The sequence below is a fragment of the Rhodococcus globerulus genome (assembly GCF_019334125.1).
Taxonomy (GTDB): Bacteria; Actinomycetota; Actinomycetes; order Mycobacteriales; family Mycobacteriaceae; genus Rhodococcus_F; species Rhodococcus_F globerula.
The window spans coordinates 5,861,793-5,919,463 of record NZ_CP079698.1; the positions used below are offsets into that span (position 1 = coordinate 5,861,793).

Genomic DNA, 57,671 nt, shown 5'->3' on the forward strand with positions numbered 1-57,671 from the left:
CGATCAGGGCGCGCTGGCCCTTACCGATGGGCATCACCAGGTCGATGACACGCGTCGTCAGAATGTTCTGCTCGGTCTCGAGACGCAGACGCTGGTTCGGGTAGAGCGGCGTGAGCTTGTTGAACTCGGGACGCTTCTTCGCAGCCTCGACATCACCACCGTTGACGGTGTCGATACGCACCAGCGGGTTGAACTTCTGACGCTGATTGCTCTGGTCGCCGTCACGGGAGACCCGGACAGCACCGGTGATGGCGTCGCCGCGGCGCAGACCGTTCTTGCGGATCAGGTTCATGGAGACGTAGACGTCGTTGGGTCCGGCGAGGTATCCCGACGTACGCACGAACGCGTAGTTGTCGAGTACGTCGAGGATGCCGGCTACCGGCTGCAGGACGTCGTCCTCGCGGATCTCGGTCTCGCGTGACTCGCTGGGTGCACCGCCCTCGCCGCGTTCGCGGCCACGGCCACGACGCTCACGGAAGCGGCGTCCGCGACGTCCGCGGCCACCCTCTTCGTCGTCGTCCGGACCGTTGTTGCGGTTGTCAGTGCGCGGGCCGGCGTTGTTCTGGCCGGCATTGCTCTGATTTCCGCGATCCTGACGGTCTTGACGATCCTGGTTACCGCGCTGGCCCTGGTTGTCGCGCTGACCCTGGTTGTCGCGCTGACCCTGGTTGTCGCGGTTGTTGCGCTCGCGGCGGGGACGCTCGGTGGTCTGCTCGGCAGAGCCGGACTGATCGGAATCGGTCCGGGTCTCGGCGCGCTCGTTCTGCTTACGCTCGACTGGTGCTTCACTTGCCGGTGCTACAGCGGCCGGTGCCGACTCCTGCTCGATGTTCAGCTCGCCCTGGTCGGGTGAACCGGCGCGACGTGCAGCGCCGCGACGCTGACGGCCACGACGAGGGGCTCCCGTCTCGGCTTCTTCGGACGTGTCGGTACGCGTGGCTGGTGCTGCTGCGGCGGGCTCGGCTGCGGGAGCTTCGACAGGAGCCGGAGCTTCGGCAGTTTCGGTGCGCGCGGCGCGGGTGCTCTTGGCGCGTGTGCGGGTAACCGGTGCGTCGTCGAGCGTGAGTTCACTCTGAGCGGGTGCCGCCTTGGCGCTGCCGCCCTGACGTTCCTTGATCGCGGCGATCAAGTCGCCCTTGCGCATCCCGGAAGTGCCCTTGATGCCCAGTTCACCGGCAAGACTGCGCAGTTCGGTGAGCACCATGCCGGAGAGCCCGGCGCCACGACGTGCGTCGGCACGCTTCGTGGAGGTCGCCACCGCACCGCTGGGTGCTGAAGATGACGCCTGAGAATTGTCGCCTGACTGCGCCCCAGCGGAATTCGCCTTGGGTGCAGTGGTGGCGATGAGGTCCGTATCGGTCACGGAGGTCCTTTCCTTCCCTCACTTGCGCGGCGCAGAGTCGAGGGTTCGTCCCGAAGTTTCGATTGATTACCGAACTCGGAGGTGCCGTACTTAGTTGCATGTCGAGAGTTGCATGTCAAGAACTACCGGCTTGCCCGTCATCAACATGGCCGTCGGAAACCGGTGCTCGAACCGCCCCTGTTTCAAACCGACATGCTGTCGCACACCTGCCGCGACTGACGAAACATCGACGGATTGTGCCGTCGAGGATTCAGACCTTCCCGAGAAGGTACAAGTGCGAGGATCACGTCAAGGATTGTGGACCCCAATTCCCGACTGGGTAGGAGTTTGGCCCCTTGATGATGCACCGGCGACTGACGCGCACGATGTACGGACATTGCCAGGATAGCGCCGATCCACGAGTCCGGCAAGATTATCCGAAACCCGCGTGTGTCACTTCACTTCCCTGGCAACCGGGCGGGAGCCAACTCAGTCCAGGGTCGGACGAACCTCGACACCGGAAGCAATCTCGAGTTCGAGAACTCGGAGACCGTCGGCTCGCGCCGCCTCAGCCAACTGCTCGGGCAACGGTTCCGTGCTCAGCGCGAGCACGGTGGGGCCTGCGCCGGAAACGGTAGCCGCGATACCGGCCTCACGAAGAATCGAGATCCATCGTGTTGTCAACGGCAACGCGGGCGCGCGCTGGCTCTGATGCAGACGATCTTCGGTGGCTGCCATCAACAGATCCGGACGCGTCGTCAGGGCGACGACGGCCAGAGCGCTGCGGCTTGCATTGAACGACGCATCCTGGTGCGGAACCATCTCGGGCAGCAGTCCGCGGGTGTGCGCGGTGGAGGATCGTTCTTCCGGAACCAGTGCTACTGCACGGATATCGGGATGAACGTCGAGTTTTGCGGCCGAGTAGATCGGCTCGTCGCCATCAACGATGGACGGGCAACTCCACGACACCACTGCGCCGCCCAGGACACTCGCCGACGCATTGTCCGGGTGCCCTTCGAACTCGGAGGACAACTGGACCAACTGCTCGTCGGTGAGACCGATCTCGGCGTCGAGTGCACGGGCCAATCCGTTTGCGGCAGCAAGTCCGCCCACTGCCGCCGACGCGGACGAACCGAGCCCACGCGAATGCGGGATCACGTTGCGGCACAGCACATCCAGGCCACTGGCCCACACACCGGCAGCTTCGAGTCCGCGCTCGATGGCCCGAACGACCAGATGCGAAGGGCCCCAGGGCACGTCTGCGGCACCCTCACCTTCGACCTGGATATTCAGGCCGGAATCCGTTGTGGTGACCACGATTTCGTCGTACAGCCCCAGAGCCAAGCCGAGGGTGTCGAACCCCGGCCCCAAGTTTGCACTCGAGGCCGGGACGCGTGCGGTCACCGAAATACCGACAGGCAGGGTTCTGGTCATGTCAGATACCGGATTCCGCGGAGTGGTTGACGAGTCCACGGACACTATGCAAGCTCGAGGGCAGCCGCAACGGCAACGGGATCAACACCGATGGGCTCGACGTTCGGCATGCCCTTCAGAGCGGTATCGGGATCCTTGAGGCCGTTACCGGTCACGGTGCACACGACGGTCAGTCCGGGCTCCAGCCATCCTTCGGCGCGGGCTGCGAGGAGCCCGGCAACGCTCGCTGCCGACGCCGGCTCCACGAAAACGCCTTCGGTGGCAGCGATCAGACGGTAGGCCTCGAGGATCTTCTCGTCGGTTGCGGCGCGGAATGCGCCGTTCGACTCTTCCTTGGCCGCGACAGCGCCGTTCCAGGATGCGGGAGAACCGATCCGGATTGCGGTGGCGATGGTCTCGGGATCCTTGACGGGCGCACCGTTGACCAGCGGTGCGGCTCCGGCTGCCTGCACGCCGAGCATGCGGGGCCTGACCGTGGTCAGACCGTCCGCGTAGTACTCGGAGTATCCGCGCCAGTACGCCGTGATGTTTCCGGCGTTTCCGACCGGGAGTGCGTGAACGTCGGGAGCCTTGCCCAGGACGTCCATGATTTCGAATGCCGCGGTCTTCTGGCCTTCGATGCGTACCGGGTTCACAGAGTTGACGAGACCGATGGTCGGGAACTCCGCAGTGGTCTTGCGTGCCAGTTCGAGGCAGTCGTCGAAGTTGCCCTGGACCTGAATGATCTTGGCGCCGTGCATGACTGCCTGAGCGAGCTTGCCCATGGCGATCTTGCCCTGCGGGATCAGGACGGCGCAGGTCATTCCGGCCTTGGCGGCGTACGCGGCAGCCGAGGCAGAGGTGTTGCCGGTGGAGGCGCAGAGCACGGCGCGCTGGCCACGAGCGAGGGCGTCGGTGACGGCCATCGTCATGCCGCGGTCCTTGAACGAACCGGTGGGGTTGAGGCCCTCGACCTTGAGGTAGACGTCACAACCGGTGATTTCGGAGAGATGACCGGCCGGCAGGAGCGGGGTGCCGCCCTCACGCAAGGTGACGGTCTTCCAGTTGTCGCCGATTGCCAGACGATCCCGGTATGCCTCGATGAGTCCCGGCCAAGCTTTGTGGACGGGATTGACGATGCCGGTCATTGTTCAGTGCCTTCCAGTCGCAGCACGCTGGTCACAGCGGTGACGAATTCGAGTTCGTTGAGGGCCGCCACGGTTTCGGAGAGAGCCGCGTCGGTTGCTACATGAGTGACGACCACCAGTCGAGCGCCGGCGCCGGCACCTTCCTGACGGACGACGGAGATGCTCACGCCGTGCTTCGCAAACTCGGCGGCGACTGCGGACAGCACGCCTTCCTTGTCCGCCACCTCCATGTTCACGTAGTAGCGCGTGAGGATGTCGCCCATCGGAGCGACCTTGAGCTTGGCGTACTTGGATTCGCGGGGGCCGCGGCCACCGTGAACCTTGTTGCGCGCCGCCATCACGAGATCACCCATCACCGCGGAAGCGGTGGGAGCGCCGCCAGCACCCTGGCCGTAGAACATGAGCCGGCCGGCGTTTTCCGCTTCCACGACAACGGCATTGAATGCGCCGTTGACAGTGGCGAGCGGGTGAGTGAGCGGAACAAGCGCTGGGTAGACCCGCGCGGAGATCCGCTCCTTGCCCTTGGGCGTGACGATCCGCTCGCAGATCGAGAGCAGCTTGATCGTGCAGTCGAGTGCCTTCGCCGACGCCAGGTCCGCGGAGGTGATGGTGGAGATTCCTTCGCGGTACACGTCAGCGGCGGTGACGCGGGTGTGGAACGCGATGGACGCGAGGATCGCGGCCTTTGCTGCGGCGTCGTAGCCTTCGACGTCTGCGGTCGGATCGGCTTCCGCGTATCCGAGGCGGCCGGCTTCGGCGAGGGTTTCCTCGTAGTCCGCGCCCGTTTCGGCCATCGCGGAGAGGATGAAGTTGGTGGTGCCGTTCACGATTCCGGCAACCTTGTTGACCCGGTCGCCTGCGAGCGACTGCGTCAGCGGGCGGATGACCGGGATCGCGCCGGCGACAGCCGCCTCGAAGTACAGGTCGACCGAGTTCGCTTCGGCTGCCTCCGCCAATTCACCGGTGTGGTCCGCGAGCAACGCCTTGTTGGCGGTGACGACGGACTTGCCCGAATTGAGCGAGGAGAGGATCAGCTTTCGCGGCAGCTCGATTCCGCCGATCACCTCGACGACGATGTCCACGTCCTCGCGGGCGACGAGAGATTCTGCATCCGTCGTCTGCATGTCCTCGGGAATTCCGCGGTCGGAGCCGATACGACGAACGGCAACTCCCCGCAGTTCCAACGGAGCGCCGACGCGAGCTTCGAGCTCCTCGGCCTGCTCACGAATGATGCGGACGACTTCACTTCCGACGTTACCGAGGCCGAGAACGGCCACACCGATAGCGCGATGCGCCGATTGGCTCGTCACTGCGATACCTCCAAGCTGAGCAGATCTTCCACTGTTTCCCTCCGCAGAATCACGCGTGAAACTCCGTCACGCACCGCCACCACGGCTGGGCGGGTGAGCAGGTTGTACCTGCTCGACATCGAATAGCAGTATGCACCGGTCGCTGCTACCGCAAGTAAATCACCAGGTCCGACGTCCTCGGGCATCCAGGTGTCCCGAATGACGACGTCACCGGATTCACAGTGCTTTCCGACAACACGTGCAACAACAGGATCGGCCTCGGATGTACGTGAGACCAACTTGGCTTCGTACTCCGCACCGTAGAGCGATGTGCGGATGTTGTCGCTCATGCCGCCGTCGACGCTGATGTAGCGGCGTGTCAGTGCGCTGCCCACCGTGACGTCCTTGATGGTGCCGACCTCGTAGAGCGTCACCGTGCCTGGTCCGGCGATGGCGCGGCCGGGTTCGACGGCCAGTGTCGGCTCGGGCAGTCCGGCCAGTGCCGATTCGTTGCGCACGATGTGGCCGAGCTTGGCTGCGAGTTCGTCGACGGGCGGCGGGTCGTCGGACGGGATGTACGAAATTCCCATGCCGCCACCGAGGTCGATTATCGAGATCTGCTTGGTCTTCTCGACGCCGAACTCCGCGACGACGTCGCGAAGCAGCCCGATGACGCGATGGGCTGCCACCTCGAAGCCGTCGACGTCGAAGATCTGCGAGCCGATGTGGCTGTGCAGTCCGACGAGGCGCAGGTTGTCGGCGGCAAAGACGCGGCGCACTGCGTCGATTGCCGCTCCCCCGGCCAACGAGAATCCGAACTTCTGATCTTCGTGTGCGGTGGAGATGAATTCGTGGGTGTGCGCTTCGACGCCGACGGTCAGGCGGATCAGCACGTCCTGGACAACTCCGGCCTCACCGGCGACGCGGTTGAGGCGTTCGATCTCGACTGCAGAGTCGAGGACGACGTGACCGACACCGGCAGCAACACCGGCCGTCAGCTCGGCGACGGACTTGTTGTTGCCGTGCATGGCAATTCGCTCGGCCGGGAAATCGGCGTGCAGTGCGATTGCCAATTCGCCGCCGGAGCACACGTCGAGTGACAGACCTTCGTCGGCAACCCAGCGTGCGATCTCACCACACAGGAATGCCTTGGATGCGTAATGCACCTTGGCATCCGGGCCGAACGCTCGGGCCATGTCGCGGCAGCGTGAACGGAAGTCGTCTTCGTCGATGACAAACAGCGGGGTGCCGTACTTCTCGGCAAGCTCGCTGACCTTGACACCTGCCAGGGTTACTTCGCCGTCGTCGCCGCGAGCCGCGTTGCGCGGCCACACCTGCGGCGAGAGTTCACCGAAAGCCTCGGGACTGATGGGACGGTCGGGCAGACCGGGGGCCTGCAACTGCTCGGCATGCTTGGGGCCGGCGGGGTGCGCGTTCACATCTGCTCCGGTGCTGTGACGCCGAGCAGTTCGAGGCCGTTGGCCAGGACCTGCCTGGTGGCGGCGCAGAGTGCCAGACGCGCGCGGTGCACGTCGGTTGCGTCTTCGTCGCCTTGCGGAAGGATGCGGCACGCGCCGTAGAAGCGGTGGTACGCACCCGCGAGTTCTTCGAGGTAGCGAGCAATACGGTGGGGCTCACGCAGGTTCGCTGCACTGGACACGACGCGAGGGTATTCGCCGATCGTGCGAATGAGATCGCCCTCCTGCTCGACCGTGAGCAGGGCGAGGTGGCTCGCGTCGGCAGAAAGTCCGAGGTCTGCGGCGTTGCGGGCGATCGCGGAGAGGCGGGCATGCGCGTACTGGACGTAGTAGACCGGGTTCTCGCTGCTGGTCTTGGTCCACAGATCGAGGTCGATGTCGATGCTGGAGTCGACGGACGAGCGGATCATGACGTAACGCGACGCGTCGACGCCGATCGCTTCGACCAGGTCGTCGAGGGTGATGACGGTGCCTGCGCGCTTGCTCATCTTGACGGCGGAGCCGTCCTTGACGAGGTTGACCATCTGTCCGATCAGGACCTCGACGGTGTCCGGGTCGTCACCGAACGCGGCAGCGGCGGCCTTGAGCCGACCGATGTATCCGTGGTGATCGGCGCCGAGCATGTAGATGCACAGATCGAAGCCGCGGGCGCGCTTGTCCTGGAAGTAAGCAATGTCACCGGCAATGTAGGCAGCGTTGCCGTCGCTCTTGATGACAACGCGGTCCTTGTCGTCGCCGTAGTCGGTGCTCTTGAGCCACCAGGCACCGTCCTCGTGGAACAGGTTGCCCGAGCTTTTCAGGGACTCGACTGCCTTTTCGACTGCGCCGGATTCGAAGAGCGAGTTCTCGTGGAAGTACACGTCGAAGTCGACACCGAAGTCGTGGAGCGTCTGCTTGATGTGCGTGAACATCAGATCGACGCCGATGGCGCGGAAGGTTTCCTGCTGCTCGTCGGCAGGCAGGTCCATGACGTCCGGGCGCTGCTCCATGACGGTCCGAGCGATGTCGGCGATGTAGGCGCCGGCGTAGCCGTCCTCTGGTGCCGGTTCGCCCTTGGCCGCGGCGATCAGCGAACGCGAGAAGCGATCGATCTGCGCGCCGTGGTCGTTGAAGTAGTACTCACGTGTGACCAGGCCGCCCTGCGCGGACAGGATGCGTCCGAGCGCGTCTCCGACTGCGGCCCAACGGGTTCCACCGAGGTGAATCGGTCCGGTGGGGTTGGCGGAGACAAATTCGAGGTTGATCTTCTTGCCGGCGAGGGAATCGCCCGAGCCGTACGACGGACCGGCTTCGAGAACCGATACGACGATCGCGCCCTGGGCGTCCTTGTCCAGCCGGATGTTGAGGAAGCCAGGTCCGGCGATCTCGGCGGATTCGATTCCGTTGGCTGCGGTGAGGGCCTCGGCAAGCCAGCCCGCCAGCTCGCGCGGATTCGTGCCGACCTTCTTGGCTACCTGCATGGCAATGTTGGTGGCGTAGTCGCCGTGCTCGGGGTTGCGAGGACGCTCGACTGTCAAGGTTTCTGGGAGCACCGAGACGTCGAGGCCGCGTTCGGCTAGGACGCTCGCAGCGGTTCCGCGGAGCAGTTCGGCAAGGTCAGCTGGAGTCACAGGTATTCATCTTATTGCCTGCACACTCGAGGTGGAGACTCGCCTCGCGCCGGGCCGCCTGCGGGTAGGCTGACGACCGATTTGGGCGTGTCGCACGCCACTCTCCCAGATTGCCCTCAGACTCGGAAAGTACAGTGGTAATGCCCGAGCTACCGTCACGTACGTCCGACGGGAGGGTCTGCTGCATATTTGCCCACACACCGAAAGAGCCCAATCGATGCCAAGCGGTTCGGATAGTCGCGGTCCCAATAATAAATCCGGGGCCAAATCAGCCAAAGCCATCAAGGCTGCCAACAAGGGTGGCCGTCCGGCCAAGAAAGGCAAGGGAGGCGTTCCCGCCCCTCGCCAGATCCCGTGGCTGACGATCGGCGCCGGTGCGCTCGTGCTTGCACTGATTGCAGTGCTCGCCGTCAACTTGTGGCCGAAGGTCGAGGAGCAGCAGGCGCTGGAGCCCTATAAGTACAGCTCCGAGAACAAGGATCCGTCCGACAAGATCGACGGTGTCCTCAAGATCGAGTACCCGGCCGGTCAGCACGTCGAGGCCACGCAGCGCGTCGCCTACGACCAGACCCCGCCGTTCGGTGGACCGCACGACTCCACGTGGGCGAACTGCACCGGCACCGTGTACGCGGACCCGATCCGGACCGAGAACGCAGTCCACTCCCTCGAGCACGGCGCCATCTGGATCTCGTACAACCCCGATCTTGTCGACCAGGACCAGATCGACAGCTTGGCGACACGCGTCAACGGCAAGTCCTACATGCTGATGTCGCCGTACCCGGGCCAGAGCAGCCCCATCTCGCTCCAGTCGTGGGGCCATCGCCTCGAAGTCGACAACGCCGACGACGAGCGCATCGACCAGTTCATCACCGCGCTGAACCAGAACCCGAATACCTACCCCGAGGTCGGCGCCAGCTGCTCCAACCCGCTGTTCAGTCCGGAAACGTCACCGTTCGATCCCACCGCTCCGGGCCCCGACGCCGTTCCGATGGACGGCGCAGGCACCACGGCAGCTACCGACGAGCAGATTCCCGCGGGTGGATAACGTGCCAGACACCGACCAGCCGTCGAAGCCCAGTCAGCGCACCGCGCTGCTGATCATCGGGTTGATCGGCGCTATCGCAATCGGCTTCGCCCTTGGTGCGCTCACCAACATGTTGGGTCCAGACGCCGAGTCCTCACTGACTGTCCCGGCATCGGACTCCGTCGATGTGGGCTTTGCGCAGGACATGAGCGTGCATCACAGCCAGGCCGTCGACATGGCATCCATCGCGCTGACGAAGTCCACCGACAACGACGTACGCACGTTGGCCTACGACATCTTGACCACGCAGCAGAATCAGCTCGGCCAGATGCAGGCCTGGCTGACGATGTGGGACCAACCCCTCAGCAAGGTCGGCCCGTACATGGAGTGGATGTCGTCCGACTCGTCTGGGCACAGTTCGCACGGGACCTCGAGCACGATGGACATGGATCATTCGGGCCCGGTCGACACCATGCCGGGCATGGCGTCACCCGAGGACCTGGCCGCACTGCGCGCCGCGTCCGGCACCGAACTCGACGTCCTGTTCCTGCAGCTGATGTTGCGTCACCACGAGGGCGGACTCCCGATGATGGAGTACGCCGCAGCCGATGCCACCGAGGGCCCGGTGCGGTCCCTGGCACAGACGATGGTCGACACGCAGCAAAGCGAGTCCGCACTGATGACCAGCATGCTGGCCGCGCGCGGAGCCGCTCCACTGCCGATGAATTAATCCGGCTCTTTTCCAGACCCGAACTGGGCCTGGTCCTGATCTACTTCAGGACCAGGTCCAGTTTTCTATTTCCGGCATGTCCTCGAGGTGTTCGACGATGTAGCGGGAATGCTTCTCCAGCTGCGACCGACAGAATTCGGCCAGCTCCGGAGATCCGGCCGTTCGCCGCTTCGAGCGTCGTAGTGCCTCGATCACCAGGTGGTAGCGGCTCATCTTGTTGAGCACGACCATGTCGAACGGTGTTGTGGTGGTTCCTTGTTCACTGAATCCCCGAACGTGGAAACGCTCCGGCGACGGCCGCCCGTGCATGAGCTCGTGAATTGCGCGGGAGTAGCCGTGGAACGCGAACACGACGTCGGTCTGCGCGGTGAACAGATCGAGGAAGATTCGCTCACCGAATCCGTGTGGGTGCTCGGTCGGCGTCAGCAACGCCATGAGGTCGACGACGTTGACCACCCGCACCCGTAGGTCCGGAGTGTGCTCTCGGAGCAGTTGGGCGGCGGCCAGAATTTCTTGTGTCGGAACGTCTCCCGCTGCCGCGAGCACAACATCCGGCTCTTCGCCGTGAACTTCCGTTCCCGCCCACTCCCACACCGAAGCACCGGCAGCGCAGTGCGCGTGCGCCTGCTCGAGCGTGAGGTACTGCAGATGTGGCTGCTTGTCGACGACGATCAGATTCACGTGATCAGTGCTGCGCAGGCAGTGATCCGAAATCGACAGCAGCGTGTTGGAGTCCGGCGGCAGCCACACACGGATAACACTGGGCGCCAAAGGAATCACGGCGTCGATCATTCCCGGGCCCTGATGACTGAAACCGTTGTGATCGTTACGCCAACACGTACTTGTGAGCAGTACGTTGAGCGACGCCACTGGAGCGCGCCACGGCAATTCGACTGCATGTTGGAGCCATTTGGCGTGCTGGATGAGCATCGAGACGCTCACCATCGCAAAGGCCTCGTAGCTGGCGAACATTCCGTGCCGGCCGGACAACAGATAGCCTTCGAGCCAACCCTCACACAGGTGCTCGCTGAGCACTTCCATGACTCGTCCGTCTGTGGAGAGTCCGTCGTCGAATTCGGTGATCGGCAATTGCCAACAGCGCTCGGTTGTCTCGAAGACGGCGCCGAGTCGGTTACTCGACGTCTCGTCCGGACAGAAGAGTCGGAAGATTCCGCCGCCGTCGTCGGTTTCGGTGGCGGCGTAGACGTCTCGGAGCAATTCCCCGAGCACCCTGGTGGTCTCGTGGAACGTCGAACCCGGCGATTCGATGGGGAGCGCGTACTTCTCGAGGGCCGGCACGGGAAGGTCGACGCGCAGGCGCCCACCGTTGGCGTACGGCGTGCTGCCCATCCGCTTGTCGCCGGCAGGGGCCAACGCGGCCAGGTCTGGTCGCAATGATCCGTTTGCGTCGAACAACTCGTCCGGCCGGTAGGAACGCATCCATTCTTCGAGTTGGCGCAGATGCGCTTCGTTGGTGCGCACTCCCGACAGCGGCACTTGATGCGCCCAGTGGGTACCTTCCACCAATTTCCCGTCAACCGTGTGCGGCCCTGTCCACCCCTTGGGCGTGCGCAGGACAATCGCCGGCCATTTACCCGACCACTCCTCGCCGCCGCGCGCCTTCGCCTGCCGGTCACGAATCGTGTTGTGAGCATTGACTATTGCTCGGTACAACTGCGGGAAGACCGCACCGGGATCATCTCCGGACACAACAACGGGTTCCCACCCCTGACCGCTGAGAAACGCCTTGACATCCTCGTCGCTGCTGCGCCCGTACACCGTCGGTCCCGCAATCTTGGCGCCGTTGACGTGCAGGATCGGCAGCACCGCTCCATCGCGACGCGGATTGAGGAAGGCCGGGAGTTTCCACGATCCCGACAACGGACCCGTTTCCGCCTCACCGTCACCGATGACACATGCCACCAACAAGTCCGGATGGTCGAACGCGGCGCCCGCCGCGTGTGCGAGCGCGTACCCCAACTCGCCACCTTCGTGAATGCTGCCGGGAGTCTGCACGCTGACGTGACTCGGCACACCGCCAGGAGCCGAGAACCGTCGGCACATCCGATGAATGCCCTCACCGTCCGCCGGTACGTCGGGATAGATCTCCGAGTACGTCCCTTCCAGGTACGTCGACGCGACCAATGCCGGTCCGCCGTGTCCGGGCCCCGTCACGTACAGCCAATCCGCGTCGGTGGCAACGATGTGCCGATTCAGCAACGTGTAGATCATCGACAAACCCGGACTGGTTCCCCAATGCCCGAGCAGTCGGGGTTTGATGTGCTTCGCTTGCAACGGTTCTCGCAGCAAAGTGTTGTCCTGCAGGTAAATCTGCGCGACGGTCAGATAGTTCGCGGCTGCCCACCACTGCAGGTCCAGCTCGAGATCGTCGTCGGAATACTGATGATCGGTCATCGTCGACTCCCGTACTTCACGAGGGTGCCCGAGCGGTCCGCCCGAACCTGTGCCCAGAGGCGAGCCTAGGTGCAAACCGCACGGATGTCTTAGTTACCGACGCTCGACGCATTCTTATGTGGGGCCGGTTTGACCACAGGCGGGTGTGATGCGCTACGCTAACGCAGCCCAAGTCGGCACACCGATTTTTATCGGTGCGCCCCCGTAGCTCAGGGGATAGAGCGTTCGCCTCCGGAGCGAAAGGCCGCAGGTTCGAATCCTGCCGGGGGCACCACGACAGCGCAGGTTTTCTTACCGGCTGCGCGTCTCGGTGCCACATTTTTCGGGCCTCATTTCTCAGCGACTACCGTTGGCAGCATGCCGCGCCGCGATTCTGCCCCGACCTACACGATGCGTCAGCTTGCCGCGTTTGTGGCGGTAGCAGAGACCGGAACCATCACCGCTGCCGCCGATCTCATGCACCTCTCCCCCTCGGCACTGTCAGCGTCCATCACCGAACTCGAACGCGCCCTGAAAGTTCAACTGTGCGTTCGTCGTCGATCATTCGGCGTTCAACTCACTCGCACCGGCGAATCCGTTCTGGTGCGCGCACGCGCCCTCCTGCAACAGGCCGACGAACTCGAGTCCGACGCACTCGGAACTGCCGGCACCGTTTCCGGGCCCATTGCGATCGGGTGCTACCCAGCATTGGGGCCGACAATTCTGCCGTCGATGATCGCCGGCTTCACACGCACCTACCCGGCAACACAGGTGGAGTTTCGCGAGGACAACCAGAACCGACTGCAGACCCATCTGGAAAACGGCGAGTTGGATCTTGCGATCGCGTACGACCTGGATCTCTCGTCGGAACTGCGCACGATTCCGTTGACCACCCGACAACCTCTGATCGTCTTGGGCGCCGAGCACCCGTTGGCGCAATCGGAGAACCCCATTCATCTCCCTGATCTCGCCAAGTTTCCGATGGTCCTCCTCAACGCGCCACCGAGCACCAAACACGCACTCGACGTGTGTCGCCTCGGCGGGTTCGTCCCGGACGTTGCCTACCGAACCGGGAACTTCGAGACGGCGCGAGCCTTTGTCGGGCGCGGTCTCGGCTGGACGCTCCTGCTCCAACGCCCGAAGATGGACATTACGTACGAGGGCCTCGAGGTAGTCGTGAAAACGATCGGATCGCCCGCAGTTCCTTCGGTGGACGTAGTGCTCGCCTGGCACCAGGACGCACGCCTCAGTCGAGTGGCACGAAGTTTTATAGAATTCGTTTCACAGCAGGATGATCGGCAATAACGACCCGACCAGGACAAATCTCTCCTTCCATCATTTTTCCGTGGAAGAACCTCCAATTCTTTAGCTTTTCAAGTGTTGTGGCGCGCGTCATTGTGTCTTCAAGCGATATTCATGTCGAAAGGCAATTCATGACCTCCACCGCCACGCCGCATACGGTGCGCGCTGCCGCGAGCGCCAAAGCGCGCAAAGCCGCCCTCGGCAGCTTTGTCGGCACCGCCATCGAGTGGTACGACTTCTTCATCTACGGCACCGCTGCGGCGCTTGTACTCGGCACGCAGTTCTTCCCCGGCACGTCCGAACTCGCCGGAACCTTGGCCGCCTTCGCGACACTCGCCGTAGGATTCATCGCGCGCCCCATCGGCGGAATCGTGATGGGACATTTCGGCGACCGCATCGGACGCAAGTCCATGCTCGTACTCTCGCTGCTCCTGATGGGCGGCGCGACCGTTGCCATCGGCCTGCTGCCGAATTACGACTCGATCGGTGTCTTTGCGCCCGTCCTCCTCGTGACATTCCGCTTCATCCAGGGCCTGGGCGTCGGCGGCGAATGGGGTGGAGCAGTCCTGGTTGCGACCGAAAATGCACCAGAAGGCAAGAAGGGCCTCTACGGCGCGGCGCCGCAGATCGGCGTGCCGGCCGGTGTGCTGATGGCCAACCTCGTGTACCTGCCGCTCGCCGCGTTCATGGACGACAGCACCTTCAACTCCTGGGGTTGGCGAATTCCATTCCTGCTCAGCGCTGTTCTGGTGGGCGTCGCGATGTGGATTCGACTCGGACTCGAGGAAAGTGACGAGTTCACCGCGTCCAAGGACGACGCTCCTGCCGAGACACTGCCGATCCTCGAGGTGCTGACCAAGCACTGGAAGACCGTGCTGCTCGCCGGTGGCACCTTCATCGCCACCAACGGAATCGCGTACGCGTACATGGTGTACGTCCTCAAGTACGGCGAGAAGGAACTCGGATTCAGCAAGACCACGATGCTGTTCCTGCTCATCGCATCCTGCCCCTTCTGGATGGCCGGAATGGCATTCAGCGCGCACAAGTCGGACTCGATCGGACGCCGAACCGTCTACATCCGTAGCTCCATCGCGTTGGTCGTCGCCGCGGCAGCATTCTTCCCGCTCATGGACACCGCAATCATCCCGGCGATGTTGTTTGCCATGATCGGCCTTGGCTTCACGCTCGGCTGCTGCGCCGGCCCACAATCCGCGCTGTTCGCCGAACTGTTCCCCGCCCACATCCGCTACAGCGGAGCGTCGCTCGGCTACCAGATCGGTGCCATCCTCGGCGGCGGCCTGGCCCCGATGATCGCCACCGCACTCTTTGCCGGATTCGGCACGTCGCTCGCCATCACCGTCTACTTCGTGGGAATCGCCGTGATCAGCCTCGTCTCGATCCTGTTGCTCCCCGAACCTTCTGCCGCACAGAAAGCCTCGTGATCATGTCGACTTACTTTCATCCGAAGAAGTACGCTGCCGAGGATTTTGCGTCCCTGACTCCGTCGGCCGACGCGCTTCCGGTAGTGATCGTCGGCGCCGGCCCCGTCGGCATGGGCGTTGCCATGGGCTTGGCCCAGCGCGGCATTCCCGTCACAATTCTCGAAGCGGCAGATCAGGTTTCGTTCGGCAGCCGCGCGATCTGCGTGTCCCGGCACAGCCTCGAAGTTGCCGAGCGTCTCGGCTTCGGCGCCGAACTCGAAGACATCGTTCTGCCGTGGGTGGGTGGCCGGAGCTACTACCGTGATCAGGAAGTGCTGCACTTCCGCATGGCCTCCGCCGATCACGATGCGCGCGGCCCCATGGTCAACGTGTCGCAATCCGAGTTCGAGCAGATCATGACGGACAAGCTGCTGGCTCACCCCTTGGTGAACTTCCACTGGTCGTCGTCGATCGCGGGCATCGCGGCCGGCGACGACGAGGTGACGTTGACCGTCGACACCGCGTTCGGAACTCGCGAACTGCGTGCCGCCTGGGTCGTTGCCGCCGACGGTGGCCGTAGCAAGATGCGCGAACTCAGTGGAATCCGCCTGCAGGGCAACAGCTACGAGGGCAACTACGTCATCGCGGACATTCATTGGGAATCGGAACTACCGGCCGAGCGTCTGGTGTGGTTCGACGCGCCGAGCAACCCGGGTTCCACGATCATCATGCACCGCCAGCCGCGTGACATCTGGCGCATCGACTACCAACTCGACGCGTCGGACAATCCCGAAGCGGAGACGCAGGAAGATCGCATCCGCGACCGCATCACGCGCCACCTCGAATGGCTGCAGAGCGACATCCCGTGGACCCTCGAGTGGTTCGGTTTCTACCGCGCTCATGCACTGGCCTTGGAAGATTTCACGCACGGCCGCGTGCTGTTTGCCGGCGACGCAGCGCATCTCGTCCCTATCTTCGGTGTTCGTGGCCTAAACTCCGGCATGGAAGACGCCGAAACCCTGGTGTGGCAGTTGGCCTCCGTCATCAACGGAGCGTCCGATACCGCCATCCTCGACGCGTATTCGACGGAACGTCGCAGCGCGTGGCAGCAGAACGTCGACAATGCAGGCAAGTCGACGCTCATCATGTCCCCGGGTAGCCACGGACACCGAACCACTCGCGACGCGGTGCTCGAACTCGCCACCACTCGAGGCGAATTCGCGCACCTGATCAATCCGCGCCAGTCGAGCGCAACACACGCCCACCTCTCACCGCTGACGTGGCCCACCGCTCCGGGCACCGAAGGAGTACTGCCCGGCGATCCACTCGAAGACAGGATCGTCGAGGTCTCGGCGGGCGGCTCGGAAACCTCCTTGAATCGTTTGCGCGGTACGGGATTCGGTGTGCTGGCCTTCGGCCTGTCGGCTGAATTGGCTTCCGAACTCGCCGCGCAGGCCGATGTTCTTGCTCGCGCACTTGCACCGGAAACCGTGCGGGTAATCACCGTGGGCGGTGCCGATGCCACGGTCGACGACGCTAGCGGCGACCTCGCGGCTGCACTCGGTGCTCGCGTCGGCGAGATCTTCGTGATCCGCCCCGACGGCTTGGTGCTGTGCCGGATCAGCGATCCCGCACAATTGGGCGATGTAGCCAAGCATCTCACCGCCGGAACTGCACCGACCCACTTCGACGCGGCAGTGTCCGTGACAGCTGCAGCGGTCGGAGACGATGCCCGTCGTGAGCACGTGTGGTTGGCACTCTCCAACGCACTCGATCAGGCCGAGCCGGCTGATCGCGAAGGCATGTTGGTGCGCCTGGCCATGATCCTCGGCTCGCAAGCGAGCACTGCCGACTTCGACAGTGCTGTTGGGTCCGCTTCGCGTTAGTCACGATCGAAAATAGTTCAGCCGCGCAGGAGAATTCCTGCGCGGCTGAACTTTTTTACTAGGAGACGGGCGTCAACTCCTTCTCCGCATCGGCGCGCCTGCCACGCACCGATCTTCCCCGTACCAAGGGCGAAACGGTGATGGCCAAGCCCACCAGCGCAACGCCGGTAACCAGGATCAGTCCGGGATGGAACTGTTGAAACCCGGCAGTCCCCGCGCCAGTCGCGGTATGCGAGCCAGCGGTGACCAGAGCCGTCGTCAGTGCCAGCACAAGGGCCGCACCGACCTGAGCCGACGTGTTCACCAGACCCGAGGCCAAACCTTGCTCCGAGTCGTCGACGCCAGAGGTTGCCTGAGCCATGATCGAGGTGTAGCCCAAGGCAAATCCAAGGCCGAGCAGAATGACGCTGGGCAGAATTGCCACAACGTATGACGGTGAATCACTCCCGGCAAACAGGAACCAGAGGTACCCGACGCTCAGCGACGTCAGTGCCGCGATGATGAGTCTGGCACTGCCGTACAGGTCGACCAACCGTCCGACAAACGGCGAACCGAAGGCAACGATGATGCCGGCGGGGAGCAGTGCCATTGCCATCTTCAGGGGCGACCAGCCGAGGGCGGACTGCAGGAAGATCGTCATCATGAACTGGAAGCTCAGATAGGACCCGAAGAGCGCGATGATGGCGAGATTCGCGCGGACGATGCTGCCGACGCGCAGAAGTCCAAGGCGCACAAGCGGATGTGCCACCTTCTTCTCCACGACAAAGAACGTCGCCAAGAGTACCGCTGCCACGGCAAACGACCCCAAGGTCATCGGGTGCGCCCAACCACGAGTCGGGGCCGAGACCATCGTGTAGACCGTGAGCAGCATTCCCGTCACCAACGTGACGGCGCCAACCAGGTCGTGTCCGCCGTTGTCCGCGGGACGGTCCCGCGGAATGAGGAAGTACCCACCGATCAGCGCGATGACAGCGAAGGGCACCGGCATCAGGAACGTGAATCTCCAACCGGCGCTGGTCAACAGCCCGCCGAGAATCAGTCCGGACGAGTAGCCGCTGGCACCGAATACCGAGAACACGGACAGCGCCCGGTTACGTGCCGGACCTTCTTTGAACGTCGTGGTGAGGATGGACATCGCGGTCGGAGCGGTGAACGCGGCAGCGAGCCCCTTCACGAATCGTGATGCGATCAGCAGTGTTCCGTTGTCGACGAGGCCACCGACCAGCGAGGCGATTGCGAACACGGTGAGAGCGATCAGGAAGACCTTCCTACGCCCGAGGAGGTCGGCGGTGCGTCCACCCAGTAGCAGCAGTCCGCCGAATCCGAGGACGTAGCCGTTGATGATCCACTGCAGCGAAGTAGTGGACAGGCCCAGTTCATCGCCGATGGACGGTAGAGCGACGCCCACCATCGACACATCGAGACCGTCGAGGAACAACACGAGGCAGAGCACCGCGAGGATGCCCCACAGCTTGAGGGACCAACCCTCCCCTGTGGCCGGATCCGTGGATTCCGTAGAACCCGGGGATTCCGGCGAATCGAATGGTTTGAGTGTCGAGTCTGTGCAAGTCACGTCAGCGAGAATAGATGCACATGCACTTAATGCACAAGCATTTAATGCAATTGCACGTAATCGAGTCTTCAACTAGAATGCGGTCGTGACGTCGGAATCCGAATTGCGCAACACCTGGCGCTCGCTGTCGACCAGCTACAACGACATCGCATGCGAACTCGACCGCCAGATGCAGTCTGCGCATGGCCTGAGCATGAGCGACTTCGAGGCTCTCGACCGACTCATGGACACCTCGTGTGAGCGTCCACGGATGCAGGATCTGGCCTCGGAGATGTACCTGAGTCCCAGTGCGCTCTCCCGCAGCGTCGCCCGTCTCGAGAAGGCCGGACTGGTTCAGCGAGCACTGTGCGAGGCCGACCGGCGCGGAGTCTTCATCGACGTCACCGACAAAGGGCGCGATGTCCACTCGGATGCCAGCAAAATTCAACTGGCCGTGCTGAATTCACACCTGCGCGCGCAATAGCCCTTACTCACTCGAACGTACCGTCGCATGCCCGAACCCCGGGCGATCAACGAACCCGGCTAGACTGGCCTGGTACCGACGCGCTTTTCTGACGCCGTCGGCGATCGACAGCAGCGCACCCAGCACGCCCTCAGGCGGTCCTGGTCCAGGCATTCTGCCAGCGTTCCTGCGGCTTCTGCTCTTCCCTCAGGCTCCTGCCTGACATCTCTACCTGCTCCTATCGAGAGATACACAATTGAACAACGTACGCACCCTTGGAGTCATCGGACAGTCGAGCAAACCGGCAGAACGCCGGTTGCCGATCCACCCTGCCCATTTCGATCGGATCGACGCTGAACTTCGCTCGCGCATCTACCTCGAAGAGGGCTACGGCCATGCCTTCGGGTACTCAGACGACACCCTCTCGGGCCTGGTGGCCGGAATCCGCACGCGCAAGGAAATTTTGGCGGAAACCGATGTGGTTCTCCTCCCGAAACCGTTGGCGGCAGACCTCGCCGAACTCCGCACCGGCCAGGTGCTCTGGGGCTGGCCGCACTGCGTGCAGGACACCGAACTGACCCAGATCGCGATCGACAAGAAGCTGACTCTCATCGCTTTCGAGGCCATGAACCACTGGCACAGCGACGGATCCTTCAATTTGCATGTCTTCCACAAGAATAACGAGTTGGCGGGCTACAGCTCGGTTCTCCATGCCTTGCAGTTGATCGGTTCCACCGGCGACTACGGGCGACGCCTCACCGCTGCCGTCATCGGTTTCGGTGCCACCGCCCGCGGCGCCGTCACGGCACTCAAGGCGCATGGTATCCATGAAGTCGACGTGCTGACCCAACGCGGCGTCACCGCCGTCAGCTCCCCCATCCACTCGGCTCGGATGGTCTCTTTCGACAACAACAACGGTGATGTTCGCGGCAGTCACGTGATGATCGACAATCACAGCGTGCCGGTTCCCGGCTTCCTCGCCGAGCACGACATCGTCGTCAATTGTGTACTGCAGAACACGGATACACCGCTGACGTTCCTCACCGAGGAAGACCTCGTGAACTTTCAGCCCGGCAGCCTCATCGTCGACGTCTCATGCGACGAAGGAATGGGATTCAGCTGGGCTCGCCCCACCTCGTTCGCGGAGCCGACCTTCATCGTCGGTGACAACATCACCTACTACGGCGTCGATCACAGCCCGTCGTACCTGTGGAACTCCGCATCGTGGGAGATCAGCGAATCACTTCTCCCCTACCTACCTGCCGTCATGGCGGGCGAGACGGCGTGGAAAGCAGACGAGACCTTGGAGCGGGCCATCGAAATCCGTGACGGCGTCATCGTGAATCCGGCCATCACCCGATTCCAGCACCGCTCACCGGACTACCCACACCCGATTCTGGCGTAGTGAACAATCAGCCCTGGCCGGCTGCCGCCGTGATCGGCGCCATGTCGAAGTAGTCGCGCCAGGCGCTGATTTTCCCGTCACGGACTTCGAACACGCCCATCACCGGTAGCGCTACCTCCGCGCCGTTGATGCTGAAGACGTCGATGCGCTCGTTCATGACTACGTCACCGCCTGAGACCTGACGCTTGGTCTGAAAGTCGATGTTGCCGAAGGCACCCACAAACTGCTCGATGAATGTCCGGACGGCCTCGCGCCCGACCACGGGTTCCATCGGAATATTGTGGTAGACGATGTCATCGGTGAAGTAGTCGACGATCTTCGCGATGTCCGCGTCGGCCCATTCCTTGCAGAATTCGGTGACCAAAGTGTCGGGTGTCATTGTGCGTCATCCTTTTTCGGGTGCGGTTCGATAATTGCCATGATGCTTTCGATCTCCCCTGCCGGTATTCCGAAGTACTCGGTGATGAACACCGTGACAGCAGGCGCTTGGCCCGGGGTTCCGAGGTCCATCAGATACCGCGCTACGACGCTTTCGCCCCACTCACGCAGCGCGAGTTCACGTATGGCGACAATTCCGCGGTACTGCTGCCCCTGTTCGAGTTCATTGCTGATGAAAGCGCCGGTGTCACCGGTTCGTTGACCGTTCTCCACGCGCCACGCGTCGGCGGCAAAACGGACCTTGGTTGCGTCGTGAGTGAGCAACGCGTTCACGTACTCCCGCGCCATCGCGACGCGTCCGCTGACGGCAGACTCCGTGGAGTGCTTGGCAATTGCGCGCAGAATCGACTCGGCCAGCTCTGGTTGGCAGATCACCAGGTCCGGCAGATACGGATGAGATTCGTTGTACAACAACGGCGAACCGTCAATGCGGCTGCAGTGCAGCCCCGCAGCCTGGGCCACACCGACGGGCGCAGCCGAATCCCATTCCCACTGCCCACCGGCGTGGAGGTAGGCGTCGACGTCGCCGCGCACAACGGCCATCGCCTTGGCACCAGCCGAGCCCATGTGCACAACCTCTGCGTCAAGCTCGGCCGCCACCGCATCGGTGAACGCGGGCGGGCGCGAGCCGCTGACAACAATACGAAGTGGCTGGTTGGCCGGTGCGTCCGACACTGCGTCGATACTCGAGTACACCTGCCCGAGCGCTGGTTGCGACACCGCCGCCGCAGTTATGCCATGTCCGCGTTCCCAGAGCGCGACGTGCACAGCCCAATCGGAGCGAGCGGGCATCCCGTATTCCTTGGATCCGTCCAGAGGGTCGATGATCCAGACGCGCGAGGCTTCGAGCCTGGTGCGATCGTCGGCGGATTCTTCGGAAAGGACTGCGTCACCAGGACGGGCCTCGGCCAACTGGTCGAGGATGAAGACGTCGGCCGCTTTGTCCCCGCGCCTGCCCAATTCCCGGCCGTCACCGGCGCCAAGACCTTCGGCTCGAATACCGAGAAGGATAGCTCCGGCGGCTTCTGCCAACTGCTTCGCCAACTCGGCGTCGGCAGTTCGGCTGTGCGTTGGTTCGCTCACCTGGCCAACACTTCCATAATTCGCTGTGCCAGTTCGGCAGGCGTTCCGTCTTCGGGCCGAATTACCAGTTCGGCGTGTTCAGGGACCTCGTAGGGATCGTCGACGCCGGTGAAGCCCGTAATCTCCCCCGCCCGCGCCTTTGCGTACATGCCTTTGGGATCCCGCGCCTCGCACTGCTCGATCGGAGTATCGACATACACCTCGACAAAACGCAGACCTGCAGCTTTGTGAGCAGCGCGGACGCGGTCCCGATCCTCTCGGTACGGACTGATCAGACAGGCCACGGCGACTGCGCCGGAATCGGCGAACAACTGCGCCACCGATCCCACCCGCCTCACGTTCTCGGCGCGGTCCTGTGCACTGAATCCCAAATCGGCATTGAGTCCATGTCGAAGGTTGTCCCCGTCGAGTCGGTAGGCGGGGGTACCTGCCGCAACCAGCCTGCGTTCGAGTTCCACTGCGATCGTGGATTTCCCGGAAGCCGAGAGGCCGGTAAGCCACACGGTGGCGCCTGCTGTCGCGCGCTCCTCTCGGGAGACTTCGGAGCTGTGCCAGACGACGTGTGAATCCTTGAGCGTCGGGCCGTTGATCATTCCCGCTGCGACGGTATTTCCGGTGATCTCGTCCACGAGGATGAAGCTGCCGGTGACGCGATTACGACGGTAGGGATCGAACATCAGCGGCTGCTGCGTTTTGATGGCGATGCGCCCGATCTCGTTGAGGGACAGCGCCTCCGCGGTCTCGTCGCGGTGCAGTGTATTGACATCGAGGCGGTAGTCGAGGCGCACAATCTGTGCCTTGGTCGAACGAGTGGTGTGCAGCAACGAGTACCGGTTGTTCTCCGACAGTGTGGTTTGGTCGGTGAGCCAACAGATCATTGCGTCGATCTCCTGGCCTACCTGTGGCCGGTTGTTGATCCGACACAGTTGGTCTCCGCGACTGACGTCGAGATGCTCGCTCAGTTCGATGCAGACGGCGGACGGCGCGAAAGCTTCGGTTATCGCCGTTCCGCCCGGTCCGTGAACAGCCTTGACCGTCGACGTGAAACCCGAAGGGAGAACTACTACTTCGTCGCCTGGCTTGAAGACTCCACTGGCTACTGTCCCGGCGTATCCACGGAAGTCGTGAAGATCTGCGTCGGTCTGCTGCTGCGGACGGATGACGTACTGCACCGGGAATCGCGCATCGATGAGATTGCGATCCGACGCGATGTGCACCTGCTCGAGATGGTGTAGCAGCGACGGACCGTCGTACCAGGACATGTTCTCGGTACGCGCAACGATGTTGTCCCCCAACAGCGCCGATACGGGGATGAAGGACAGATCGTGGACGTCGAGCTTGATCGCGAACTGCCGGAACTCTTCCTTGATCTCCTCGAACCGGTCCTGCGACCACCCCACCAGGTCCATCTTGTTCACGCACAGCACGAGGTGCGGAATCCCCAAGAGAGTCGACAGAAACGCATGCCGACGTGTTTGCTCGAGCACACCTTTGCGCGCGTCGACCAGGATCAGGGCGAGGTCGGCTGTCGACGCACCGGTGACCATGTTCCGGGTGTACTGCTCATGCCCGGGCGTATCCGCGATGATGAACTTGCGATGCGGAGTGGCAAAATATCGGTGTGCCACATCGATAGTGATGCCCTGCTCGCGCTCGGCGCGCAATCCGTCGGTGAGCAGTGCGAGGTTGGCGTACTCGTCACCGCGTTCACGACTGCTGCGTTCGACCGCTTCGAGTTGATCTTCGAAGATCGATTTGGAGTCGTAGAGCAATCGGCCGATGAGCGTCGACTTACCGTCGTCGACGCTGCCCGCGGTCGCGACTCGGAGGAGTTGCGGCATCAGAAGTACCCCTCTTTCTTTCGATCTTCCATGCCGGCCTCGGAGATCCGGTCGTCCGCCCGGGTTGCTCCGCGTTCGGTGATCCGGCTCGCGGCCACTTCTTCGACGACGGCGGCGGCCGTTTCGGCGGACGACTCCACACACCCTGTACAGGTGGCATCGCCAACAGTCCGGAAACGCACCAACGCTTCGTACGATTCCTCCCCCGGCTGCAGTTCGAGGAATCGTGTGCGCGCCAACAGCATTCCGTCCCGCGGCACTACCTGCCTTCGGTGGGCGTAGTAGATCTCCGGAAGATTGATCATCTCGCTCTCGATGTACTGCCAGATGTCGAGTTCGGTCCAGTTGGAGAGCGGGAAGATCCGAATATGTTCGCCCTTACGATGTTTGCCGTTGTACAGGTTCCACAGTTCCGGTCGCTGCATCTTGGGATCCCATTGGCCGAATTCGTCCCGGAAACTGAACACTCGTTCTTTTGCTCGCGCCTTCTCTTCGTCCCGGCGAGCTCCACCGAATACGGCGTCGAACTTCCCGTCCCGAATACCGCGGAGCAGTGCGTGAGTTTGCAGACGATTGCGACTCGCCCCGACGCCGGTCTCCTCACTGACCCGACCTGCGTCGATGTCGTCCTGCACGCTGGCGATCACCATGCGCAATCCGAACCGGTCCACGGTTCGATCACGAAACTCGATTACTTCGTCGAAGTTGTGCCCGGTGTCGACATGCATGACGGCAAACGGCAACGGCGCCGGCCAGAAGGCCTTGGCCGCGACATGCAGCATCACCACGGAATCCTTGCCACCGGAGAACAGAAGCACCGGCTTCTCGAAAGTCGCGGCAACTTCCCGGAATACGTGGACTGCCTCGGCCTCGAGCGCCCGTAGGTGGGACAGCTCGTAAGCGGGCGGGGTCTGGAGTGCTGGCATCGCTTCAGCTCCTACTCGGTGCCGGTACATTTTTGTACCGGACTGGTTCGAGAATGAACGCATTCACAGAATAGAACTCGTTCTACCTAGCGGTCAATGACTGCGAACCGGAGCCCGCCCACCCACCTCAGCAGTCACGGCATCGGCAGCCGCCACCAACGCCGTTGCGCGTCGTTCGATCTCGGAACGCGTAATCGAACCGCCAACATAGAGCGTCAACACCAACGCCTGATGACCCTCGGCGTCGTAAGTGGGAGCCGCGATCAACGAAACAGGATGCTCGTCGTCCGAGCTGATGTCTCGCCCGAGATAGACCCGCTCCCCCAGACTCGACACCATTTCGCCGAGCAATTCCCGCACCTCGGACGGAAGATCATGTGTCACAACACCTGCCATCAACGTATGCAGGCGTTGACCGATCGGATCGAGACTCTCCACGAGATATCCCGCGTCACGGCAGTCGCGCACCACAGTCAACAACCGATCCCGATCGAGGCGCACCGGAAGGCTCGGTTCCCGCGCCAGCCAACTCTCGAGATCATGATCGCTTCCCCACAGCACGTACATCAATCCGACCGGCGGAGCGAACGGATACACCTGACCGACCTTTGCCGCTTTCCGTATACCTTCCGGCCCGGTGACTTCGAGAACGCTGATCCGGTCGCCGACCACCGCCGACGCAGTGCAGGTCGTATCGAATTCAGCGCTCAGTTTCTCCAGCTGAGCCCGGGCAATCGGGCCGACGGCAAATCCACGTTGCGCCGCCCGGCCCGCCGCAATCAGCGCCGGACCCAGCCCGTAGGTCTTCACGGCGTCGTCGCGCGTCAGATATCCACGATCCGCCAACACCGTCAGGATTCCCAGCGCGGTCGGCTTACTGATCTCGAGCGTCCTGGCAAGTTCGGACAACCCGAAACGCTGGTCGGGACGCGCCACCAGGTAGTCGAGCACCTGCACGACGCGTTCGGTAGGTGGAGACTGACGGCCCGCCGAATGCGGCTTCTCGAATTCAGCCATTGACCACTCCCTAGAACGCGTTCTATTGTCAGAATACCAAGATCTACCCCATAGGTACATATTTGTACCACGACGCTCTGGGCCGGCAAGACTGCCGGAACTGTTGAGGAGCCAGCGTGCTGACGGACCCGTTTGCCCAGGCCATCGCCGAGGCCGAAAAACTCATCGAGACGGCCCCGCACATCAGATCCGAACAAGACCTGCTCGAGGGCTACCAGTACCTGGCAGGTGGAGTCATCGCGACAATGCACGCAGCCTGGGCCGCCGAGAAAACCCACCCCAGTTTCATCCAGGGAACCGGCCCCTTCACGAAAATGGGGCTCGACAACCCCGACACGTTGTACTTCGGCGCCCGCATCAACGACGATCAGGAATACAAGGTCACAGGAAAGCGCGGCACCACAGCCGATCTCAGCTTCCAGGTCCTGAGCGGCAACTACACCAACTCGAACGTGCCCGGTAGCGAGATTGCGTTCGACGACCGCGAGCTCGAGATCGCCGACGACGGCAGTTTTGTCGTGTGGTTCGGCCCCGGGCCGGCCGATGGCCGCGCCAATTACTACACACTTGCACCGGGATCGTCACAGCTCGTCGCGCGAGAGGTGTACAGCGACTGGAGCCAGGAACGCGGAGTCATCCGGATCGAGCGGACGGATTCGATCGGCACGGCGCCCGCGCCGCTCACCGCCGACGAAACCGAGAAGCGTTTTGCGCGGGCCGGGAAAGCACTGGTCACGCGGGTCAAGACGTGGCTGCAGTTCCCGGAGTGGTTCTACCTGAAGCTCCCGGTCAACACCATGACCGAACCTCGCCTGACCCCGGGTGGTCTTGCCACGCAGTACTCCTCGGTGGGGCACTACGAACTCACCGACGATCAGGCCATGGTCATCACCGTTCCGGCCTCGGATGCGCCGTACCAGGGCTTCCAACTCGGCAGCCTGTGGTACATCTCGCTCGACTACATCAATCACCAAACGTCACTCAACAACGGCCAGGCTCAGGTAGACCCGGACGGCAAGATCCGAATGGTGGTGAGCGAGAAGAATCCCGGCGTCACCAACTGGGTCGAAACTGTCGGCCACCCGCGCGGGATCCTGCAGTTCCGCTGGCAGCGGGTCTCGCGTGAACTGACACCCGAGGACGGTCCCACCGTCGAAATCGTTGCCGTTGAGGATATTCCGAAACACCTACCACATTTCGACACCAACGCCATCACTACCGATGAATGGGCAGAGCGAATCGCTCAGCGCCAGGCCGCCATCGACAACCGAATGCTGGGGTAACAGATGACCGAATTACTGAAGGACCGAGTAGTTGTCATTTCCGGAGTCGGCCCGGCACTGGGCCGTGCTCTGGCACTACGGTGTGCCTCGGCGGGTGCGAATCTTGTTCTCGCAGCGCGCACGCAGTCACGATTGGACGACGTTGCCAAGGAGATAGTCGACGCGGGTGGACGCGCTGTCACCGTCGCCACCGACATCACCGATCAGGCGTCCGCCGAAAACCTGGTGGCCGAATCCCTCTCCGCCTACGGCAAAGTCGACACGCTGATCAATAACGCCTTTTCCGTGCCGTCGATGAAGCCATTGGCGCGCACCGACTATCAGCACATCCGCGACAGCATCGAACTCACCGTTCTCGGCGCACTTCGACTGACGCAACTCTTCACAGCGCCGCTGGCGGAGTCGACGGGCTCGGTAGTGAACATCAACTCGATGGTTCTGCGACACTCTCAAGAGCGGTACGGCAGCTACAAGATGGCAAAGTCGGCACTGCTCGCGATGTCTCAGTCCTTGGCCACCGAACTCGGCCCACAGGGTATCCGCGTCAATTCGATTGCACCCGGATACATCTGGGGTGACACCCTCAAAGGTTACTTCGCCCATCAAGCTGAAAAGTTCGGTATGACCGTCGAGCAGATCTACGAGCACACTGCGGCCAACACCGATTTGAAGCGCCTCCCCACCACCGACGAGGTTGCCGACGCGGCAATCTTCCTCGCATCGCCGATGGCCAGCGCCATCACCGGCCAATGTATCGACGTCAACTGCGGCGAATTCCATCACTAGGAGCATCATGGCTGAGCGCACACACGTCGGAACCGTCGAAGATCTTCATGCATCCGCAACCAAGATGACGGGGCTCACCGATTTCGGCGTCGACGATTACACCGAAGCTCTGTCGGTTCTCCTCGAGTCGTACGACCGCGACGAGGACCTGACTCCGTTCGGCAGCAAAATCTCTCGCGTTTTCCTCCGCGGTGCACTTGTTGCCCGCCTCCTCAGTGAATCTGCGTGGAAGCAGCATCCGGAGCATGCCGAGGTCAAGATCGAACGCCCGATTTTTGTCACCGGGTTGCCTCGCACCGGAACCACCGCGCTGCACCGACTCTTGACGGTCGACCCCGCGCATCAGGGTCTCGAAATGTGGCTGACGGAGTTTCCGCAGCCTCGCCCGCCACGCGATACGTGGGCATCGAACCCGGTGTTCGCCAAGATCGAGGAGACGTTCGGCCAACACCACGTCGAACACCCCGAGTTCATGGGTGTGCACTACATGTCCGCCAGTGAAGTCGAAGAATGCTGGCAACTGCTCCGGCAGACCTTCAAGTCGGTCTCGTACGAGTGCCTGGCCAACCTACCCACGTACTCGAACTGGCTGAAGGGCCAGGAATGGTCCAATGCCTATGCGCGCCACAAGAAGAACTTGCAGCTGATCGGTCTCCCGGATCAGGATCGTCGATGGGTTCTCAAGAACCCCAGCCACCTGTTTGCACTCGACGAACTGATGGCTGTGTACCCGGACGCCTTGATCGTCCAGACGCACCGCTCCCCCACGACAATCATTCCGTCGGTCTGCAGCCTCGCTGCGCAAGCCACCGAGGGGTGGTCGAATACGTTCACCGACAAGGTGATCGGCGAAAGCCAGCTCGAATTGTGGGCCCGAGGGCTCGAACAATTCGACGCGGCACGGGCCCACCACAATCCCGCCCAATTCATCGACGTCGACTACCAGGATTTTGTTGCCGATCCACTCGCCACCGTCGAGAACATCTACACCCACTTCGACCTTCCGTTGACCTCCACCGCACAACAGTCGATGGAGGCAATGCATGACGAAAGTCGTTCCGGTGCACGCAAACCTGCACACAAGTACACCCTGGAGGAGTTCGGCCTGAATGCCGAGCAAGTCGAGGAGCGATTCGGGGTGCGCTGACGCGTCCCGCTCATCGGGAAAAGTCTCGGCGACGGGCCCTCCACTGTGTGATCATCCGCGAGAACCGAACTCGTCGGTTGTAGCCGAAAACCGGAGGGCCCGCTCGCGATGACTCTGCATCTCAACCGATCTGCACTTGTTTCCGGACCGATCGGCGGCGGATCCCACGGGTTCCCCGGTACGTCGACATCGTTGGATATCGCGGCGGCAGGGTACGTCGAACGAGAGTTTTTTGTCAGCGGCGATGCCGTGTCGTACGTCGCCGCAGAAGACTGGGCGTCCGACGGTCAGTGGTCGGTAACGGAAGGACCCACCGCACGGTTTACCACCCGGATCCTTGTACGCACACCTACCGACTCCAGCCGGTTCAACGGAACCGTGGTTGTCGAGTGGCTCAACGTCAGTGGCAACACCGATATCGATGTCGACTTCGGACACATGAACGAGGAGATCACGAGAGGGTATGCGTGGGTGGGTGTTTCCGCGCAGGCTGCCGGAATCACCAGCACCGGAGGCAGTGGCCTCGGAGACGGGGTCGTGGGCCTAACCACCTGGGATCCCGAGCGATACGGCGCACTTGATCACCCCGGTGACCATTACTCCTACGACATCTTTTCTCAGGTCGGCGCTGCCCTACGTGCGCCCGGCGATGTCGATCCGCTTGGCGGCCTGATTCCGACACAACTGCTCGCAGCCGGGCAGTCACAGTCAGGTTTCCGCATGCTGACCTACGCCAACGCCGTTCATTCTCATGCTCGAGTCTTCGACGGCATGATCATTCACGCGCGTGGCGGTATCGGAGCTCCGCTCGGCGACGGCATGATGCTCATGGATCCGGCGCCTGCCCGCGTGCGCACGGATCTAGACGTTCCGGTTTTCCAGTTGATCACCGAGACCGAGCTTTTCGAACTGTGCGGTGGACCAGGACCCACCAGTTTTGTCGCGGCCCGTCAGCCCGACACCGACATGATCCGAACCTGGGAAATCGCCGGCACAGCGCACTCCGACGCCTATTCTCTGAAAATCCTTCATCCACAGTATGTTCGGCAGTTCTCCGACATCAGGGATCTGGCAGCCCTGTTCCCGATCGTCAACGACGGACCGCAGCGCTACGTCGCCAACGCCGCTTTGCGCGGGCTGCGTCAGTGGGCTGCGGGCGGCGCGGCACCCACCTCAGCACCCGTCATCGATACTGCCGACAATGCGGTGCTGCGAGACCGGCACGGCAACGCGACCGGCGGCGTGCGCACTCCTCAACTCGACGTCCCGATTGCCACGTTGACGGGCGAACTGACCCATGTGCCGCATAACGGCGCAACCGTCGCCTTCGACGCGGCGACACTCACTGAGCTCTACCCAAGTCACGACATGTACGTCACTGCCTTCTCCGACGCCGCTCAGCGTGCCGTCGACAGCGGTTACCTGCTCCCCGAGGACGCTGCGATTCTGATCGCCGACGCTCAGGGATCCGACGTCGGCCGCTAGCGGTCAATTCTGCAGGTGCTCTGCGAGCAACCGGTCCAGTTGCTGCGGCGCCTCGTCGGGTATCCAGTGGCTCACGCCGCGAAGAACTTCGAATCGGTACGGGCCGTCCACGTATCGCGTCGTGAGCTCGGCTCCCTTTCTCCCGAGCACGATGTCGCCGTCGCTCCAGATGTGCAGGGTCGGCACGCTGACGCGTCCGGAACCCGCGCTCGGACTGCTGAACGCCAATGCACGGTACCAATTCAGGCCACCGCGTAGACGTCCCGGCATGGCCATCGCGTCCCGATCGCGGCGGGCGCACTCGAGGCTCTGCCCGCTCCTGACCAGGATTGTGTCAGCGGTTCGGCGCAGTATCCATTCCGGAAGTATCGGCAGCTGGAAGGCAAGCATGTACCAGGATCGCAGGGCTTGACTGCTGGTCAGCAATGCTCGGACAAACGCCGCAGGATGCGGAACAGATAACGCCGTCAAGGTGCGGATCAAGTCCGGGCGCTCGGCCGCGACCTGCCAAGCCACGGCGGCTCCCCAGTCGTGGCCGACCAGGTGCACCGGGGCGCCGCCGGCTGCGTCGATCAGGGCAACAGTGTCGGCGGCAAGCTCGCTGCGGCGATACGCACTCCGAGCGCTCGGCCGGGCCTCCGGCGAATATCCACGTTGATCCGGCGCGAGCGTCCGATAGCCCCGGGCATGGAGCAACGGCACCAGCCCATCCCAGGACGTCGAGTCCTGCGGAAATCCGTGAAGTAGGACAACTACCGGCCCGTCGAGTGGGCCTTCGTCGCGGACGTCAAACGACAATCCAGAGCGTGTGTACCTTCGTAATCTCGGCACCGGGCGCGTCATAACACGACTTTAAGTGCAATTCGTTGCATTTGTGACCCAGTCCACCGTCCACAGAAGCGTGACGTTAGGTATCTTGCTTGCAGCGGTACTGGACCACAGTTCCCACAAACGTAAGGACTTACGACATGCAGTCTGTTGAAGACGTATTGCCCGAAGGCGTCACCCTCGATGACATCACCAAGGTTTTCAAGCTCGGTGCCGCTGCCATCGCCTTCTTCACCGCGGTGTCCGCCTTCAGCTGATCACCACGCTTCACAAAAAACTGGCCGGCCTTCGGGGAGTCCGGCCAGTTTTTGTATGTTGACCCAGATTTCATTCTTCCGAAAGCGGCAAACCGCCCAAAAAGCCGTCAGGCTTGCTAACTTTCTCCTGCACGGCACAACGCCGAGCACTTCAACACTCGGAGGACATTCGTGGGTTCCATCAGCACGCTCAGCACAGTCATCGACGTCCTTGCAGCGATCCAGAAGGCCTTGAAGCTTATTCCGGTGAACAGCTGATCGTTACAGAACACTCGCCAGATGGTCGGCGAGAAACAAGCGGGGCCGACTTTTGTCGGCCCCGCTTGTCATTCGAGCGGATGGCGGGATTCGAACCCACGTGAACGGCTTTGCAGGCCGGTGCCTAGCCACTCGGCCACACCCGCGTCATGAAGTAACTATGCCCTCGATGCCGCCGCCGAACCACAGTTTTGATCAGCGTGATTCGTGCTACGCCCCTGTGTGCCTTTCCGGTAGCGGGCACTACCAGAAAGGCGCACGGGGGCTTAGCCCCCTCTTTGCTGGGTTACTGACCGCCAAAGGAGGGGTACTCGCTTGGGAAATACCGACTGTGCCGTACCAGAACAGGCATGGTTCACTCGGGGCTGGAGTGACGCAAGTTACGCCATGCCCCCGAGACGAAAGGCAGCACCGATGCCCCGAGCACGACTTACGGCCGCGACTGCCCTGGCCGCAGCTGCGCTGGCCACATTGACAGGTCTCGTTGCGATCGTCGTTGCACCACCTATCGCCTCGGCCGAGAGCACCAACGGCACCGGCATGGCCTATTCGGACCGGACCTTCCAGCCGTTCACCGCGTCGAACGGTCTTTCGTCGAAATACCACGTGTACGCCGCGGGCATTCCCCAGGACCATGCCGCCGGCTTGGTGCTGCAGTTCCACGGAGACGGGGCGTACGAATTCGCGAACCCCACCTCGTCGTACAGCCTCGGCGGCCCGTCGGGCATCCTTGCACAAGCCCGCTCACGGGGTTACATCACCGTCCCCGTGCGCACCCCGGACTCTGCCGGCGAAATTACGTGGTGGGAAAACGGGAGCGCAAACGCAGACTTTGTCGCAAACCTGCTCGACACTCTCGAAACGGGCTACAACATCGACACCGAGGACATCTGGCTCGTCGGCTACAGCGGGGGCTCCCAGTTCATCACTCAATTCTTCCTACCGAAGTACTCGAGCAAGATCGACGGCGGCGGCACTGTGGTCTTCGGCGGCGGCGGCGTGCCACGCGTCTCGGCGCAGCCCTTTGCCGGCGGCCTGATCGCCGACCTTCCCATGCATTGGTACACCGGGGCCGCCGACAACGGCACTAACGTCAGCGACGGTTACAACGCCGTGCTCGACGCCCAGAAGGGGTCGGCTTGGTATTCGGCACAGGGCTTTACGACGGATCTCGAGTCTCCCGCCGGCCTCGGCCACAACCTCTCCGGCACATTCGGCACGGTTCTCGCGCGTCACCTGGACGATCACGCCCCGAACAATCAGGTTCCCACAACCACAGTCGCCGCTACCCCCGAGCCGACTGCGACCCAGCCGACGACAACAACCACCCCAGCAACAACAACCAGCCCTCCCCCGATCACCACGACAACGGCGCCGGTCACGACTACAACAACGCCGGTCGCTACGACTACGACAACGACTACGCCACCACCGGCGGTGTGGAACTACACACTGACTCCGACGAGGATCGGCGCAAATCTAGTCGTCACTATTCCTGCCGGAACCAGTCGGACGACGTTCCGGGTCACAGCCACCCAAGGCCCGTTCTACGTGTACAACTACACAACGCGAACCGGGCTGCGGACGCTGAGCATCGTCTCCAGTCTCGCCCCGAATACGACGTACAACTACACCGTGGAAGCCGATGACGAAATCGTCGGGTCGGGGTCGTTTCAAACGCTTCCCTGACCGACGGGAACAAATCGGACCGTCCTGTTGCTGACTTGCTTCGTGACTGCCGAGAAGACCGCCACCGCTCCACCCGTGGATCCCGCTGCTTCGCCGACAACGGTTGAACGCAAGCCGAGCATCGGAAAGATCCTTGCTCTCGGATCCATGACGGCGCTCGGCCCGTTCACCATCGACATGTATCTACCGGCGTTGCCGGATATCGCCGACGACCTCGGAACCTCGTCGTCGACGGTCCAGCTCACGATCACGGGAACGTTGATCGGACTGGCCCTCGGGCAATTGCTCGTCGGCCCGCTCTCGGACACTCTCGGCCGTAAGAAACCATTGCTCGCCGGCATCGGCGTGCACATCGTCGCGTCGTTGCTGGCCGTATTTGCGCCCACGATTGCTGTTCTCGGCATCCTAAGGGTGTTCCAGGGAATGGGCGCCGCTGCTGCCGCTGTGGTCACGATGGCGATCGTGCGCGATCTGTACAGCGGCAATACTGTCGCCGTCGTCATGAGTCGGCTGATGCTTGTTCTCGGCGTCGCACCGATTCTGGCCCCCAGCATCGGCGGCGCACTGTTGGTCGCGCTCGATTGGCGCGGGATCTTTGTCGTCCTTGCATTGATCGGTGTCGGCACGGCCATGATCGGCGCCTTCGGGATTCCGGAGACTCTGCCCCGCGAGAAGCGGCGCGCCAGCGGCGTGCGATCAGTTCTCCAGATGTACGGATCGCTTCTCCGTGACCGCACCTTCATGGTCCTGACGCTGGTCTCCAGCGTCGGTATGGCGTCTCTGTTCGCGTACGTTTCCGGTGCCTCGTTTGTCTATCAGGACCAGTACGGCCTCAATCAGCAGGAGTTTGCACTGCTGTTCAGCGCCGGCGCCATTGCACTGATCGGCGCGTCACAGGTCAACGTCCGTCTGCTGGATCGCTGGACGCCGCAGCAGATCACCCGGTCGGCGCTTGTCACTGCAGTTGCCTCTGGAGTCTTGGTCATCGTGGTCGCGGCGCTCGACCTTGGCGGCCTGATCGGATTTGTGATCGCGCTGTGGGTCATGCTCGGCGCGGTGGGATTTGTTCTACCGAACGCCCCGGCACTGGCACTCTCCCGTCACGGAGAAGCAGCCGGAACGGCTGCCGCGATGCTGGGCGCGTTCCAGTTCGGTGTGGGCGCTGCCATCGCCCCGGCTGTCGGACTGCTCGGAAACACCAGTACTGCGCTCGCCGTCACGATGACGGCCTGTGTTTCCGTGGGATTGATCGCTCTAGTGGCGACAAGCCGCACGGCTCAGGTCTAGCCGGCAGCCGCAAACCATTCGCTGTAGAAGGTCGCCAGTCCGATCACGCAGGAAATGGCCACGAAAATCCAGAAGCGAGCGATCACCACTGTCTCGGGCCAACCGAGTAACTCGAAGTGATGATGTATCGGGGCCATCTTGAATACGCGTCGGCCGGACGATTTGAACACAAGCACCTGGATGATCACCGACAGGATCTCGGCCACGAACAGGGCGCCGATGATGACCATCAGTAGTTCGGTGTGTGTGGTGACCGAAAGACCGACAACCAAACCGCCGAGTGCCAATGAACCGGTGTCGCCCATGAAGATCTGAGCCGGCGCCGCGTTCCACCACAGGAACCCGAGGCACGCCCCACCCGCCGCTGCGGCAACTATCGCAAGGTCGAGTGGGTCGCGAACGTCGTAGCACCCGGCAACAGGATCGAGGACGCAGGAGTTCCGGTACTGCCATCCCGCGATGACAACGTAAGTGCCCAGGATCATGCCCATCGACCCGGCTGCGAGGCCGTCCAGACCGTCGGTGAAGTTGACGGCGTTGGACCACGCAAAGACAAGCACGCAAAAGAAGATCAGGAACCCGATGGTTCCCATCGAGAACACCGAGATATCTCGAACGTGCGAAAGATATTGACTGCCGGGCGTTACGCCCTTGCTGTTGGAGAACTGCAGAAACAGCACACCGAAAATGATGGCGCTCGCCAACTGTCCGACGGTCTTCGCCGTCTTGTTCAATCCGAGGTTGCGTTTCTTGCGGATCTTGATGAAGTCGTCGAGGAAGCCGACCACACCCAAGGAAGTTGCCAGCGCCAGCACCAACCATCCCGACGCGGACAATCTGGGCAGACGCGAACCGAAACCGATGGCATGGGCAGCCAGGTACCCGGCCCACATGCCCGCGATAATCGCGATGCCGCCCATGGACGGCGTACCGCGCTTACCCTGATGGCTCTGCGGACCGTCGATGCGGATCTCATGCCCGAGCCCTTGTTTGGACAACACCCGGATAAGGAAGGGCGTCAAGAACAGAGCGACGAACAACGAGACGCCACCCGCGACGAGGATTGAAATCACTCGGAGGACTCTACAGATGTGACGGCCCGCGACACATAATCAGACAAGGCGCTCAGGCTCTGGCAGGCATGGGATGATCGAACGTATGCCTCCCCTTTCGCCGCTTCCCATCGACCCCATCGAAGAGGCACATCGGCAATGGACCGAGCACGGTTGGAGTGACGTTGCCGACGGGATGGCCGCTGTCACGTCGGTGATGCGGGCGCAGCAGATCATGATGGCGCGAGTCGAGGAAGTGCTCAAACCGCTCGGGTTGACGTTCGCTCGCTACGAGTTGTTGACACTGCTTACCTTTACGAGGTCGGGCGCACTGCCCATGACGAAGGCCAGCGCACGCTTGCAGGTTCACCCCACCAGCGTCACGAATGCGGTGGATCGCCTCGAGAAAGCGCAATTGGTACGACGTGTCCCCCACCCCAGCGATCGTCGTACAACACTCATCGAGATTTCGGATTCCGGCCGAGCACTGGCGCTCGAGGCTACGGAACTTCTGAATGCCAAGGTCTTTGCGAACCCAGGCTTGGAACCGGACAAGCTCACGCAATTAGTGACAATCCTCACTGAATTGCGGAAGACCGCTGGCGATTTCGAGGGGTGAAACCACAACGATCCTGAAGGATTTCACTCGCTGAGCGAGCAGAATCCTTCAGGATCGTGGGGACTTGTCAGCGGTGCTTGAACTCAGCTGACCGCTTCTCGACGAATGCGGCCATGCCTTCCTTCTGATCTTCGGTAGCGAAGGTCGAGTGGAAGACCCGACGCTCGAAGCGGACGCCCTCGGCGAGGGAAGACTCGAAGGAGCGGTTGACCGCTTCCTTGGCCATCATCGCGATCGGCAGGGACATCTCGGCAATCGTGGTTGCCGTCTTCAGTGCGTCGTCGAGCAGATCTGCCGCCGGGACGATGCGAGACACCAGGCCGGCGCGCTCGGCTTCTTCGGCGTCCATGTTGCGTCCGGTGAGGCACATTTCCATGGCCTTGGCCTTGCCCACCGCGCGGGTAAGACGCTGTGAGCCACCGATTCCGGGGATAACTCCGAGCTTGATCTCGGGCTGGCCGAACTTGGCGTTATCCGCGGCGATGATGAAGTCGCAGAGCATCGCGAGTTCGCAACCGCCACCGAGTGCGTATCCGGCAACTGCGGCGATCAGCGGCTTGCGAGCTGCGGCAACTCGATCCCACGGGGTGAAGAAATCCTCGACGTACGCGTCCATGTACGTCTTGGACTGCATTTCCTTGATGTCGGCGCCGGCGGCAAATGCGCGCTCGGAACCGGTGATCAGAATGGCACCGATGTTGTTGTCCGCTTCGAGGTCGGTTACCGCGGCAACAACCTCGTTCATCAGCTCGGAGTTGAGTGCGTTGAGCGCCTTGGGACGGTTGAGCGTGATGACGCCGACGCGGCCCTTACGCTCGAGAATGATGGTGTTGAAGTCGGTCACTGCTGTCCTTCGGTCGAACGGTCTCGGATGTCGTTGATGATGGCAGAGAAGTCCTGACCACCGGCACCCGCGGCATGGTACTGGCTGTAGAGCTCAGCAGCCTTGAGACCGAGTTCGGCGTCAACACCATTGGTACGCAGGGCATTTGCTGCCAGACCGAGATCCTTGTCCATCAACGCGACCGCAAAACCCGGCTGGTAGTCATTGTTGGCCGGGCTGGTAGGCACCGGTCCTGGTACCGGGCAGTTGGACGTGAGCGCCCAGCACTGTCCCGATGCGTTGGACGCGACGTCGAAGAGTGCCTGGTTGCTCAGTCCGAGCTTCTCACCCAGCACGAATGCTTCGCTGATCGCGATCATCGAGACACCGAGGATCATGTTGTTGCAGATCTTCGCGGCCTGACCGACACCGGCGTCGCCGCAGTGAACGACCTTGCGGCCCATCACGTCCAGCAACGGAGACGCGGCCTGGAAGTCCTCTTCGGATCCGCCGACCATGAATGCGAGGGTTCCGGCGGTTGCGCCGACAACACCACCGGAGACCGGGGCGTCGACGCTACGGTGTCCGGCGGCCTCTGCCCGCTCGTGTGCTTCGCGGGCATCGGCGACGTCGATCGTCGAACAGTCGATGAACAGTGTGCCCGGCTTAGCGACGGGCAGCAGATCGTCGTACAGCCCCAGAACGTGCTTGCCGCTCGGCAGCATCGTGATGACGACGTCGGCGTCGCGCACCGCATCGACAGCCGAATCCGCTACCGATGCACCGTCTTTGACGGCCTGCTCGAGGGCTGCCGGCGCCAGGTCGAACCCGACTACCGTGTGTCCGGCCTTGACGAGGTTGGCCGCCATCGGTCCACCCATGTGTCCGAGTCCGATAAATCCAATGGTGCTCATTAGTGATGCTCCTTCGGCGGTGATCAGTTGCCTTGCGGTTGAGGGGTGAGGCCGAGTTCCTGCTCGCCGAGGGGCGCAAAATACGCGTCCACGGCGGCTTCGGTGACGTCCGCGAGGGTCGCGGGCAGCCACTGCGGGTTGCGGTCCTTCTCGACCACCTGTGCGCGGATGCCCTCGACGAGGTCGTGCGAACTCAGTGACGCCGTCGACACCCGGAACTCCTCGTTCAGAACGTCTTCGAGACTGTCGGCACCCTTGGCGTGACGAAGTGAACGCAACGTGACGGCCAGCGCGATCGGCGACTTACCGAGAATCTGCTCGGCGGCCTTCTCCGCTTCGGGAATTCCACTGGCGCGCAGTCGCTCGACAATCGCGACGACATTGTCTGCCGAGTACGCGGCGTCGATCCAACTCTGCTGTGCCAGTAGTTCCGAAACCGGTGCGGGCTCGGCAAATTGAGCAACGGCCTGTTCTACCGTCGACGATGCGATCGCCTCGATGAACGTCTCGATGTTCTCGGACGGGATGAAGTGATCCGCGAATCCCGTCGCGATGGCGTCGCCGGCACTCAAGCGTGCCGTGGTGAGCGCGATGTGTGTTCCCAGCTCTCCGGGAGCGCGCGAGAGCAGGTACGTTCCGCCGACGTCGGGGATGAATCCGATTCCGGTCTCGGGCATTCCGATCATGGAACGCTCGGTCACGATGCGGACGTCGCCGTGTGCGGACACTCCGACACCTCCGCCCATGACGATGCCGTCCATGATTGCAATGTACGGCTTCGGGTAGTTCGAGATCTCGGCGTTGAGGATGTACTCGTCGCGCCAGAAGTCGAGCGAACCGGTCTTGCCGTCCTTGGCGTCGTGGTAGATCGAGACGATGTCGCCGCCCGCGCACAGGCCACGTTCGCCTGCACCGGTCAGGACAACGGCCTTGACCTCGTCGTCGGACTTCCAGGCCTCGAGTGCCGCGGCCATCGCCGTCACCATCGAGTGATTGAGCGCGTTGATCGCCTTGGGACGGTTGAGGGTGATGAGTCCCAGCCCGTCGCGCTTCTCGATCAGAACTTCGTTCTCTTCGGTCATGCTGCTCCCTGCTTTCCCTGCCCTGCGATCACACTGCGAGCGATGACCACACGCATGATCTCGTTGCTGCCTTCGAGGATCTGGTGAACGCGAAGATCGCGAACGATCTTCTCGATCCCGTACTCAGCAAGATAGCCGTACCCGCCGTGAAGCTGTAGCGCCCGGTTGGCCACGTCGAAACCGTTGTCGGTCGCGAAGCGCTTCGCCATCGCGCACAGTTCCACGACATCGGGTGCGCCCTCGTCGAGCGCTGCGGCAGCGCGCCACAGCAGGGTTCGCGCAGCTTCCAGGTCGGTCCGCATATCGGCGAGCTGGAACTGCAGAGCCTGCGATTCGATCAACGCCGAACCGAAAGCCTTGCGGTCCACCAGATATCCGACGGCTTTGTCGAACGCCGCCTGTGCGCCGCCCACCGAGCACGCCGCGATGTTGAGGCGACCGCCGTTGAGGCCCTTCATCGCGATGCGGAATCCGCTGCCTTCTTCGCCGAGCATGTTGGCGGCGGGAACGCGCACGTCCTCCATGATCACCTGACGAGTGGGCTGTGCGTTCCAGCCCATCTTGATCTCGTTGGCACCGAAGGACAGGCCAGGCGAATCCTTCGGCACGATGAACGCCGTGATTCCCTTGGCACCAGCAGATCCGGTTCGGGCCATCACGACGTAGACATCGGAAGTCCCTGCGCCGGAGATGAACTGCTTGACACCGTTGAGGATGTAGTCGTCGCCGTCGCGAACAGCCTTGGTGCTCAAGCCGGCCGCGTCGGAACCTGCACCGGGTTCGGTCAGGCAGTAACTGCCCAACTGATCCATCGAGCAGAGTCCGGGTACCCACTTGTGGCGCTGTTCGTCGTTGCCGAACTGGTCGATCATCCACGTGACCATGTTGTGGATGGAGATGTACGCGGCGATCGACGGATCTCCCTTGGCGAGCTCCTCGAAGATCCGAGCGGCGTCGACGCGGGTCAGTTCACTGCCACCGACATCCTCGCGAATGTAGATCCCGCCCATCCCCAGGGACGCCGCCTTGCGGAGAACGTCCACCGGGAAATGCTTGGTCTGATCCCACTCCACCGCATTCGGTGCCAGATGCTCGGCCGCGAAGTCGCGGGCAGTGTCACGAATCGCCCGCTCGTCATCGGTCAGAGTAAACATGGAAGGTGTTCCGATCAGTTCATCGTGGGGATGACGAAGTGATTGGTCTCTTCCTTCTTGCCGGAAGGCCAACGCTGCGTCACCGTCTTGGTCTTGGTGTAGAAGCGGAAGGAGTCGGGACCGTGCTGGTTCAGGTCACCGAATCCGGAGCGCTTCCAGCCGCCGAAGGTGTGGTACGCGATCGGGACCGGGATCGGCACGTTGACGCCGACCATGCCGACGTTGACGCGGGCCGTGAAGTCACGCGCGGTGTCGCCGTCACGGGTGAAGATGGAGACGCCGTTTCCGTACTCGTGTTCCGTCGGAAGACGCAGTGCCTCTTCGTAATCGGCAGCGCGCACAACCTGAAGTACGGGTCCGAAGATCTCTTCCTTGTAGATGCGCATATCCGACGTAACGTTGTCGAACAGGGTTGCGCCGGCGAAGAATCCGCCTTCGTGGCCTTCGAGGGTGAAGCCGCGGCCGTCGACGACTGCCGTTGCGCCCTCGTCGATGCCGATCTGCACGTAGTTGTTGACGCGGTCGAGGGCATCCTGGCAGACGAGGGGCCCGAAGTCGACACCTTCGTCGTCACTGCGACCGATCTTCAGCTTCGCGACGCGTTCCTTCAGCTTGGCAACCAGCGCATCTGCCGTTTCTTCGCCGACGGGAACGGCAACGGAGATGGCCATGCAACGCTCACCGGCGCTGCCGTAGCCGGCACCGATCAGGGCGTCGGCAACCTCGTCGAGGTCGGCGTCCGGCATGACGATCGCGTGGTTCTTGGCACCACCGAAGCACTGTGCACGCTTGCCGTGAGCTGCGGCGGTCTCGTAGATGTACTGGGCGATCGGCGTGGAGCCGACAAAACCGACAGCCTTGATGCGGTCGTCGGTGAGCAGGACGTCGACAACTTCCTTGTCACCGTTGACCACGTTGAACACGCCAGCGGGCAGTCCGGCTTCTAGGAACAGCTCGGCCAGGCGCAGCGGCACGGAGGGGTCACGCTCGGACGGCTTGAGAATGAAGGCGTTACCTGCGGCGAGGGCCGGGCCGGCCTTCCACAGCGGGATCATCGCGGGGAAGTTGAAGGGCGTGATGCCGGCAACGACGCCCAGCGGCTGACGCATCGAGTACACGTCGATACCCGTGCCTGCGCTCTCGGTGAATTCGCCCTTGAGCAGGTGCGGAGCACCGACGGCAAATTCGATGACCTCGAGGCCACGCTGGATGTCACCCTTGGCGTCAGCGACGGTCTTGCCGTGCTCGGACGAGAGGAGACGAGCGAGGGAGTCCATCTCAGCCTGAGCGAGCTGGAGGAATTTCATGAGCACGCGGGCGCGCTTCTGCGGGTTGAAAGCAGCCCAGACCTTCTGCGCCTCTTCTGCATTGGCGATGATGGCTTCGGTTTCGGCCTTGCTTGCGAGCGGGACGCGCGCCTGAACCTTACCGGTGTTGGGATCGAAGACGTCTGCAAATCGATCGGAAGCTCCGGGAACCCGCTTGCCACCGACGAAGTGCGTCAACTCTTGAACTGCCGCGTTGTCAACCATTGTGCTAACCCGTTCCTTGCTCGTTGTGGACTGCCCGAGAAGCAGCGCTGAGTATGTCTATCATCCTATAGTTGGATGTCCATGTATGTCTAGGGCCGAAGCCGCGGACAGCGCAATTTCCCGGTCGGTGACCTCATATCCACCGCTACCACCGCCCGGCCCACCGGAACCTTCGACGATCGCGCGAGCGGACAGGTGGATCGCGTCGACTCCGGTCGCCGCAATTGCGGCAATATCGGGAATCCGGACGCCGCCACCGGCCATGATCTGGATCCGCCCCGCGGCGTGATCGACCAGGGTCCCCAACTCCGCCAGCCCTTCGGCGCAGGTCGGGGCACCGCCCGACGTCAAGACCCGGGTTACTTCGAGATCCACCAAGATGTCGAGTGCCACATTTCTGTCCGGCACCACGTCGACGGCGCGGTGTGCGGTGACTTCGACAGTTGACGGGTCGATGCAGTCGATGATCGAACGCATCGCGTCGACATCGACCGCGGAGGTTTCGGTCAGAGCGCCGATCACTATCCCGGACGCACCTGCTGCCACTGCGGCGCGTGTGTCACGGCATATCACCACCATCTCGTCGGCAGAGTATACAAATCCACCAGCCCGTGGCCGGATCAGGACATGCACCGGAACACCCACTGCCACAACTGCTTCGATCAATCCGTAGCTGGGGGTGAGACCACCGGTTGCCCCCAGTGCCGCACAGAGTTCAACACGCGCCGCCCCCACGGCGAGTGCGATCTGCGCCCCACGAACATCCTGAACGGCAAGTTCGAGAGCGCTCATGTCAGTACGACTGCCAGGGTGGCTTGTTCTCGAGCGCGTACCGGTAGTAGTCGGCCAACTTCAGCCGCCCGGCAGCAGCTTCGTCGATGACCACCGTGACGTGGCGATGCCATTGCAGGATCGATGCGGGGCAAAATGCCGTCAACGGGCCTTCGACGGCTGCAGCAATCGCGTCGGCCTTGCCTTCGCCGGTCGCGATCATCACCAAATGCCGTGCATCACTGATAGTTCCGAGGCCCTGGGTGAGAACGTGATGAGGAACATCGTCAGGACGCTCGAAGAAACGAGCGTTGTCGATTCGCGTCTGCTCCGTCAACGTCTTGACCCGGGTTCGCGACGACAGAGCGGAACCGGGTTCGTTGAAACCTATGTGTCCGTCGGTGCCGATTCCGAGCAACTGGACGTCCACTCCCCCGGCTTCGGCGATACTACGGTCGTAGCGTTCCACTTCGGCATCGGGAATTACTGCTTCACCGTCTGGGCTGAACACCCGCTCCGGATCCAGATTGACGTGGTCGACGAATTCGGCGCGAATCACCGAATAGTACGACTGCGAATGGCTTTTCGGCAGTCCCAGATACTCGTCGAGCAAGAATGCCTGAGCCTGCGAGAAGTCCAGTCCCGACACCCGGTGACGACGCGCCAGCTCGCGGTACGTCCCGATCGGCGACGAACCTGTTGCGAGCCCAAGCGTCGTAGCACCGCGTCGGACATAGCCTTCGACGATGTCTGCTGCCGTCGAGTCGACCTCCAGCGGGGTAGGCATGATGACAATTTCCATCAGATTTCCTTTCCGGCGGCCCGACCGCCGTGTAGTACGCGCACCGGGCGCAGGTGACGATCGGTGACCAGGATGTCGGCGCGGTAGCCGGCAGTCAGCGATCCATGTGAATCGTGCAGTCCCAGCAGTGTTGCCGGGGTACGAGTGGCAGCGGTGACGGCATCGGCGAGTGCAACTCCGCTGTCGAACACGGTGCTACGCAGCACATCCAGCAGTCGTGCCGTTCCGCCGGCTATGGCCCCGTCCGAACCGTCGGATGTGGCAAGTCTGGCGACGCCACCGCTCACCACCACATCCAGAGCGCCGAGTTGATAGTTTCCGTCGGCCATTCCGGCGGCAGCCATGGAATCACTGACGAGCGTGATCTGATCTGCGCCGACGGTATCGAACACCATGGACACCGTTTCCGGAGCCAGGTGCACTCCATCGGCGATCAGTTCCACCACCATCTCTCCTCTCCCGGCGGCCGCGAGGCACGCCGCCACCGGACCCGGCGAACGGTGATGCAACGGCGGCATCCCGTTGAACAGGTGTGTTGCGCTCACCCGACCGCTGCGAGCCGCCTGTCCGATCCGGGTCGACGTAGTCGCCGCATCGGCGTCGGTGTGTCCGAAGCTGGGCAGAATTTCGCGTCGACGCATGACGTCGAGCAGTTTCCCGAAATTCTCCGTCTCCGGTGCCAGAGTCATCGAACGCACGTGCCCGCGGGCCGCGTTGCACACCTCTTCGAGCAGGTCAGGGTCCCCGGAAACTATCGCTGCGGGATCCTGGGCACCACATCGAACACAGTTGATAAACGGCCCTTCGAGGTGGATACCCAGAATCTCGCCGTCCTCAACCAGGTCGGCCAACATCGCGGCTTGGCGCATCAGATCCGCACGGGGCGCCGACACCAAACTTGCCAACAGACCGGTCGTCCCGTGCTCACGGTGATGCGACGCGGCCACTCGGGCGCCCGCCGCGTCGGTGTTGGGGAAACCCGCTCCCGCGGCGCCGTGACTGTGGACGTCGATCAGCCCGGGAAGTATCACGCAGTCGGTTGCGTCCGGAACATCAGCGGGATCCGGGCCATCAGCTAAGGCATAGTCCTTCGCCGCCCCCACCCAGCTGATCAGCTCACCGTCGACCACAACGATGCCGTCGTCGATGCTCCCCGAGGAACCGCCGACAACGGTGCCGCGCAGCACGAGTGACTCGGTCACGAGGAATTCCTGATGCTCGCGACCGCCGCCCTGCCGTCGACCGGCGTTCGGGCATTACGAGCCGCCGACGCCATCTGCAGGCATACCTCGAGATCGAGCGCCGACAGTTCCGCGCGAACGGCCCCGATCGCTGCGACGGACATCGACAGACTCGACACCCCGAGACCGACCAACACCGGCGCCAACAGCGGATCCGACGCCGATTCCCCGCACACACCAACAGGTTTGCCTGCGACGGCTCCGGCCTGGCCGACCATCGCGATCAGGTCGAGGACTGCCGGCTGCCACGGGTCGAGCAGGTGTGCGAGGCTGCCCGTCATCCGGTCGACCGCACAGGTGTACTGGCTCAGGTCATTGGTTCCGATACTCAGGAAATCCAGATGTTCGAGGAGATCTCGTGCGCGCAGGGCAGCAGCCGGAACCTCGATCATCGCGCCCACCTTGCCGACCCCACGGGATCGGGCGAGTTCCGCGAAGCCCGCAGCTTCATCGGCCGTCGCGACCATCGGTGCCATGACGCGCAAATCCGCGCCGGTTGCATCGGCTGCCGCAACCAGTGCGTCGAGCTGGGTTACCAGGGTGTCCGGATACAGATTTGCCACGCGGAGCCCCCGAATTCCGAGCGCCGGATTCTCCTCGACCCCGAGATCCAGGAAGGGCAACGGTTTGTCGGAACCGGAATCGAGGGTCCGCACCACGACGGCGCGTCCGGCAAAGTGCTCGAAAACAGCTCTGTACGTTGCGGTCTGCTCCGCCACGGAGGGTGCATCGTGGCGACCGAGATACGAGAATTCGGTACGGAACAGGCCAACACCCTCACAGTCGGCTGCGCCCGCACGTTCGGCATCGGCCACGGTCCCGATGTTTGCCGCCAAGCGCACGGCAAAACCGTCGCGGGTGCGTCCGGGACCGCTGACAGTCGCGGCGCGAGCAGCACGGGCCGATGCTTCCCTGGCGACCTCACTGCACTGCTCGGGGCTCGGATCGATCATCACCGTCCCGCTCGAACCGTCCAGGATCAGAACTGCACCGGAGACCAGCCGATCGGTATCCGCGCAGTTCACCACCGCCGGAATGCCGAGCGACTTGGCGAGGATGGCGGTGTGACTGGTTGGCCCGCCCTCTGCGGTGAGCAATCCGACCACGTCAGTGTCGCCGAGCGTTGCCGTGTCGGCGGGCGCCAGATCCCGGGCCACCAGAATGTACGGGTAACCGGGGTTGGGGATTCCTGGCATCGGTTCGCCGCGCAGCACTGCGACCACCCGCTGAGCGAGGTCACGCAGATCTGTTGCCCGCTCGGCCATGTACCCGCCAACCGCGTCGAGCTTGGCGCAGAATCCGTCGAAGGCAACCGTCACCGAATGTGCTGTCGGCAGACCTGATTCGAGGTTCTTCTGCGCCGCGCCGACGATGGCCCGATCCCGTGCCATCGCCGCCGACGTGGTCAGGATGTCCGCGGAGACACCGTCGACGGATTCCGCGCGGCGCAGGAGTTCCGCACTGACGGTGTCGAGCGCCGCTCGAATTCTGGCCAGTTCGGACTCCGGCTCGCCGGTGATCGGATCCTGCGCCGAAGTACGTTCGGGCACTGCGAAACTCAACCAGGGTGCGCAGACGACTCCGGCACTGACTCCGAGTGCACTGATCTGGTTCCGCTCGGTGATTGTTGCCGTTGCCATGCGTCAGCGCCCTTCCAGTTCCTTGTCGAGTTTCTTCTCCACTTCTGCGACGAGTGGTGCGTCGGTCCGAGTGTCGCCTTCGGCAGCGAGCGCCATTTCGGCTTCGAGGAGCGCAGCATCAGGCTCACCTGCCGCAACTTCGGCTTCTTCTTCGCGGCCTGGCGTGCGCAGGTTCCACTTCTTGATGACAAAGCTGAAGAGGAAGTAGTAGATGAGCGCGTACGCAAGTCCGATCGGGATGAGCATCCAGGCGTTGGTGGCCTTGCCGAAGTTCAGGACGTAGTCGAAGAAGCCGGCAGAGAAGGTGAATCCGTCGTGGATTCCCAGTGCGTTGACCAACGCCATCGACGTACCGGTCAGAAGCGCGTGGATGACGTACAGCGGCCACGCAACAAACATGAACGAGTATTCGAGGGGCTCGGTGATGCCGGTGAGGAAGGCGGTGAGGCCGGTGGAGAGCATGATGCCGCCGACAAGCTTCTTCTGAGAGGGCTTGGCATTGCGCCAGATGGCAAACGCCGCAGCCGGCAGAGCAAACATCATGATCGGGAAGAATCCGGTCATGAACGTCCCGGCGGTGGGGTCACCGGCAAAGAACCGGTTGAGGTCGCCGCGGATGATCTGACCGCTGGCGTTCTGGTAGTCGCCGATCAGGAACCACACTGCCGAGTTGAGGATGTGGTGCAGGCCGGTCGGGATGAGCAGACGGTTGGCTGCGCCGTAGATGCCGCCGCCGACAACGGTATTCGAGGCAACTGCTTCACCGACCCAGTTCAGTCCGGAGTTGAACAGCGGGTACAAGAACGCCATGAGGACGCCGACGAGCAGGCCGGTAACGGCGGTCAGGATCGGAACCAAACGTCGGCCGTTGAAGAATCCGAGGTAGTCGGGCAGTTTTGTTCGATAGAAGCGCTGCCACAGAATTGCGGAGAGTAGACCCATCACGATGCCGGCCAGTACGCCGTAATTGATCAACGACTGATCCCCGTTGGGATCGGTTTTTCCTTCGAGAACGATCGGCGACATGGCCTTGAATACACCGTCGATCACTATGTACCCGACCACCGCGGCAAGGGCGGTGGATCCGTCTGCCTTCTTGGCCCACCCGATCGCAATGCCGACGGCAAAGATCAGCGGCAGCCACGTGAACACGGCTTGACCGGCAGCGGAAATCACCGTGGCCGCGCTCTCGAGCGGACTGAACCGGCCGAGCAGATCGTCCTGGCCGAGTCGCAGAAGGATGCCGGCTGCCGGGAGAACGGCAATGGGCAACATCAAACTTCGGCCGAGGCGTTGTACGCCGGCGAAGAACGTTGATTCCTTCTTGGGAGTGTCGTCGAGCGTCATCGTTGACCTTCTCTGCTCGCTGGGCCGCAACGGGTCGGCCTGCTGGTTTAGGTACGCGAAGTGGACACCTCGCCCACCGCGAGGAGCCGGAAAATCGTTTTGCCGAAACTGTTGTGGCGTTGCACCGCTAACGGGTACTGTCCGGTCATAACCAGTTGTAGTTTTGCCTGATGAAGCGCAGATGTCAAGACCGGAATGTGATTTAAGTTACGTGTTGACTCACGTCCCGCTATCAGCCAGAGTGCTTCACCAGCGACAACAACCGACGCGAATACGACCACACACAGGAGCAGCAATGTCGAAAGCGGAAGCAATCATCAAGGGCCTCGGCGGCGCCGGGAACATCGTCGAAATCGAAGCGTGCATCACCCGCCTGCGCACCGAGGTCAAGGACGGCGACAAGGTCGACGAAGCTGCTCTCAAGGCCGCAGGCGCGCACGGCGTGCTCAAGGCCGGCTCCGTCGTCCAGGTGATCGTCGGACCCGAGGCCGACATCCTCGCCGAGGACATCGGGGACATCCTGTGACCGTCTCCGTCCTCGCTCCGCTTCCCGGCCGTGTGTTTGCACTTGCCGACGTTCCCGACCCGGTTTTTGCCCAGCAGATGGTCGGATCAGGGGTAGCCCTCGAACCTGCCCGCGACCAGGGCCACCTCACCGTTGTCGCGCCCATCGCCGGGAAGATCCTCAAACTCCATCCCCACGCATTTGTCATCTTCGGCGAGAAGGCAACGGGCGTACTGGTTCACATCGGAATCGACACCGTCAAGCTCGAAGGCAAGGGCTTCACGCTCATCGCATCCGAGGGTGACACCGTCGCGGCCGGCGACCCTGTCGTCAGCTTCGATCCGGCGTTCATCGATACCACCGGCTACTCGGCAATCTGCCCGGTTGTAGTCATGGACTCCAAACCCGATACCGTCGAATCCCCTTCTGTGGGAGAAGAAGTGAAGACCGGCGACATCTTGTTCGACTGGTCTGCCTGAATACGAGCGAGGCGGGCGCACCCTCGAAAGAGGATGCGCCCGCCTGCTGTTCGGGTTGTGATCAGGCGCGTGTGCCCGCTCGTTCGTTTCCCTGTACTTCCATCTGCAGTTGATAACGATCGGAGCGGTACCAACTGCACGTGTGCTCGATCGGCGCGCCCTCACTGAAGGACACTCGATCGAAGTACAGAACGGGTGCCCCCTTCTTCGTCCCGAGCAGAGTGGCGATCTCGATGGTTGCACCGTCGGCGCTGACGGTCTGTTCCGCGCGGTCGATCGGCTTGTCGTACTTGTCGGCCGTCGCACGGTAGATCGACCCGGTCAGGTCGAGGTCGGTGAGCCCGGGCAATTGCTGCGGGTTGTACCAACCGTCGTCGACGCTCACCGGTTCACCGTCTGCCAAGCGCAGGCGTTTGACGTGGTAGCCCAACGATCCCGGCTCCATTCCGAGCGCCGACGCCGTGGCATCGGGCACGGTGTCTTCCTCGTTGACGAGGACCACAGTGGTAGGAACGTGTCCCTGGGCTCGCATTTCCTCGGTGAACGACGCGAGGTGCAGTTTGGATTGAACCTGGCGGTGAGCGACAAAGGTTCCCTTGCCACGCACGCGCACAAGATAGCCGTCGTTGACAAGTTGACCGATCGCCTCACGAACCGTAATTCGGCTGACGCCGTAATCCTGCATCAGGTTTCGCTCACTGGTCATCAGGTCACCCGGCTGCAACTCGCGGGTGCACTTGTGCAGCAAAATGTTTCGCAGTTGCTCGTGTTTGGGTATAGCGCTGTCGCGCAGATGTACGGGCATCACGGCGGCTGCCCCTTTCGTGAAGTGAAAGAATCTATCGTCGACAGGTCCCTACCGGACCTATCCACCTCACGATACTGGAACAGGCACCGGGATCCTAGTGGTTGAGCTCAGGAGTCCAATTGCCGGTAAATTGCCCGCAGTTCGGCGAGCGCGACGTTTTGCTGTGCCACATCCAATCCCAGCGCAGCCACCGAGGCCCGCAACGCGTTCACGTCCAGATCGTCTATCGCAGCCCGGAATTCGACTCGCGGCAATCCTGGCAGAAGGGACGAGTCCCCGAACCAGCTTTCTACGTCGACCGCGATCGTGGTCTCGTCTTCCACTCCCCCGATCAGATCGCTGAGATCGACCCCGCGCAGGATCAGAAGTTGCAGCGGATCGGTATCGATCCGCTCGGCGGTCAGGAAGGCCACGGCCGCAGCATGTTTACACGGCCATCCCTCGTCGGGACAGGTGCAGTCGAATTGGAACGCGCCCGGCCCGTCCGGCAGGAGTTGCGCGGCGAGCATGTCCGGAACCACCCCGGAGACCAGCGAGGCCAATGAGCCTGGGACCCGGCGGAGTTTTGTGATGATGTCGTCGATATCCGTGTTGTCGAGAGTGCTGACTGCGAGAGTGGCGGTGAACGGTTCGAGCTGTGTCCCCCAGGCCTCGCCGGTCACGCGTCCCGGCCGAATATCGAGCGGCAAGACCTTACCTGTGCGAGCAAAAGTTCGACCTCGCGAGACCCGGCCCTTGTCACCGATCTGCTCGATGACCCGGACAAATGCCTTGCCCCAGAACGTCCGACCGAAAGCGGGGCGAGACTTGATCGGCGCCGCTCGCTTACGCGCGCCCGTGTATTCACTGAAATCGGGACCTCCACGACGCGGACTCATTCGCCTACCGCGTCGTCACCGAGTCGGAGCAATTCACCGAGCTGTTCGACGCTCATCTCCGTCACCCAGTTCTCCCCTGTTCCGACGGCCAGCTCGGCCAATTCGCTCTTCGTGTCGATCATCGTGTCGATCCGTTCTTCCAATGTCCCGACACAGACCATCTTGCGGACCTGGACATTTCGATTTTGACCGATACGGAACACACGGTCGGTGGCCTGATTCTCGACCGCGGGATTCCACCACCGATCCATATGGACAACGTGATTCGCGGCGGTCAGATTGAGTCCCGTTCCGCCGGCTTTGAGCGAGAGCACCATGATCGGCGGACCGCCGACACTCTGGAACTCCTCGACCATGGTGTCACGGCCGGCCTTCGACACACCGCCGTGCAGGAACGGGACCCCCGTGCTGAACCGCTCGGACAGGTAGGGCACCACCAGTTCCCCGAACTCGCGGAACTGCGTGAACAGCAACACCTTCTCGTCTTCCGCTGTCACCGATTCGACGATGTCTTCGATCAATCCGAGTTTGCCGGAACGATGCTGACCGCGGCGCATCACCGCAGATCCGTCGCGAAGAAAATGCGCCGGATGGTTACAGACCTGCTTGAGTTTGGTGAGAGCGGAGAGCACTGCGCCTTTGCGCTTCATACCTTCCGTGCCCTTGATCTGGGCCATCATGTCGTCGACTACCGCTCGATAGAGAGCAGCTTGCTCTTCGCTGAGATTTGCGCGGACCGTCATCTCGAGTTTTTCCGGAAGATCGGAGATGACAGCGGGATCGGTTTTGACTCGCCGCAGGACAAACGGCGACGTGACGGCGCGCAGCCGCGAAACGGCAAGTTCGTCCTTCTCCCGTTCGATCGGCACGACAAAGCGTTTGCGGAACATCTGTTCCGAACCGAGCACACCACGGTTGGCAAAGTCGAGGATGGATCGCAGTTCGTCCAACCGGTTTTCCACCGGGGTTCCGGTCAGTGCGACGCGATGTGCCGCTGGGATGCTGCGAGCGGCGCGCGCCTGCGATGTCTTGGCATTCTTGATGTGCTGGGCCTCGTCGAGCACAACGCGTCGCCAATCGAGATCCTTCAGGGCAGCGACGTCACGCGTCATCAATGCGTAGGTCGTGATCACCAGATCGTGGCTGCGTACTGCGGCCTCGAGCGCCGCACCCGTTGCGCGATCGGAACCGTGATGGACGTACACCCGTAGGCTCGGAACAAACCGCGCCGTCTCGCGTTGCCAGTTGCCGACCACCGACATCGGGCACACCAGCAGCGTTGGCGTCGTGGACTTCTCGTGCGCAAGCAGCGCCAACAGTTGGAGCGTCTTTCCCAACCCCATGTCGTCCGCCAATACCGCACCCAACCCGAGAGCGCTCATGTACGCCAACCAGTTGAGTCCTCGCCGCTGATAAGGCCGCAGTACCGCTTTGACTTCTGCCGGAACCGGAACCTCTGCCGGTTCGACCGAATTGTTCAGCAGCGCCGACGCCCACCCCGTTGCCGTCACTTCTTCGACGGGAAGATCTTTGAGGTCGTCGGCGATCAGGTCTTTGATCAATTCGATGATGGCCCGGTCGCCACTCGCATGGCGCTCGCCGACAAAACGAGCGGCCCGGGCAAGCACCTCCCGGTCAGCTTGGACCCACTCACCGCGCAAGCGAACAAGATCCGACTTCGCGTCGACCAGGCGCGCCATTTCTTCCGGCGTGAGCACTTTGTCTCCGAGCGCCAACTCCCAGTCGTATTCCACCAACTGATCCAGGCCGACCGTACGATTCTCGGCAACGATCGGTGAGGATGCCGAGGTGACTTTCACGCGCAACGACGGCGACACGACGCTCCACGCCCGAGGCAGCAGGAGCGTGATTCCCTTCTCCTGCAAGGCGATAGCGCCGTGGCCGACCAGATCCATCACCACAGCTGTCGGCAGTAGAAGGTCCAAGCTGTCGTCGTCGCGCGGCACATCCCGAAAGCGCGGGTAGGCGGCGATGGCTTCCTCGAGTTTTCGGCTACCTACTTGCAGGCGCGCGGCATCGGCACGGTGCAGCCTGATCCGTTCGGGGGCTTCACCTTCCGGCCGAAGGCACACTTGCAGTCGCCAGAGTGCTTCCGCATCGATATCGGCGTCCTCGCTCAGTTCCGGTTCGATCAACCGCAGGACCAAGTCGGGCTCATGTGCGGTGAGAGTGCCGCGCCATTGCGTCAGAGACGACGCAACTCGCAATTCCGCGTTGTCGAATGCGGCGCCGCGGACCAATGCCGCCCACAGCCCGGTCGTGGGAGTGTCGACCGACTCGCCGAGCACTCGGCGAACAACCGAATCGGTCAGTTCGAGAACAACGTCGTCCAAAACAGCTCGAGGTGATCCCACTGCGCGCTGCACCGGGGGCATCGCAACAACCAACTCACCCAGCCACGCGCGCTGACGCTCGTCGATCAGCAGCCGCCAGCGCGGCCACCAACTGCCCTCGGCACGGCCCAGTTCGGGAACAACCCGCCCTGCCCGCACCCAACGCTCGATCCCCCGAACAACGTGGACAAGGTAATGCAGGTCGCCGGCAACCCGGCCGTCCGCAGGTTTGATCCGAAGCAGCAGGTCAACGGCATCACCCGGTGCCAGCGCCACCGCCGCGTACTCACTCTGCAGCGGCCCACCCGGCACGGAAGGCATCGCGATACTTACTCGATGACGGAATTTTCGGTGCAGGACAGCACTGACCGGGTCGCGGGGATCATCGACCCCGGCGCCCTCGTGTCCGTCTACCCACAGTTTGAGCCCCGATCCCGGTGACCAGAGTCCATGCAGCATCCGACCATCCAATCAGGTGCTACCGACATAGGCTGTTGTCATGGTCCTGGCATACGGTTTCACCGAGTACGGCGGTCCGCAGACTCAATCGTTCTTCGACGTTTCCCTGCCGCCACCTGGCGCCGGGCAGATTGTGGTGTCCGTCCGCGCTGCCGGCGTCAATCCGGCGGACTGGAAGGTCCGGGCGGGAACCCGCAAGGACACCGTGCCGGTGACACTGCCGGCAGTGCTCGGCCGCGAGGTGTCAGGTGTCGTCACCAGCGTGGGACCACGGGTCACGGAGTTCGACGTCGGCGACGGGGTGTTCGGCTCCACCGCAACAGGATTCGGCGGATATACCGAGGCAACCGTGCTCAATGCCTCCCAGGCCGCACGCAAACCGACTGCGGCGTCCTGGGCCGACGCCGCCGTGATACCCGTTGCCTGCGGAACCGCGTTCGACGCCCTTCATGATCTAGACCTCGCGGCCGGCGCCACGCTGCTGGTGCTCGGCGCGGGCGGTGGAGTCGGGACCAGCACGCTCACCTTGGCCCGAGCGCGTGGCGTCACTGTGCTCGGTGTGGCCAGCGCAGCCAAGCAGGACGCCGTCGAGGAAACCGGATCGCTGTGGGTGGACTCCGGTGATCTGTGGGCAGATGCCGTTGCCGCCCTCGCGCCCAGCGGGGTCGACGGTGTCTTCGATCTGGTCGGCGGGGAGACTCTCCAGAGGGCCGCTTCATTGCGGCGTCCGGGCGCCCCGCTTATCAGCATCGCCGATTCCGTCGCTGCTACCGAACTGGGCGGCAGCGGAGTAGAACGTCGGCGCACCACCGCGGTGTTCACGGCGGTCGCGGAGTTGGTGGCCGATGGTTCCCTCGACCCCGCCGTGAGGCAGCGCTTTCCCTTCGAGCAGGCCGGCTCAGCACTTGCTGCTGTGGAGAGTGGGCACAGCGCGGGCAAAGTGGTAATCGAGTTCGACCACGCATCCGAAGCCGATCTGTCGGAACCTGGTGATTGAATCTCGATCAAGTGCGAGGGTCAAGCGAGAGGGGCACGGTGGGACGCAGGGGTTCGTGGGCGATAGTGGTCACGATCCTCGCCTGTGTGCTTTCGTCCTGCGGCTGGATCGGCAACGAGAGTTCTGCGCCGGGCAGCCCCACCACCACTCAGCTCGAGGATTTGCTCAATCGGGTATCCGTCGTCGATCAGCGCCCGCACCCCGGCGGATATCAGCGCGGCTGCAAGAGTGGGCAGGCGTGTGTCTTCGGCCCCGCGTGGTCCGACGATCAGGACGCCCCGATGGGTCACGACGGCTGCGATACCCGTAACAACGTTCTGGCTCAGGACCTTTCGGAAACAACGTTCAAGCCCGGAACCCGCGATTGCGTCGTACTGTCCGGTGTGATGACCGATCCGTACTCCGGTGATCGAATCGTGTTCGATCGCAGCCAGGCAAGTGCAGTCCAGATCGACCACGTCTATCCCCTGGCCGCGGCTTGGGATTTCGGGGCAAGTACGTGGCCGATGGACCTGCGCCTGCGGTTCGCCAACGACACGGAATTGAACCTGCTGGCAGTCAAGGGAAGTGACAATCAGTCGAAAGGTGACAGCACTCCCGCGCAGTGGCTCCCACCTAATCCTGCGTACCACTGCTATTACGCCTGGAAGTACCTCGCCGTAGCCGTGAGTTACGGACTACCGATCAGCCGAGCCGACCACACAACGCTGCGCGAACTCGAAGAAGCGCGCTGCTGACCTACTTCACCGTGAAAGACCTTGTGTGCCAGCCCGTTGCACCGCCAGGGATGGGCGGAGTCCGTTCCTCGACCTGAACGTTTCCATCCAGATCGATCGCTCGGACCTGCACGGTGTGCAACCCCGGCGCCGCGTCCCACATCCACGACCACTGACGCCATGTGTCGATCGAATACTCCTGCGCGAGGGTTGCGGGTTGCCACGGCCCGTTGTCGACACGAACCTCCACCGCCTTGATACCGCGATGCTGGGCCCACGCTGTTCCCGCCATCTGAATCTGCCCGGCATTCACGGGCGCCAAGGACGCCGGCACTTCGATCCGAGACGCCGTTTTGATCGGCGCCTGCGCACCCCATCCTCGTTGCGTCCAATAGGCGTCCACCTGATCGAACCTGGTGAGTTCCCACTCCGTGACCCACTTTGTCGCGGAGACAAAACCGTACAGACCGGGCACGACCTGACGGACCGGATATCCGTGCTCGAACGGCAGCGGCTCCCCGTTCATCGCCACGGCAAGCATGGCGTCGCGTCCGTCGGTCACCACTTCAACCGGGGTGCCGACAGTGAATCCGTCGACGCTGGTCGAGAGCAGCATGTCCGCGTCCGGGTGCACGCCCACTTCCTCGAGGATGTCCTTCATCGGGTAGCCGATCCAGGTGGCGTTGCCCGCGAGGTTGCCGCCCACCTCGTTGGACACGCATGTCAAGGTGATGACCCGTTCGATCGGCGTCCGGGCGACCAAATCGTCGAACGACAAAGTCAGCTCGCGGTCCACCATGCCGTGGATGCGCAGTTCCCACGAGTCCGTCGTGAGCTGCGGGACAAGAAGTGCCGTGTCGATCCGATAGAAATCGTCGTTGGGGGTGATGTACGTCGACGCACCGGCAACACCGATGTTCGCGGCGGCCGGTATCGGTGGCGCTACCGAGGCAGCAGTCGGAACGACGAAGTCCGCACGGTTCGCGGAAGCCCCGGCGATGCGCTGCCCCACGAACTTTCCGGCAGCACCGGCCGCCGCAGCGACGGCAACGGCAACCCCGGCCAGCATCAGAAACTGTCGACGCGGCAGCCACGTCTCGGGAATACCAGGCGAGGGCGCTACGTCGAGTTGCCCGATCAGCAACCTCAGCGTGACGACGCCGGCAACAACACCCACGATCGTGGGGAACGCGTACATCGCGTCAGCCGTCGGACGGTTCAAGGCCGCATAGACACCCACCAATCCGAGAGCAATCAGGATCGCACTACCCACCGGGCGTCGGGGACGCTCGAGTACGCCCGCTAGTGCGCCGAGCAGCGCGATCAGGATCGACATTCCGATGAAGAGCGCGGGTTTGTCGTTGGTCCCGAAGGTCTCGATCGCAAACTCGCGTGCCCATGCCGGCGTTCGATCCACCGTGGTCGAACCGACTGCATAGAACGGCGAGGAGTCCGGATTGATCAGCAGGGCGACCAGTTGGCCTACCCCCAGAACCACGGCTACGGCAAGTACACCGGAGATGGCACGGGCTGCAAACCTGCGACGCGGCCGTGACTGCGCGGCCGGGTGTTCCTCGATGCTGTCAGTGACCATATGCGTCTCGGTTCTGCTCGGTACGAGTGATGCGTGGGATCGGTTACCTCGTATTCGGAGCAGATCCCGGCGTGGATGGGTCTCATCACGGCCCTGAAGTTCACGGTAGCCCGGATTAGAGTTGACGCCATGACTGTCGACCTCAACAAGGACACACTTCTGTGCATGTCGCTATCCGGACGACCGAGCAACATCGGCACCAGATTCCACAACTATCTGTACGAGGAATTGGGCCTCAACTTCGTCTACAAGGCATTCACCACCACTGACGTTCCCGCAGCGGTTGCCGGTATCCGCGCACTGGGCATCCGCGGTTGCGGAGTGTCGATGCCGTTCAAGGAGCAGGTGATCGCTCATGTCGACGTCATGCACGACAGCGCGTCCGCAATCGACTCCGTCAACACCATCGTCAACGAGGACGGCATCCTGCACGCCTACAACACCGACTACCAGGCTGTGGCAAACCTGTTGCGCGAGAACAAGGTCGACACATCACTCTCGGTCGCGGTCTCCGGCAGTGGCGGCATGGCCAAAGCCGTCGTCGCGGCGGTTCGCGACACCGGTTTCACCGACGTCACCGTGGTGGCGCGCAACAAGTCTGCCGGTGACGCGCTCGCCTCACAGTACGGATTCCAGTGGCGGGAAGACCTCGACGATCTGCGTCCCGGCGTTCTGATCAACGCCACTCCGATCGGGATGGCGGGCGGCCCCGAAGCAGATGCGCTGTCGTTCCCGGACGTCGTGGTGCGCGGCGCGGAGGTCGTTTTCGACGTGGTGGCCATGCCCGCGAACACTCCCCTGATCCTCCTGGCAGAAGAACTCGGCAAGACGGTGATCACGGGCGCCTCGGTGATCGCACTCCAGGCTGCCGAGCAGTTTGCGCTGTACACGGGGGTCCGCCCCAGTGCCGAACAGATCCAACGCGCCTCTGAATACTCGCGGGCGTGACAAACTCGACACTATGAACGACACCGGGGAGAGCCCTCCCGTGCAACTCGCTCGGAACTTCAACGAGCTGCTGCAAGAACTACGAGTCGCTCTCTCCGGTGTTCAGATCTTGTTCGCGTTTCTGCTGGCCGTGGCCTTCACCGAGCGCTACGAGGACGAATCGACGTACATCAA

Annotated in this window: 49 protein-coding genes and 2 tRNA genes (2 of these 51 cut by a window edge); 21 read left to right on the forward strand and 30 right to left on the reverse strand. The window is 62.6% G+C overall.

Annotated elements, in window-relative coordinates; genetic code table 11:
- The 6 genes from rho to argS form a co-directional block, all read right to left on the reverse strand.
- On the reverse strand, positions 1 to 1,363 hold the 5' portion of the coding sequence (gene rho / locus KYT97_RS26775) for a transcription termination factor Rho (protein ID WP_219111109.1). Its footprint begins 752 nt before the window's first position; only the first 1,363 of its 2,115 coding nucleotides appear in the window; its start codon is at positions 1,361 to 1,363; its stop codon lies beyond the left edge, outside the window.
- Positions 1,364 to 1,831: 468 nt separating this feature from the next.
- Complete coding sequence (gene thrB, locus KYT97_RS26780; protein WP_033236137.1) at positions 1,832 to 2,776, reverse strand: homoserine kinase; 945 nt, start codon at positions 2,774 to 2,776, stop codon at positions 1,832 to 1,834.
- A 44-nt stretch (positions 2,777 to 2,820) separates the two neighbouring features.
- Positions 2,821 to 3,903, reverse strand: coding sequence for a threonine synthase (thrC, locus tag KYT97_RS26785; protein ID WP_033236095.1), 1,083 nt, complete (start codon positions 3,901 to 3,903; stop codon positions 2,821 to 2,823).
- Positions 3,900 to 5,213: a homoserine dehydrogenase gene (locus KYT97_RS26790; RefSeq protein ID WP_033236094.1), complete on the reverse strand. Its 1,314-nt coding sequence runs from the start codon at positions 5,211 to 5,213 to the stop codon at positions 3,900 to 3,902. Before KYT97_RS26790 ends, thrC begins: the two co-directional genes overlap by 4 nt.
- The gene (lysA, locus tag KYT97_RS26795; protein ID WP_219111112.1) at positions 5,210 to 6,631 is read right to left on the reverse strand and encodes a diaminopimelate decarboxylase; all 1,422 of its coding nucleotides are present in this window, start codon (positions 6,629 to 6,631) and stop codon (positions 5,210 to 5,212) included. The genes KYT97_RS26790 and lysA overlap by 4 nt, the downstream gene beginning before the upstream one ends.
- A complete protein-coding gene (gene argS / locus KYT97_RS26800) occupies positions 6,628 to 8,280 on the reverse strand; it encodes an arginine--tRNA ligase (RefSeq protein ID WP_045071326.1) in 1,653 nt (550 codons plus the stop codon). Before argS ends, lysA begins: the two co-directional genes overlap by 4 nt.
- 217 nt (positions 8,281 to 8,497) lie before the next feature.
- On the opposite strand from argS, the gene KYT97_RS26805 reads away from it, so the two are divergent.
- Positions 8,498 to 9,325: a thioredoxin-like domain-containing protein gene (locus KYT97_RS26805; protein WP_045071329.1), complete on the forward strand. Its 828-nt coding sequence runs from the start codon at positions 8,498 to 8,500 to the stop codon at positions 9,323 to 9,325.
- A gap of 1 nt (position 9,326) precedes the next feature.
- Positions 9,327 to 10,034, forward strand: a complete 708-nt coding sequence (locus KYT97_RS26810) for a DUF305 domain-containing protein (protein WP_372472295.1) — start codon at positions 9,327 to 9,329, stop codon at positions 10,032 to 10,034.
- 45 nt (positions 10,035 to 10,079) lie between these two features.
- Here KYT97_RS26810 and KYT97_RS26815 read toward each other — a convergent pair whose 3' ends face one another.
- Positions 10,080 to 12,449 carry a phosphoketolase family protein gene (locus KYT97_RS26815; protein ID WP_219111115.1) on the reverse strand — a complete coding sequence of 790 codons (2,370 nt, stop codon included), beginning with the start codon at positions 12,447 to 12,449 and terminating at the stop codon, positions 10,080 to 10,082.
- Positions 12,450 to 12,647: 198 nt separating this feature from the next.
- On the opposite strand from KYT97_RS26815, the gene KYT97_RS26820 reads away from it, so the two are divergent.
- From KYT97_RS26820 to KYT97_RS26835, 4 genes are all read left to right on the forward strand, one after another.
- A tRNA-Arg gene (locus KYT97_RS26820) sits at positions 12,648 to 12,723 on the forward strand.
- Positions 12,724 to 12,806: 83 nt separating this feature from the next.
- The gene (locus tag KYT97_RS26825) at positions 12,807 to 13,733 is read left to right on the forward strand and encodes a LysR substrate-binding domain-containing protein (protein WP_033236088.1); all 927 of its coding nucleotides are present in this window, start codon (positions 12,807 to 12,809) and stop codon (positions 13,731 to 13,733) included.
- 128 nt (positions 13,734 to 13,861) lie between these two features.
- The gene (locus KYT97_RS26830; RefSeq protein ID WP_033236087.1) at positions 13,862 to 15,172 is read left to right on the forward strand and encodes an MFS transporter; all 1,311 of its coding nucleotides are present in this window, start codon (positions 13,862 to 13,864) and stop codon (positions 15,170 to 15,172) included.
- Positions 15,173 to 15,174: 2 nt separating this feature from the next.
- Positions 15,175 to 17,037: an FAD-dependent monooxygenase gene (locus tag KYT97_RS26835; protein WP_219111118.1), complete on the forward strand. Its 1,863-nt coding sequence runs from the start codon at positions 15,175 to 15,177 to the stop codon at positions 17,035 to 17,037.
- Between the two features lie 58 nt (positions 17,038 to 17,095).
- Here the strand turns inward: KYT97_RS26835 and KYT97_RS26840 are convergent, their stop codons facing one another.
- Positions 17,096 to 18,610: an MFS transporter gene (locus KYT97_RS26840; RefSeq protein ID WP_219111121.1), complete on the reverse strand. Its 1,515-nt coding sequence runs from the start codon at positions 18,608 to 18,610 to the stop codon at positions 17,096 to 17,098.
- Between the two features lie 85 nt (positions 18,611 to 18,695).
- Here KYT97_RS26840 and KYT97_RS26845 point away from each other — a divergent pair, with 85 nt between their 5' ends.
- Positions 18,696 to 19,073 (forward strand): MarR family winged helix-turn-helix transcriptional regulator, encoded by a 378-nt coding sequence (locus KYT97_RS26845; RefSeq protein WP_092807575.1) that lies wholly within the window; start codon positions 18,696 to 18,698, stop codon positions 19,071 to 19,073.
- A gap of 235 nt (positions 19,074 to 19,308) precedes the next feature.
- Entirely contained in the window at positions 19,309 to 20,457 is a 1,149-nt protein-coding gene (locus KYT97_RS26850; protein ID WP_095888641.1) for a N(5)-(carboxyethyl)ornithine synthase, read from the forward strand.
- Positions 20,458 to 20,464: 7 nt separating this feature from the next.
- Here KYT97_RS26850 and KYT97_RS26855 read toward each other — a convergent pair whose 3' ends face one another.
- From KYT97_RS26855 to KYT97_RS26875, 5 genes are all read right to left on the reverse strand, one after another.
- Entirely contained in the window at positions 20,465 to 20,836 is a 372-nt protein-coding gene (locus tag KYT97_RS26855; RefSeq protein ID WP_033236083.1) for a limonene-1,2-epoxide hydrolase family protein, read from the reverse strand.
- Positions 20,833 to 21,978 carry a 3'(2'),5'-bisphosphate nucleotidase CysQ gene (locus KYT97_RS26860; protein ID WP_219111124.1) on the reverse strand — a complete coding sequence of 382 codons (1,146 nt, stop codon included), beginning with the start codon at positions 21,976 to 21,978 and terminating at the stop codon, positions 20,833 to 20,835. Before KYT97_RS26860 ends, KYT97_RS26855 begins: the two co-directional genes overlap by 4 nt.
- Positions 21,975 to 23,819, reverse strand: coding sequence for an adenylyl-sulfate kinase (gene cysC, locus KYT97_RS26865; RefSeq protein WP_219111127.1), 1,845 nt, complete (start codon positions 23,817 to 23,819; stop codon positions 21,975 to 21,977). Before cysC ends, KYT97_RS26860 begins: the two co-directional genes overlap by 4 nt.
- Positions 23,819 to 24,745: a sulfate adenylyltransferase subunit CysD gene (gene cysD, locus KYT97_RS26870; protein ID WP_033236080.1), complete on the reverse strand. Its 927-nt coding sequence runs from the start codon at positions 24,743 to 24,745 to the stop codon at positions 23,819 to 23,821. The genes cysC and cysD overlap by 1 nt, the downstream gene beginning before the upstream one ends.
- A 93-nt stretch (positions 24,746 to 24,838) precedes the next feature.
- Positions 24,839 to 25,762, reverse strand: a complete 924-nt coding sequence (locus KYT97_RS26875) for a helix-turn-helix domain-containing protein (RefSeq protein WP_141486612.1) — start codon at positions 25,760 to 25,762, stop codon at positions 24,839 to 24,841.
- A gap of 116 nt (positions 25,763 to 25,878) precedes the next feature.
- Here KYT97_RS26875 and KYT97_RS26880 point away from each other — a divergent pair, with 116 nt between their 5' ends.
- The 4 genes from KYT97_RS26880 to KYT97_RS26895 all read left to right on the forward strand — a co-directional run bounded on the left by KYT97_RS26880 (position 25,879) and on the right by KYT97_RS26895 (position 30,463).
- Positions 25,879 to 27,045: a hypothetical protein gene (locus tag KYT97_RS26880; protein ID WP_141486613.1), complete on the forward strand. Its 1,167-nt coding sequence runs from the start codon at positions 25,879 to 25,881 to the stop codon at positions 27,043 to 27,045.
- 3 nt (positions 27,046 to 27,048) lie between these two features.
- Positions 27,049 to 27,831 carry an SDR family oxidoreductase gene (locus KYT97_RS26885; protein ID WP_033236077.1) on the forward strand — a complete coding sequence of 261 codons (783 nt, stop codon included), beginning with the start codon at positions 27,049 to 27,051 and terminating at the stop codon, positions 27,829 to 27,831.
- 7 nt (positions 27,832 to 27,838) lie between these two features.
- Entirely contained in the window at positions 27,839 to 28,978 is a 1,140-nt protein-coding gene (locus KYT97_RS26890) for a sulfotransferase family protein (RefSeq protein WP_141486614.1), read from the forward strand.
- 108 nt (positions 28,979 to 29,086) lie between these two features.
- Positions 29,087 to 30,463 (forward strand): alpha/beta hydrolase domain-containing protein, encoded by a 1,377-nt coding sequence (locus KYT97_RS26895; RefSeq protein ID WP_219111130.1) that lies wholly within the window; start codon positions 29,087 to 29,089, stop codon positions 30,461 to 30,463.
- Between the two features lie 3 nt (positions 30,464 to 30,466).
- Here KYT97_RS26895 and KYT97_RS26900 read toward each other — a convergent pair whose 3' ends face one another.
- Together KYT97_RS26900 and KYT97_RS26905 are read right to left on the reverse strand one after the other, a co-directional pair.
- Entirely contained in the window at positions 30,467 to 31,306 is an 840-nt protein-coding gene (locus KYT97_RS26900; protein WP_219111133.1) for an alpha/beta fold hydrolase, read from the reverse strand.
- Between the two features lie 575 nt (positions 31,307 to 31,881).
- A tRNA-Cys gene (locus tag KYT97_RS26905) sits at positions 31,882 to 31,952 on the reverse strand.
- 268 nt (positions 31,953 to 32,220) lie between these two features.
- On the opposite strand from KYT97_RS26905, the gene KYT97_RS26910 reads away from it, so the two are divergent.
- Positions 32,221 to 33,495, forward strand: a complete 1,275-nt coding sequence (locus KYT97_RS26910; RefSeq protein WP_219111137.1) for an alpha/beta hydrolase family protein — start codon at positions 32,221 to 32,223, stop codon at positions 33,493 to 33,495.
- Between the two features lie 75 nt (positions 33,496 to 33,570).
- A complete protein-coding gene (locus KYT97_RS26915) occupies positions 33,571 to 34,782 on the forward strand; it encodes a multidrug effflux MFS transporter (RefSeq protein WP_051730677.1) in 1,212 nt (403 codons plus the stop codon).
- Here the strand turns inward: KYT97_RS26915 and mraY are convergent.
- Complete coding sequence (mraY, locus tag KYT97_RS26920) at positions 34,779 to 35,855, reverse strand: phospho-N-acetylmuramoyl-pentapeptide-transferase (RefSeq protein ID WP_095888632.1); 1,077 nt, start codon at positions 35,853 to 35,855, stop codon at positions 34,779 to 34,781. The two genes, KYT97_RS26915 and mraY, sit on opposite strands and share 4 nt — an antisense overlap.
- Before the next feature lie 85 nt (positions 35,856 to 35,940).
- Between mraY and KYT97_RS26925 the strand changes: the two genes are divergently transcribed.
- Positions 35,941 to 36,453 carry a MarR family winged helix-turn-helix transcriptional regulator gene (locus tag KYT97_RS26925; protein ID WP_033236071.1) on the forward strand — a complete coding sequence of 171 codons (513 nt, stop codon included), beginning with the start codon at positions 35,941 to 35,943 and terminating at the stop codon, positions 36,451 to 36,453.
- 67 nt (positions 36,454 to 36,520) lie between these two features.
- Here KYT97_RS26925 and KYT97_RS26930 read toward each other — a convergent pair whose 3' ends face one another.
- The 10 genes from KYT97_RS26930 to KYT97_RS26975 are packed head-to-tail and all read right to left on the reverse strand — an operon-like array spanning position 36,521 to position 47,759.
- Complete coding sequence (locus KYT97_RS26930) at positions 36,521 to 37,297, reverse strand: enoyl-CoA hydratase (protein ID WP_033236070.1); 777 nt, start codon at positions 37,295 to 37,297, stop codon at positions 36,521 to 36,523.
- Positions 37,294 to 38,190, reverse strand: coding sequence for a 3-hydroxyisobutyrate dehydrogenase (gene mmsB, locus KYT97_RS26935; protein ID WP_033236069.1), 897 nt, complete (start codon positions 38,188 to 38,190; stop codon positions 37,294 to 37,296). The genes KYT97_RS26930 and mmsB overlap by 4 nt, the downstream gene beginning before the upstream one ends.
- A 23-nt stretch (positions 38,191 to 38,213) precedes the next feature.
- Complete coding sequence (locus KYT97_RS26940; protein ID WP_033236068.1) at positions 38,214 to 39,272, reverse strand: enoyl-CoA hydratase/isomerase family protein; 1,059 nt, start codon at positions 39,270 to 39,272, stop codon at positions 38,214 to 38,216.
- Entirely contained in the window at positions 39,269 to 40,426 is a 1,158-nt protein-coding gene (locus KYT97_RS26945) for an isobutyryl-CoA dehydrogenase (RefSeq protein WP_033236067.1), read from the reverse strand. The genes KYT97_RS26940 and KYT97_RS26945 overlap by 4 nt, the downstream gene beginning before the upstream one ends.
- A 14-nt stretch (positions 40,427 to 40,440) precedes the next feature.
- The gene (locus KYT97_RS26950; RefSeq protein ID WP_033236066.1) at positions 40,441 to 41,958 is read right to left on the reverse strand and encodes a CoA-acylating methylmalonate-semialdehyde dehydrogenase; all 1,518 of its coding nucleotides are present in this window, start codon (positions 41,956 to 41,958) and stop codon (positions 40,441 to 40,443) included.
- A gap of 60 nt (positions 41,959 to 42,018) precedes the next feature.
- Positions 42,019 to 42,750, reverse strand: a complete 732-nt coding sequence (locus KYT97_RS26955; RefSeq protein ID WP_219111139.1) for a copper homeostasis protein CutC — start codon at positions 42,748 to 42,750, stop codon at positions 42,019 to 42,021.
- A gap of 1 nt (position 42,751) precedes the next feature.
- Positions 42,752 to 43,531 (reverse strand): glucosamine-6-phosphate deaminase, encoded by a 780-nt coding sequence (gene nagB, locus KYT97_RS26960; protein WP_045071364.1) that lies wholly within the window; start codon positions 43,529 to 43,531, stop codon positions 42,752 to 42,754.
- Complete coding sequence (locus KYT97_RS26965) at positions 43,531 to 44,733, reverse strand: N-acetylglucosamine-6-phosphate deacetylase (RefSeq protein ID WP_245005930.1); 1,203 nt, start codon at positions 44,731 to 44,733, stop codon at positions 43,531 to 43,533. Before KYT97_RS26965 ends, nagB begins: the two co-directional genes overlap by 1 nt.
- The gene (ptsP, locus tag KYT97_RS26970; protein ID WP_219111143.1) at positions 44,730 to 46,412 is read right to left on the reverse strand and encodes a phosphoenolpyruvate--protein phosphotransferase; all 1,683 of its coding nucleotides are present in this window, start codon (positions 46,410 to 46,412) and stop codon (positions 44,730 to 44,732) included. The genes KYT97_RS26965 and ptsP overlap by 4 nt, the downstream gene beginning before the upstream one ends.
- Before the next feature lie 3 nt (positions 46,413 to 46,415).
- Positions 46,416 to 47,759 carry a PTS transporter subunit EIIC gene (locus tag KYT97_RS26975; RefSeq protein WP_033236061.1) on the reverse strand — a complete coding sequence of 448 codons (1,344 nt, stop codon included), beginning with the start codon at positions 47,757 to 47,759 and terminating at the stop codon, positions 46,416 to 46,418.
- A 295-nt stretch (positions 47,760 to 48,054) separates the two neighbouring features.
- Here KYT97_RS26975 and KYT97_RS26980 point away from each other — a divergent pair, with 295 nt between their 5' ends.
- Together KYT97_RS26980 and KYT97_RS26985 are read left to right on the forward strand one after the other, a co-directional pair.
- On the forward strand, positions 48,055 to 48,285 hold the full coding sequence (locus KYT97_RS26980) for a PTS sugar transporter subunit IIB (RefSeq protein ID WP_092807539.1): 231 nt from the start codon (positions 48,055 to 48,057) through the stop codon (positions 48,283 to 48,285).
- Positions 48,282 to 48,743: a PTS sugar transporter subunit IIA gene (locus tag KYT97_RS26985; protein ID WP_141486619.1), complete on the forward strand. Its 462-nt coding sequence runs from the start codon at positions 48,282 to 48,284 to the stop codon at positions 48,741 to 48,743. Before KYT97_RS26980 ends, KYT97_RS26985 begins: the two co-directional genes overlap by 4 nt.
- Positions 48,744 to 48,804: 61 nt before the next feature.
- Here KYT97_RS26985 and KYT97_RS26990 read toward each other — a convergent pair whose 3' ends face one another.
- From KYT97_RS26990 to KYT97_RS27000, 3 genes are all read right to left on the reverse strand, one after another.
- On the reverse strand, positions 48,805 to 49,551 hold the full coding sequence (locus KYT97_RS26990) for a GntR family transcriptional regulator (protein ID WP_045071374.1): 747 nt from the start codon (positions 49,549 to 49,551) through the stop codon (positions 48,805 to 48,807).
- 107 nt (positions 49,552 to 49,658) lie between these two features.
- The gene (locus tag KYT97_RS26995; protein WP_033236059.1) at positions 49,659 to 50,429 is read right to left on the reverse strand and encodes an SWIM zinc finger family protein; all 771 of its coding nucleotides are present in this window, start codon (positions 50,427 to 50,429) and stop codon (positions 49,659 to 49,661) included.
- Positions 50,426 to 53,242, reverse strand: a complete 2,817-nt coding sequence (locus KYT97_RS27000) for a DEAD/DEAH box helicase (RefSeq protein WP_219111146.1) — start codon at positions 53,240 to 53,242, stop codon at positions 50,426 to 50,428. The genes KYT97_RS26995 and KYT97_RS27000 overlap by 4 nt, the downstream gene beginning before the upstream one ends.
- 40 nt (positions 53,243 to 53,282) lie before the next feature.
- On the opposite strand from KYT97_RS27000, the gene KYT97_RS27005 reads away from it, so the two are divergent.
- A complete protein-coding gene (locus KYT97_RS27005) occupies positions 53,283 to 54,239 on the forward strand; it encodes an NADP-dependent oxidoreductase (protein WP_219111149.1) in 957 nt (318 codons plus the stop codon).
- A gap of 38 nt (positions 54,240 to 54,277) precedes the next feature.
- Positions 54,278 to 54,976 carry an HNH endonuclease family protein gene (locus KYT97_RS27010; protein WP_116104309.1) on the forward strand — a complete coding sequence of 233 codons (699 nt, stop codon included), beginning with the start codon at positions 54,278 to 54,280 and terminating at the stop codon, positions 54,974 to 54,976.
- A 1-nt stretch (position 54,977) separates the two neighbouring features.
- Here the strand turns inward: KYT97_RS27010 and KYT97_RS27015 are convergent, their stop codons facing one another.
- Positions 54,978 to 56,549 (reverse strand): molybdopterin-dependent oxidoreductase, encoded by a 1,572-nt coding sequence (locus tag KYT97_RS27015; RefSeq protein WP_116104310.1) that lies wholly within the window; start codon positions 56,547 to 56,549, stop codon positions 54,978 to 54,980.
- A 129-nt stretch (positions 56,550 to 56,678) separates the two neighbouring features.
- On the opposite strand from KYT97_RS27015, the gene KYT97_RS27020 reads away from it, so the two are divergent.
- Complete coding sequence (locus KYT97_RS27020) at positions 56,679 to 57,497, forward strand: shikimate 5-dehydrogenase (protein ID WP_116104369.1); 819 nt, start codon at positions 56,679 to 56,681, stop codon at positions 57,495 to 57,497.
- 13 nt (positions 57,498 to 57,510) lie between these two features.
- Positions 57,511 to 57,671, forward strand: partial view of a DUF6328 family protein gene (locus tag KYT97_RS27025; protein WP_033236054.1) — the start only. It continues 301 nt past the right edge of the window; the window shows 161 of its 462 coding nt (coding positions 1-161); the start codon lies at positions 57,511 to 57,513; its stop codon lies beyond the right edge, outside the window.

What these genes read in the sequence shown, in the direction of transcription:
- KYT97_RS27000 (WP_219111146.1), bottom strand. Translation starts at nt 53,242, where the DNA reads ATGCTGCATGGACTCTGGTCACCGGGATCGGGGCTCAAACTGTGGGTA.
- KYT97_RS27005 (WP_219111149.1), top strand. Translation starts at nt 53,283, where the DNA reads ATGGTCCTGGCATACGGTTTCACCGAGTACGGCGGTCCGCAGACTCAA.
- KYT97_RS26855 (WP_033236083.1), bottom strand. Translation starts at nt 20,836, where the DNA reads ATGACACCCGACACTTTGGTCACCGAATTCTGCAAGGAATGGGCCGAC.
- ptsP (WP_219111143.1), bottom strand. Translation starts at nt 46,412, where the DNA reads ATGGCAACGGCAACAATCACCGAGCGGAACCAGATCAGTGCACTCGGA.
- KYT97_RS26945 (WP_033236067.1), bottom strand. Translation starts at nt 40,426, where the DNA reads ATGTTTACTCTGACCGATGACGAGCGGGCGATTCGTGACACTGCCCGC.
- KYT97_RS26995 (WP_033236059.1), bottom strand. Translation starts at nt 50,429, where the DNA reads ATGAGTCCGCGTCGTGGAGGTCCCGATTTCAGTGAATACACGGGCGCG.
- KYT97_RS27015 (WP_116104310.1), bottom strand. Translation starts at nt 56,549, where the DNA reads ATGGTCACTGACAGCATCGAGGAACACCCGGCCGCGCAGTCACGGCCG.
- KYT97_RS26925 (WP_033236071.1), top strand. Translation starts at nt 35,941, where the DNA reads ATGCCTCCCCTTTCGCCGCTTCCCATCGACCCCATCGAAGAGGCACAT.
- cysD (WP_033236080.1), bottom strand. Translation starts at nt 24,745, where the DNA reads ATGCCAGCACTCCAGACCCCGCCCGCTTACGAGCTGTCCCACCTACGG.
- KYT97_RS26980 (WP_092807539.1), top strand. Translation starts at nt 48,055, where the DNA reads ATGTCGAAAGCGGAAGCAATCATCAAGGGCCTCGGCGGCGCCGGGAAC.
- KYT97_RS26895 (WP_219111130.1), top strand. Translation starts at nt 29,087, where the DNA reads ATGACTCTGCATCTCAACCGATCTGCACTTGTTTCCGGACCGATCGGC.
- KYT97_RS26815 (WP_219111115.1), bottom strand. Translation starts at nt 12,449, where the DNA reads ATGACCGATCATCAGTATTCCGACGACGATCTCGAGCTGGACCTGCAG.
- mmsB (WP_033236069.1), bottom strand. Translation starts at nt 38,190, where the DNA reads ATGAGCACCATTGGATTTATCGGACTCGGACACATGGGTGGACCGATG.
- KYT97_RS26955 (WP_219111139.1), bottom strand. Translation starts at nt 42,750, where the DNA reads ATGAGCGCTCTCGAACTTGCCGTTCAGGATGTTCGTGGGGCGCAGATC.
- thrC (WP_033236095.1), bottom strand. Translation starts at nt 3,903, where the DNA reads ATGACCGGCATCGTCAATCCCGTCCACAAAGCTTGGCCGGGACTCATC.
- KYT97_RS26910 (WP_219111137.1), top strand. Translation starts at nt 32,221, where the DNA reads ATGCCCCGAGCACGACTTACGGCCGCGACTGCCCTGGCCGCAGCTGCG.
- cysC (WP_219111127.1), bottom strand. Translation starts at nt 23,819, where the DNA reads ATGCCGCAACTCCTCCGAGTCGCGACCGCGGGCAGCGTCGACGACGGT.
- KYT97_RS26875 (WP_141486612.1), bottom strand. Translation starts at nt 25,762, where the DNA reads ATGGCTGAATTCGAGAAGCCGCATTCGGCGGGCCGTCAGTCTCCACCT.
- KYT97_RS26940 (WP_033236068.1), bottom strand. Translation starts at nt 39,272, where the DNA reads ATGACCGAAGAGAACGAAGTTCTGATCGAGAAGCGCGACGGGCTGGGA.
- KYT97_RS26890 (WP_141486614.1), top strand. Translation starts at nt 27,839, where the DNA reads ATGGCTGAGCGCACACACGTCGGAACCGTCGAAGATCTTCATGCATCC.
- nagB (WP_045071364.1), bottom strand. Translation starts at nt 43,531, where the DNA reads ATGGAAATTGTCATCATGCCTACCCCGCTGGAGGTCGACTCGACGGCA.
- KYT97_RS26825 (WP_033236088.1), top strand. Translation starts at nt 12,807, where the DNA reads ATGCCGCGCCGCGATTCTGCCCCGACCTACACGATGCGTCAGCTTGCC.
- KYT97_RS26885 (WP_033236077.1), top strand. Translation starts at nt 27,049, where the DNA reads ATGACCGAATTACTGAAGGACCGAGTAGTTGTCATTTCCGGAGTCGGC.
- KYT97_RS26835 (WP_219111118.1), top strand. Translation starts at nt 15,175, where the DNA reads ATGTCGACTTACTTTCATCCGAAGAAGTACGCTGCCGAGGATTTTGCG.
- thrB (WP_033236137.1), bottom strand. Translation starts at nt 2,776, where the DNA reads ATGACCAGAACCCTGCCTGTCGGTATTTCGGTGACCGCACGCGTCCCG.
- KYT97_RS26900 (WP_219111133.1), bottom strand. Translation starts at nt 31,306, where the DNA reads ATGACGCGCCCGGTGCCGAGATTACGAAGGTACACACGCTCTGGATTG.
- KYT97_RS26950 (WP_033236066.1), bottom strand. Translation starts at nt 41,958, where the DNA reads ATGGTTGACAACGCGGCAGTTCAAGAGTTGACGCACTTCGTCGGTGGC.
- KYT97_RS26975 (WP_033236061.1), bottom strand. Translation starts at nt 47,759, where the DNA reads ATGACGCTCGACGACACTCCCAAGAAGGAATCAACGTTCTTCGCCGGC.
- KYT97_RS27020 (WP_116104369.1), top strand. Translation starts at nt 56,679, where the DNA reads ATGACTGTCGACCTCAACAAGGACACACTTCTGTGCATGTCGCTATCC.
- KYT97_RS26805 (WP_045071329.1), top strand. Translation starts at nt 8,498, where the DNA reads ATGCCAAGCGGTTCGGATAGTCGCGGTCCCAATAATAAATCCGGGGCC.
- KYT97_RS26830 (WP_033236087.1), top strand. Translation starts at nt 13,862, where the DNA reads ATGACCTCCACCGCCACGCCGCATACGGTGCGCGCTGCCGCGAGCGCC.